We start from the raw sequence: 57119 nt of genomic DNA, 5'->3' as shown, positions 1-57119 counted from the left end.
GGCCACCGCCAGCGGCACCACGCCCGCCATAAAGGCCAGTGAGGTCATCATAATCGGGCGCAGGCGTGACCGCGCGGCCTGCAGCGCAGCAGCGCTGAGGGATCGTCCCTGCCTGACCGCTTCTTCGGCAAATTCGATAATCAGAATAGCGTTTTTCGAGGTCAGCCCGACGGTGGTCAGCAGGGCGACCTGGAAGTAAATATCGTTATTCAGCCCCCGCAGCGAGACGGCCAGTACGGTGCCGAGCACGCCCAGCGGAACTGTCAGCAGGACGGAGAACGGTACCGCCCAGCTTTCGTACAGGGCGGCCAGGCATAGGAAAACAATCAGAATCGAAATCGCATACAGGGCAGTGGACTGCCCTCCGGCCTGTTTTTCCTGCAGGGAAAGTCCGCTCCATGCGCCTGTCGTGCCAGGCGGTAGCTGTTCCTGCAGCGCCTCCAGCGCAGCCATCGCCTCGCCTGAGCTGTACCCCTCTGCGTTCTGTCCCTGGATCTCGAAGGCGGCAGAGCCGTTGTAGCGGTTTAGGCTTTCCGGTCCGACCGTCCAGCGGGTGGTGGCAAACGCGGAAAACGGCGTCATGCCGCTGTCGGCATTGCGGATAAACCATTTATCCAGGTCGCCCGGCGCGGAGCGATACGGTGCGTCGCCCTGCATATAGACGCGCTTCACGCGATCGCGATCGATAAAGTCATTGATGTAGGCCCCACCCCAGGCCCCGGTCAGCGTGTCGGTAATGTCGGCGGGTGCCAGGCCCAGCACCACGGCCTTATTGATATCTATATCCACCTGCAGCTGAGGCATCTGTGGCAGAACGTTACTGCGCACCGCCGCCATCTCCGGGCGGTGGCTGGCTTTTTCCAGCAGCGTATCACGCAGGGTTTCCAGCTGGCTGCGCGGCGTTCCCCCGCTGGCCAGCAGCTCATAGGTGAAGCCGCTGTTTTGCCCGAGGCCCGGCACCGAGGGGGGGGTGAGGGCGAAGATCTGGGCATCACGGATGCCTGACAGTGCGGCCGTCGCGCGGGCGGCAATAGCTTCAGCGGAGTTCTCCGCCCCCGGACGCTGATCCCAGTTTTTTAGCTTGATAAAGGCCATACCCGCGTTCTGTGCAGCCCCGCTGAAGTTAAAGCCATTGATGGTAAAGACCACCTCAACATTGTCTTTCTCCTCCGTCAGGAACCAGTCGACAATTTGCTGGTTAACCGCCTCCGTGCGGCTGCTGGTGGCTCCGGCTGGCAGCGTTGCCTGCAGCATGACGCTCCCCTGATCCTCATTAGGCAGGAAACTGCCCGGCAGACGGGTGAACACCACAAAGAGGATCAGCCCCATGGCACCGTACAGCACCACCATCATCACCGGGCGACGCAGCGTGCCCAGCACCTTGTGGCGGTATTTTCGTTCGGTCGCGGCATACAGCCGGTTAAAGCCCCCGAAGAAGCCACGGCGATGAGGTGTGACGGGCCGCAGCAGCATGCCGCACAGGGCTGGCGTCAGGGTCAGGGCCACCACCACGGAAAAGGTCATGGCGGCAATAATGGTGACGGAAAACTGACGGTAAATGACGCCGGTTGAGCCGGCGAAAAAGGCCATCGGCAGGAATACCGCTGACAGCACGAGGGCAATGGCCACGAGGGCACCTGAAATTTCCTTCATCGATTTTTCAGTGGCTTCCCGGGCAGGGAGTCCCTCGTCGTGCATGATGCGCTCGACGTTTTCCACCACCACTATCGCATCATCCACCAGCAGACCGATGGCCAGCACCATGGCAAACAGCGTCAGCGTATTGATGGTGTAGCCCATAACGGCCAGTACGCCGAAGGTGCCCAGCAGCACGACGGGGACCGCCAGTGCGGGGATCAGCGTGGCGCGGATATTCTGTAAAAAGAGGTACATCACCACCACGACCAGCGCTATTGCTTCAATCAGGGTGATCACCACGTCCTCAATGGAGATTTTGATAAAGTCGGTGCTGTCCAGGGCATACGAGACTTCATACCCGTCCGGCATGGAGTGACGATACTCTGCGATGGTGGCCTTTACCCGCTTCGCCGTGTCCAGCGCGTTTGCGCCCGGTGCCAGCATCACCCCCACCCCGGCCGCAGGATGACCGTTCAGGCGGGTGCTCATATCATAAGATTCGCTGCCGAGTTCGACCCGGGCAACGTCGCCGACGCGCACGATGGCCCCGCTACGGTCGCTTTTAACGATGATATTGCGAAACTGCTCCGGGGTCTGCAGGCGCGACTGCGCGCGCACGGTGGCCGTCAGTTGCTGATTGTCAGGTGACGGCAGTCCGCCGATCTTGCCGGCGGAAATCTGGACGTTCTGCGCCCGGATAGCGGCGGCTACATCCGAAGGCTGTAAGGCATAAGAGTAAAGTTTTGCCGGGTCCAGCCAGATGCGCATTGCATACTGACCGCCAAAGACCTGAATATCGCCGACGCCCTCTGCGCGCGCCAGAGGTTCCTGCATATTGCTGACCAGCCAGTCGCCGATATCTGAACTGCTGCTTTTATCGGTTGTATCATACAGGCCCATCACCAGCAGGAAGTTTGACTGGGACTTGGTGACGGTGACGCCCAGCTGCTGAACCTCTGTTGGCAGCCGCGACAGCGCCTGCTGCACCTTATTCTGCACCTGTACCTGCGCCGTGTCCGGGTCGGTGCCCTGGCTGAAGGTGACATCAACGCTGACGTTGCCCTGTGAGCTGCTGCTGGAGGTGAAGTAAAGCAGATTATCCAGCCCGGTCAGCTGTTGTTCAAGGATCTGGGTAACGCTGTTTTCCAGTGTTTCGGCAGAGGCACCGGTGTAGGTGGCGCTGATGCTGACCGACGGCGGAGCAACATCGGGATACTGCTCCACGGGGAGCTGCGAGATGGCCAGCGCACCGAGCAGCATGATAAGAATGGAAATGACCCACGCAAAAACCGGGCGATAGATAAAAAAGCGAGAAAACATCAGCGTATGCCTCGTTGTTTTCCAGCCTGATATGTCGCCGTTACCGTCGGGCGGCATGTTCAGATGAAAAACGAATGTTCTGACCAGAGTAAAACTGTCAGGGGGTGAAGTCTGACAGAAAATAAAGGCGAAAAAGTAAGGCGATATAGTAAGTTAAATTAACGGTTTTGGGTAATAACATCACCGATGTTTTCCAGAAAATCCCCAACGGCGTATTCGACTTTGAGCAACGATCCTGACCAGGGCGCGAGAGCCAGCTGACGGGCAGACAGGCCCAGCCGGGCTGAGGTAATGTATAAGGTTGTTCCGCTGCCATCAAAGGTGCAGCTGGTCGGGCGCGGCACAGGAAGGGGTAGCCAGCGAACGGTTTCACCATCGGGCGAGATACGGGCAACAGCCGCACCGTCAAAAAGCACGCTAATCAGATAACCCTCGCGATCGACCACCAACCCGTCCGGTTTGCCGTACTGACGCGCGAGGGTAACCAGCGGCTTGCAGATCCCCATCCGCCCGGTCAGGGGATCGCGGGGACAGGCATAAATCATGCCGGCGAGGGAGTCCGTGATATACAACATCCGCTGGTCATCACGCCAGGTGAGGCCGTTGATCAGGGTAAAACCATCGTCGATCGTTTGCCAGCGCCCGTCCGGTGACAGGCAATACAGATAGCCTGAACCCGCTGTCAGCGCTTCATTGATCAGACCGACCCAGAGACGGCCGCAGGCATCAAAACAGGCATCGTTGAAGCGGTAACCTGGCTGCGCGTGGGGGGCGGTGGCGATACGCTGTCTGCGGCCTGCGCGGTCAATCCGCTCAATGTGGCAGCCTGTGCCGATGACCAGCCCGCCGTCCGGCGCTTCTCTGACAAACGCCAGCGGAGCGGGCAGGGTCAGCGTCCGGTGGTGACCGGTCAGCGGATCAAAGCGATGGAGAACGCCGCCCGGGGTATCGACCCAGATGACCTGCCGATCGGCACGGTGCCAGATCGGGGATTCCCCGAGAAGCGACTCGCCTGCCACGGCGACAGATACCGCATTCATCCGCGCGGCTCAGGATGATGTACGGCAATCTGCGCCCAGTTTGCGGCAACATCGTCTGGCGTGGCTGCATGCACTGCGCGCAGATCGTAAGGATAATGCACACCACTGGCTTCTGCTGCGCGTGTGGCATGGAACTGGCCGTTAGCCGCCCGCAGTATCCAGCCACCTTCGCGACAGGCCGGGGAAGCCAGAAAAGCTACGCCGGGCGCGACGTCTGCGGGCCGCAGATCACCCGGTTCGCCGTCCACTCCCCACATCCGCGTTTTCGCCACGGGAGACACGGCATTCACCACGATCCCCGATTCTGCGCCCTCGGCGGCCAGCACGTGCATAATACCAACGACCGCCATGCGTGACGCTGCGTAAGCGGTCAGTCCGTGCTGCACATACTGCGGATAAAGCGCCCGGCAGGAAGTGGTCACGACGATCCGCCCATAGCCTGCGGCTTTCATCCCGGGCCAGGCAGCCTGTGCCAGCCAGAGCGGTGCCTTTGCGGCAATGGTCATCATCCTGTCGAAGGCCGCATCCCCGATGGCTTCCACCGGCTGATACGCCACCCAGCCCGCACTGTGAATCAGCGTGTTAACCTGTCCCGTCAGGGCTTCCGCGCGGTTGAAGAGAGCATAACAGCCCTCCCGGGTGCTGATATCGCCCGCTATCGCCCGCACCGTTAACCCTTCCGATCGGAGCGTGGCGGCAGCGTCTTCCGCAACCTGCGGATCGACGCTCTCCCCATCGCTGGCGGCACCGTTATCCTGAATCAGTACCGTTGCCCCCAGTTTGCCCAGGAGGCGGGCATAGGCCAGGCCCAGTCCTCGCCCTGCTCCGGTGATCAGCACCGTACTGTTGTTAAAATTCATGCTCTCTCCTCAACGTTAAACCTATGAGGGGGAAGTATGGGAGGGCTGCTACGATATTAAAAATACTCTTTACCGGCATTCATGATAGATTTTTTATATCGTATTGACGTGAGGGGGGGGGGATGAGATGGGGACGGGTAATACCTCAGCGATCACGCTACGTGCGATGGAGCAGTTTGTCGCGGTGGCGGAAGAATTGCATTTTCACCGGGCGGCAAAGCGGCTGAATATGTCACAGCCTCCGCTGACCAGTGCCATACAGAAACTGGAGCACGATCTTGATGTCATCCTTATTGAACGTGGTAACCGCGTGCTGGGCTTAACGCCCGCCGGGAAAACCTTTCTGGCTCAGGCTTATCTTCAGTTGCAGCAAAGAGAGCAGGCCGTCATTCTGACCCGTGATGTTGCTGCCGGGCGAACCGGCATTGTGCGACTGGGCTATGTGGGCAGTGCGCTTTACGGTTGTTTACCGGATGTGATACGCCAGTTCCGCCTGACACACCCGCAGGTGCGTCTCGAGCTGCGCGAAGCTACAACGGCGGCACAAATTATCGCTTTGCGTGAAGAGGATCTGGATGTGGGGGTAGTGATCCCCCCGGTGGCGAGCGCTGATGACATCAGCCTGACGCCCTTCGACAGCGATGCCCTGTGCATCGCCGTACCACAGGATCACCCTCTCGGCAGGCGGTCAGAACTGACGCTTGCCGCGCTGGCCGACGAGCCTTTTATTTTATGGCCGCGCCTGGAGGGCCGGGGGTTTCATCTGCAGGTGATCCGCCTGTGCGCGAAGGCGGGATTTGTCCCTGACGTGGCGCAGGAGGCCTTCGGCATGCACGCCGTGCTTTCCCTGGTGGCGGTTGGTGCGGGTGTGACCCTTGCTCCACAGAGCATGAGCCATTTTCTGGCAGACAGGATCCGTTACTACCCTCTCCCGGACGCGGATGCCCGCTTTGATCTGGTGCTGGCGCATCGCCAGCTTTCACCCGCAGCCGCGGCGTTTATGGGGAGGGAGGATGATTTTCCTGCCCACCGCCAGGGGAGGATAGAACAGTCCTGAAAAAGCGGAGTGCCCTGCGCTGGCCAGCCGCCAGGCAAGACTGCAGAGGAAGCGTTACTTTTTCCCCTGCCAGCTGGCCCAGGGGTCATCGGCCGGCGGCGCTGCCTGCTCCCGAGCGTCTTCCTCCAGCGAGGCGATATAGAGATCTTCGACCTCTTTTCGTGCCCATGGGGTGCGGCGCAGAAATTTCAGGCTCGATTTAATACTGGGGTCGCTCTTGAAACAGTTAATATTGACGCGTTTCGCCAGCTCTGCCCAGCCGTAACGCGCCTCCAGTTTGATTAACAGGGCTTCGAGGGTCAGGCCATGCAAAGGATCTTTCGCAGCGTGAGAGGTCATGGTTAAGTCCGGCGAGTCTGGGGAAATTGCGCACACGATACTGAGCAGGAGGAGCAGATGCAAATAAACCCTGCGCAATATCAGCCCTGCCGCGCTATAAAAATCAGGCTGTGTTTACTCGCCTCCAGCATGATGTCACGGCTGGCGAGCAGATTTTCACCCAGCATTGGATCTCCTGCGGTCACCAGCGATAGAAAAAGGGCGTTTATCGGCTCATTTCAGACATCCCTTCTCTCATTTTATTAACGGTTTGCCGCGAGGATCGCCAGGTGCGTGAAGCCACGCTGTTCCAGGCGCGCGGCGGCGCTGGCTGCACGGAGCCCGCTGGCGCAGACCAGCACAATCCGGCGGCCAGCTGGCGGTTGCCAGTGGTCGATCTGCTCTGGCAGAACGCGGACAGCGCGATCGCTGATACTGCGAGGGGCTTCCTCTTCGCTGCGCAGTTCAACAATACAATCGCTGCTGGTCAGCAACGGCCTGTCAATAAAGGGGACGCCGGGTCTGTCCGGCTCATCTGCGCCGTCAAAGCGAAACTGCCGGAAATGCCACGTACTGAAATCACAGTTAATCAGGCAGCCAAGCGGTGAGGGTGAAAATCCGAGCAGAATACTGAGTGCCATCTGAGCCTGAAGTGCGCCCAGCGTCGCCACTGCCGGCCCCATCACCCCGGCGGTATTGCAGTTCGCTGCGCTGCCTGGCAACTGCGGGAAAAGTGCACGGTAGCCGGGTGCTCCGCCGCAGAAGCCCCCTACATAGCCCTGCCGCCCCAGCACAGATGCGCTGACCAGCGGAATGCGACGCGGCAGGCAGGCGTCGGAGAGCAGATAAGTGACGGCGAAATTATCGGCGGCATCAATAGCCAGATCGATGCCTTCCAGCGCCTCGGCGACCCGGCTTGCACTCAGAGCCAGTGGCCGTACATCCACGACACACTCGGGGTTATGCCTGTATAGGGCCTGCTGTGCGCACGCTGTTTTCAGATTGCCAATATCCCCCATCCCGAAGAGCGTCTGGCGGTGAAGGTTGTGTTCCTCCACCCGATCGCTATCATAAATCCGCAGGTAACCGACACCGGCCCCGGCCAGCAGCGGAAGCAGCGTGGCACTCAGTCCGCCCGCGCCCACCACCAGCACCCGCGCATGGTGCAGGGCCTGCTGCCCTTCGTCGCCAATTTCCGGCAACATTGACTGTCGTTGATAGCGGCTCATCGGCTACAGCTCCCGTGAGTGAAACTGCGCCATACCAAAAATCGGCGTCGAGGCGCTGGCCATATCGCGACGTTCGACCAGACCGGCCTGCCGGGCATCCCATCCGGCCTGTATGGCAGCAGCAAAGGCCCCTGCCATCCGAACCGGATCCTGCGCTTTGGCAACGGCGGTATTCAGCAAAATACCGTCGAACCCCATCTCCATAGCTTCAGCTGCCTGGCTGGGTGCACCAATCCCGGCGTCGATAATCAACGGAATATCGTTAAACCAGGCGCGCATTGAGCGCAGCCCTTCTCTGTTACGCAGCCCCTGCCCCGACCCGATTGGCGCGCCCCACGGCATCAGCAGTTCACAGCCTGCTTCGATCAGTTTTTCACCCAGAATCAGGTCTTCTGTGGTGTAGGGAAACACCTGAAATCCGTCGGCGCAGAGGATACGCGCTGCCTCCACCAGGGCGAACGGGTCGGGTTGCAGCGTATCGGCATGACCGATCACCTCCAGCTTGATCCACCGCGTATCAAACAGCTCACGCGCCATATGGGCAGTGGTGACGGCCTCCTTCACGCTGTGACAGCCCGCCGTGTTCGGCAGAACCCGCTTATTCAGCCCGGTCAGCAGCTCGCGAAAGGCTGTACCGTGGCTGCCTTCACGGCGCAGACTGACGGTGATAATTTCACTGCCGGAGGCCGCAAGCGCCTGCTGCAGGATCGCCGGAGAGGGGTACCCGGCGGTACCGAGCAGAAAACGTGACTGGGGTACAAAATCATAAAACATCGTTTATCCCCCCTGCATGGGTGACAGGACTTCGAGTTCACAGCCTGGTGTGATCGGCTGCGTTTCATAGCGGGCGCGGGGCACGAACTGTCCATTTAACGCGCTGGCGACACAGCCTGCGTCAATCTGCTGTTCGCGCAGCAATTCCGCCAGGGTGCGGGCGGCAGTATCGACCGGCTGGCCGTTAAGCTGAATTTTCATATCAGGTTTTCCTGTATCAGTTGCTGCATCAGGTTTTCCGCCATCACTGGCGCGAGAAGAAAGCCGTGCCGGTACATGCCGTTAACGGACCAGACGCCGTTATGGCGATGAATGGCAGGGACATTATCAGCGTAGGCCGGACGCAGCCCGGTGCCGCTTTCCAGCACTCTGGCTTCGGCCAGTGCCGGGTGGATGGCGTAAGCGGCACTTAGCAGCTCCATCATGGCGCGGGCGCTGATCGGGCTGTCATCGTGGCTTTCCACCATGGTCGCCCCCAGCATAAAGCGCCCCCCCGTGCGCGGTACGAGGTAACAGGGAAAGCGGGGATGGAGTAAGCGGACGGGCCGGGAGAATTGCACCTCATCGCTGTGCAGGATCAGCATTTCGCCGCGAACGGCGCGCAGTCCCGGCTGTTCGTGGGCAGCGTGGATCCCCCGGCAGTCAATAACCGTGCCGCCGGGCTTGTCCTGATGGAAGTCAACGCCGTGTTGAAGCAGGCTGGCCCGCAGCTGCTGCAGCGCGCTGCGCGGGTCGAGATGGGCCTCGCCGGCAAAGAACAGCCCGCGGGCAAAGCGCCCTTCCAGGGCGGGTTCCAGCGTGACCGGTTCCACCCACTGATGGGCGTGCGTCATGCGCGAAAAACGGGTGAGTTCAGGCGCGTCGCGCGGGGGGGCGACTACCAGGGTGCCCTGATGCTCCACGCCTTTGACACGTGCAGACCACCACGGGGCAGACCGCTGGCCCAGCTCAACAACCTCCGCCGGGGCGCTTTCGCCTTCGCACCAGGGGGCCAGCATTCCGCCTGCCCAGTGGGATGCCGCATCATGCCGCGGTGAAGTGATCACCTCCACGGCCTGGCCGTGCTCTGCCAGCATCGTGGCGATGCACAGCCCGGCAACGCCGTCACCGATCACAGACCAGCGGCTCATGAGGTAAGGATCCTGACAGGGAGAAGGGGGGTTACCAATAGCGTCACGTTAGCCTCTCAAAACTAGATGAGACCCGTGATAAGGATAAGGAAAAAGGCTGAGGCGGAATAAACACAGGCCTTCGCGCGGGTACGCTGGGTGGCCGGCTGGCCCGTCATCAGGGTACGCGTCTTCCTACGCCAGTATCAACTGGGTCAGGTTCTAAGGGTCGCTACGCCGCGATAAATCGCTCATTAGCCTCTCAGTCTCTCTGGCGAGACTCCCCTGACAGGAAATAGTTTTATTTTACCGGGTGGGAATCGTCAAGCGATATGCGGTTTTAATGGGGAAAAAGACGGCAATTTGAGACGCTGAAATTTTTTTTAATTGAATGCTCAATCAATAAAAACTATCATTCGTGCTTCTGTTTACACAAAATTTACTTTCCGGAGGCGATTTGAGTCAAGAGTTATAACGATTAATCAATAAATTACACTAATATTCATCCTGATGGTTCTCCCAGTGTAATTAGCGGATATACGGCGGATTTTACCCAGTATGCGCTAATGCGCGCTTCGCAGAGCGGACTTCAGGTTCTTTCCCTGATCATTTTTTGCGGAGACATTATGCCGACGACTGAAATACCAGGAAAGCCTCAAAAAGATCGTATCAACCCCGTGGTTTTCTACACCTCAGCAGTATTGATCCTGCTGTTCTCCATGACGACTATTCTGTTCACTGATTTTTCCGATCGCTGGATTAATCGTACCCTCGACTGGGTATCCAACACCTTCGGCTGGTATTACCTGCTGGCCGCCACGCTGTACATCGTGTTCGTTATCTTTATGGCCTGTTCCCGCTTTGGTTCCATTAAGCTCGGTCCTGAGCAGTCCAAGCCCGAGTTCAGCCTGATGAGCTGGGCAGCCATGCTGTTTGCCGCCGGTATCGGTATCGATCTGATGTTCTTCTCCGTCGCCGAGCCGGTCACGCAGTATATGATGCCGCCAGAGGGCCAGGGACAGACGATGGAAGCCGCGCGTCAGGCGATGGTCTGGACGCTGTTCCACTACGGTCTGACCGGCTGGTCCATGTATGCCCTGATGGGCATCGCCCTGGGTTACTTCAGCTATCGCTACGGCCTGCCTCTGACCATTCGTTCGGCCCTGTACCCTATTTTCGGTAAACGTATTAACGGGCCAATCGGTCATACCGTGGACATCGCCGCCGTGCTCGGGACGATTTTTGGTATTGCCACCACATTGGGCATCGGCGTTGTGCAGCTGAACTATGGCCTGAAGGTGCTGTTTGATGTGCCGGAAGGACTGACGGCGCAGGCCGGGCTAATCGTGCTGTCGGTCATCATGGCCACTATCTCGGTCACCTCTGGCGTGAATAAGGGCATTCGCTTCCTGTCAGAGCTCAACGTGCTGCTCGCCTTTGGTCTGATCCTGTTTGTGCTGTTCGTCGGTGATACCAGCTTCCTGCTGAATGCGCTGGTGCTCAACGTCGGGGATTACATCAACCGCTTTATGGGCATGACGCTGAACAGTTTCGCCTTCGATCGTCCAACGGAATGGATGAACAACTGGACGCTGTTCTTCTGGGCCTGGTGGGTCGCCTGGTCACCGTTTGTTGGCCTGTTCCTGGCGCGTATTTCCCGCGGCCGTACTATCCGCCAGTTTGTGGTAGGGACGCTGACCATTCCATTTATCTTTACCCTGCTGTGGCTGTCGATCTTTGGTAACAGCGCCCTATACGAGATTATTCACGGCAATATGGCCTTCGCTGAAGAGACCATGGCGCACCCGGAGCGCGGCTTCTACAGTCTGCTGGCGCAGTATCCTGGCTTTACTTTCAGCGCCTCGGTGGCCACCATCACCGGCCTGCTGTTCTATGTTACCTCCGCGGACTCCGGTTCACTGGTGCTGGGCAACTTTACCTCGCGTCTGGCGGACATCAACAATGATGCGCCAAACTGGCTGCGTATCTTCTGGTCGGTCACCATTGGCGTCCTAACGCTGGGAATGCTGATGGTTAACGGCGTGACGGCGCTGCAGAAGACCACGGTGATCATGGGGCTGCCGTTCAGCTTTGTGATTTTCTTTGTGATGGCCGGTCTGTATAAATCACTGCGGGTTGAAGATCACCGTCGGGCCAGTGCCACGGTGAACACGCCACCGGTAGCGGTATCGCGTGACGATCGCCTGAACTGGAAACAGCGCATTTCACGCGTGATGAACTATCCGGGAACGACCCACACCCGCAAAATGCTGGATAACGTCTGTCGTCCGGCAATGGAAGAAGTCGGGCGTGAGCTGGAACGTCGTGGTGCCAAAGTGCAGGTGAATGAGCTGCCTGCGGTGGAGGATGAGCGTCTGAACCATCTGGAACTGCTGGTTGATATGGCGGATGAGCAGAGCTTCCTCTATCAGATCTGGCCGCAGCGTTACTCGGTACCCGCCTTTACCTACCGGGCGCGCAGCGGCAAATCGGATTACTTCCGTCTGGAAACCTTCCTGCTGGAGGGTACGCAGGGGAACGATTTGATGGACTACACCAAAGAGCAGATCATCAATGACATTCTCGACCAGTATGAGCGTCACCTGACCTTCCTGCATATTCACCGGGAAGCACCGGGTAATTCGATGCCCTTCCCTGAAGCATAAACCCTTAAAAAACCAGACTCCGGTCTGGTTTTTTTTGCTCAGAAAACCACGTCGTTCTCCTTATTATTGTGGAATGGCGCTCAGGCGAAATGCTTCGCGCCGGCAACACAGAGAATAATCGCCGCCGCACTGACCACCATACTCAGGGCAACCGGCTCGTGGAGGAACAGCGCGCAGAGCAACAGACCAAAAAACGGTTGTAGCAGCTGGAGCTGTCCGACCCCGGCGATGCCGCCCAGCGACAGCCCGCGATACCAGAAAATAAAACCAATCAGCATACTGAACAGTGAGACATAGCCAAGGCTGAACCAGGCGGGCGCACCGATCCCCTGCCAGCTGTGCGGCAGAGTCATCAGGCCCGTCACCACCATTACCGGTAGCGACAGCAGCAGCGACCAGCTGATCACCTGCCAGCCGCCCAGCCGGCGCGACAGTTCTGCCCCTTCCGCATAGCCCAGTCCGCACAGCAGAATGGCCGCCACCATCATCAGGTTTCCGGTCAGCGATCCCCCTCCGCCTGCTGAGAGAGCAAAACCTGTCACGATCCCGGCACCCAGCAGGGAGAACAGCCAGAAGGCCCGCGCTGGCCGTTCTCCCCCGCGCAGCACCGCGAAAATAGCGGTGGAAAGCGGCAGCAGGCCGATAAAAACCAGAGAACAGGCGGCGGTCATCTCGCGCAGGGCCAGGGCTGTCAGTAAGGGAAAGCCGACGACGACTCCCGCAGCCACCATCAGTAGCGATACCCTGTCGCTGCGCCCGGGGCGTCGCTGCCTCAGCGCCAGCAGCAGTCCCCCGGCGACCAGTGCGGCAATCACCGCGCGGGCAGAGGTCAGAAACAGCGGTGAAAATCCGCCAATGGCCACCCGTGTAGCCGGCAGGGAGCCGCTAAAAATCATCACGCCAAAAAGTCCACTCCACCACCCTGATGTTGTTCGCTGCATAAGTCCTCTGCGTAAGTATAAAAACAGGCATATCCCACGGATAGTAGAGGTCAGAACGGCGGATTCGAAGATACACTACCCCTACAATTAAGTTGTTCTGTATGGGGAGTCTTTCCCATACAGTTGATCACTGACAGGCTGGGATACCGATGACGCTTACCGAAACACTGATTGACGAAATCCGCCGCAGTATTCTGACCGGTACGCTGGCAGCCGGTGACCGGCTGATGTCGGTGCGCCGCTTCGCTGCCGCCAGGAGCGTGTCACCTTCTACGGTCGTCGAAGCCTATGAGAGGCTGGCAGCAGAAGGGGTGATCCGGGCACGGCGCGGTTCCGGTTTTTACGTGTCTGGCACTCCGCTTGTTGGGCGCAGTCTGATTGATACGCGCATCGGGCAGCCACGGGATGTCGATCCTTTCTGGGTCTCCCGCCAGTCGCTGGATGCAGCAGTGGGTGAACTGACGCCGGGCTGCGGCTGGCTGCCCGACGACTGGATGCCTCATGAGGCACTGCGTAAAGGGCTGCGGCAGCTTTCCCGGCTCGACAGCCCCCTGCTGACCGACTACGGCAGTTCCCACGGGTCGCCCAAACTGCGGCGTCTTTTGCTGGCGCGTTTTGCCCGGGAAGGGCTGTCTGCTTCGATGGACCAGCTGATGCTGACCGGGTCGGGGAGCCAGGCTCTGGATTTACTCTGTCGTTATCTGCTGCGCCCGGGCGACAGCGTGGTGGTGGATGACCCCTGCTACTTCAACTTTAAGGCGCTGCTGCGTGCCCACCAGGTGAAGATCACTGGCGTACCCTATACGCCAACTGGCCCCGATATCGCGGTTTTTGAACAGGTTCTTGCTGCGGAGCGCCCGCGTCTTTATATCACTAACTCCGCTCTGCATAATCCGACGGGTGCCTGCCTCTCTGCGCAGACTGCCTATCGCGTGTTAAGTGCCGCCGCGCTGCACGATACGCTGATCATTGAAGACGATATCTTTGCCGACTTCGAACCGGACCCTTCGCCGCGCCTGGCGATCCCCGACGGGCTTGATCGCGTTATCCGCACCGGGAGTTTTTCGAAAACCCTCTCCGCCTCGGTGCGCTGTGGTTATATTGCCTGCCGGGCCGGGTGGATCGATGAACTGGTTAACCTGCAGATCGCCACCAACTTTGGCGGACCAGGCCCGCTTGCCAGCGAACTGATTGCCGGTGTGCTGTCGGGGGGAAGCTATCGTAAGCATTTGCAGGAGGTGACAACGCGGCTGGATCGCGCCAGAAAAGAGGCGGTGGAACGCCTGGCAACGCTGGGTATCGTGCCGTGGCAGGTACCGCGCGGTGGGTTTTATCTCTGGTGCCGCCTGCCGGACGGGGTGGATTCCACGCTACTGACCCGACGCTGCCGCGAAGAGGGGGTCATTCTGGCACCGGGGAATGTCTTCAGCGTCTCGCAGACCGCCGGTGCATTTGTACGTTTTAACGTGGCGCATCTCAGTGATGCACGGATTTACGGCGTGCTGAAGCGTGCGATAGCGGAGCAGCACCGGTAACGGGTATGACGGCCGCTCGCGTTCAGACTTACCGTCTTGCTGTCAGGCACGAGTCAATCAGCCAGTGCGCATTTTTTCCCGCAGTTTTTCCAGCAGCCATAGCAGGGCCGGGTCGTGGCTGCGGCGCTTATTCCACAGCAGGGAGAGGGTAAAGGGCGGCACGCTGACCGGAACGGCGCTGCTCTGCAAGCCGAAGTGTTCCATCCAGCCCGCTGCCAGGCCCTGCGGGACGGTGGTCAGGGCCGGGATCTGCTTCAACATCAGCGGCAGTGAGGAAAAATGGGGGGTCACATAGCGCACCCGGCGGGACAGATTCTGCCGCGCCAGTTGCTCGTCTATCTGGCTCTGACTGGCACCGCGATAAGAAACCAGCAGATGATTATGGGATATATAGTCATCAAGGCTCAGGGGCGAAGTGAGTGCTAACTGGAGCGGGTGCCACAGCGTGCAGAATTCCATACGGGTAACCGGCTCACGCACCGTCCCGGCAGGAATGCCCTGCCCGACCGAAATCGCTACGTCAACGCGATCCTGTTGTACCATTTCCTCATCGTGGAAGGGATCGCTGGCCGTGATATGCAGGGTCACTCCCGGTGCCTGGCGGTTCAGCGTCGACAGCAGGTCGGGCATCAGCCAGCCTTCCACCCAGTCGCTCATCCCCAGACGGAACCGGTGCGTATCGGTTTCAGGTGAAAAGGATGGCGGCTGAAACAGTACCTGCTGCATCTCTTCCATCACCGGAAATAACGAGGCTACCAGTGTCTCGGCGCGCGGCGTCGGCGACATCCCTTTTGCCGTGCGGACAAACAGCGGGTCGTTAAACATCGTACGCAGGCGCGCCAGCGCCCCGCTGACGGCTGGCTGACCGAGGTGAAGGCGTTCAGCGGCGCGTGAAACGCTGCCCTCGCGATGCAAAACCAGCAGCACCGTCAGCAGATTCAGGTCGATACGGCTAAAATCATTTTCTCTGATAGTGTGCATTATTTTAATCGATTTGAATGATGTCGTTGAGGTCAGGATACTGGCACTCACGCAAAAACGACATGAATTAACGAGGTTAAAATGAAAACGATGGTAATGATGGCCGGTATTGCTTTCTCTGCTTCGGCGCTGGCCGCACCCGAATCTGTTCCGCCGGAGACCCAGGCGCCTGGATTTTACCGCATGACGCTGGGCAAGTTGCGTATCACCGCTGTTTCTGATGGCACGGTCACCATCCCGCTGGATAAGTTACTGACTCATATCAGCCCGCAAAAGCTGCGCGACCGTATGGCCAGTGATGCCATGACGCCGCAGGCAGAGACCTCAATTAACGCATACGTGATTGATAACGGCCAGCAGCGGGTGCTGGTGGATGCCGGGGCGGGCGACCTGTTTGGCCACAACGGCGGTCATCTGCTGGAGAATCTGGCGGCGGCAGGCTATCCGGCAGAAAGCCTCAATGCGGTGCTGCTGACACATATTCATGCCGACCACTCCGGCGGTGTCTCGCGCAGCGGCAAACTGGCCTTCCCCAATGCCCGGGTTTACGTTGAGAAGAAAGACGCAGACTTCTGGCTGACGCCCGGCAACGTTAAGAAGGTGGCAGCCAGCCAGGCCCACACCTTTGCCGAGTCTGAACGTACGTTGCGCCCGGTCATTGATGCCGGACGTCTGAGCACGTTCAGTGCCCCCGCGACGGTATTTGCCGGTATACGGGCCATCCCGGCACCCGGCCATACGCCGGGTAGCGTGCTGTACCGCGTGGAGAGTGAAGGACAGACGCTGGTGCTGTGGGGCGACATTATTCATGCAAAATCGGTTCAGATGCCCGATCCGCATGTGGCAATCCACTTCGATGTTGACCAGAAAAAAGCCGTACAAACGCGTGAGGCGGTACTGGCGCAGATGGCGCAGGAGGGGAACTGGGTAGCTGCTGCACACATTGCCTTTCCGGGGCTGGGACACGTTAAACGCGACGGTAGCGGCTATCGCTGGGTGGCAGCGAATTATACAACGCAGCTCAGCCATTAATCCCCGGTCAGGGGCACGTCTGTGCCCCTGACCGGATGCCGACATTACCCACACCCTGCTCTCTTCTGTCAACCGCTGCATTAGCGCCTGCGCGTTCAGTGTTGATGCGTTGAATTCGCCTGAAATCACGTTATCATCCTTATCGTATCCTCGTGCAGACTGGCTGACGCAGGGTTTATCGGACCATTTCCGGGGAAAATCGATGATATTAAGACCCATGCAGGCGGACGAGTTTCCGGCTTACCGTCAGATCGTGATTGCAGAGTATGGCAGAGACCTCGCAGAGTCGCGGCGTTGCTCCCTGGAAGATGCCCTTAGCCGCGCAACAACCCTGATTGACCAGGCCCTGACCCAGGGCGTTAACAGCCCTCCCCAGCGTTTGTTGTGTATCACGGCAACGGAGGGCGCCGAGCCGCCGGTGGGTTACCTTTGGATCAGCGTCAGCGAAAATATCGCCTGGATTTATGATATCTATCTGCTTCCCGAATGGCGCGGGAAAGGGTATGGAAAACAGGCGCTGGACGTGATTAACCAGCAGCTGGCCCTGGAAGGCATCACGGAAACCGGTCTGCGTGTAGCAGCCAACAACAGCCGTGCGAAAAAGCTGTATGAAAGCCTTGGGTTTGTGTTAACGGGTTACAATATGTCTAAACGGTTATGATCGTTTCCGCCTGCCCGGGACACAGGCAGGCGGAGGATTACTGTTTTTCGCCCAGGGGTAAGATGGGGCGGCCAAACTGTTCGTTAAGCACTTCGGCCATCGCCAGGTAAATCGCGCTGGCACCACAGACCAGTCCTGTCCCGCCTGCAAACCGGATGATTGCAGCGTTATCCATCAGATGGCCAATGGCCAGCAGCGCAAACAGCACCGTCAGGCTGAGAAATACGAATTGCAGCACGCGGTTGCCGTTCAGGGTGGCGAAAAACATAAACAGAGTGAAAATGCCCCACAGGCCGAGAAACGCCCCGAGGAAGTGCGCGTTGGCGGGCTCTGACAGGCCCAGTTCAGGCATCAGAATAATGGCGACCAGTGTCAGCCAGAAGCAGCCGTAAGAGGTAAAGGCAGTCATACCGAAGGTATTGCCTTTTTTATATTCCAGCAGGCCTGCAAAGACTTGTGCGATCCCGCCGTAAAACATGCCAGTGGCGAGGATAATACCGTCCATCGGGAAAAAGCCTATATTGTGCAGGTTCAGCAGGACCGTTGTCATACCAAAACCCATCAGTCCCAATGGTGCCGGATTCGCTAATGTCGTGTTACTCATAAGTCCTCAGAAAATGATGATGCGCAGAAAATGTGGATGCCGCACTCAGGGCGGGGCGCGGGATCATAATCAGTGTGGCCGTTATGCTCTTTGATCTCAGCAGGGAGAAAATGAATATTTTGCGCGATGTCGGTATCGTGAAAGCAAATAGTCCGAGTTATAGTTACAACATACAGGTAGTTACTATTAAAATCGACCTCTGTAAGATCGGTATTCAATTCAAATTCGCGGAATCTGTAAGTATATAGCTAAGGCAGGAAAAATCTCTGTGTTCACCAGGCATCCCTGCCCGCTCATGCGCCAGAAATAAAAGTCGCTCTCGGAGCGGGTTCTCGTATCCTGGCTAGCAATGCTGAGTCCACCTCTCAAACGATCTTAAGAAGACCCTTCTGAATCTTTGATCTTAATAGTATATGTTTTATCAAATTCCCCACCTGTCGCTACATTAGTGCCAAACAATCCGCCTGATACTCGTACGGTGACGATCCCCGGCTTTACTGGTACTCCCTGAATCCTGACGCAATTGTGAGCTGGAGAATCATTACAATACCTTAAAGTTAATCCTGTATCGGATGGAGTTATTGCACCTACAAATCTTTTTTTTCCACTAGAATCTAAAGATGATACAGCGCCACCACTTATATTTATTTCACTAGTATACGGCGTTCCTACTATAGCATCGTTAAGTGAATTACCATCAGGAGTAACATCAGCATGTAAAGTACATGCTGATACTGCAAATGAAATAAAAATAACAGAAAACATCCTCATGGCTATTTTAATGGTTTGAAAACCACCCCCCCGAAAAATCTATTGATAAAAAATTTCAAATCTTTTTTATGTTTAATCCAGTTGGCTGATTGCCCCCAGGAAAATAATTTTAAATTAACATACCCATTATTATCCTGTGTTACAGAACCATCCCATACAATCCAGTGCGTAGGTAATGTTGTGTTGTTTGTACTACCTTCAAGCAGTCCATCATTTATTAATGTCACAACTTTATAACCTTGCTCTACATACTTATTTAAATCTCTGATCCCCTGGACGCCTGCCTGAGTGATCCCTACATTACTATAGACCTTTTCATAACCGGCCTTTTCAAACCATTCAGTCAGTGTTTGCCACATTGTGATGCCTGCAACTGGCGAATCAAGAGCATCAAAGCTCAGCATGGTATTCTCTGAGTCCCTCAGCCCAGCCAGTGTCATCCAATCAAGCCCTAAGATCCTTGGCTGACCTCCACTTGTATAAAACATACCTGAAGGGTGTTTACACCCTTCGCCAGGGGAGATGGTCAATGCACCTATTTTAGTATTTCCATACCGCCATAGTTCCCTGGCAGCTTGTGCATATACATCAGGACGATCCATTTGAACACAGTAAAAAAATGCAGCAGGTCCACATACACTTGCCCTATCCTGATAAGGGTAAGAATAATGATAAAATCTGTCGTTTATCTCAGACTCAATTTTGTTTTTTTCAAACGGATCCTGCGGTGTTCCGATAGGATATTCTTTCGCTATAAATGGACGTTCCGGGATGGTGATTTTAATCTGCTTTGTTTCGCCCCCCTGACTCTCAGGTTTCATTGTCCCTTTTGACTCAAAATAACAGGGGTTTTCCCGCTTCACCGGAGACCAGGCTTTGCCTGACGAAAATTCTTCCAGCGTGTACATCTTAGTGAACGGAACAGGCGTTACACAGTGCGTATGCAACATGGTTTTTCGATAAAGCTTCATTTCCATAATATAAATGGTCGAGAGTGACTCATTTATATTTCCGGTCATGTGACTCTGTGTTTCATAATTGCCCAGAAACGGCTGTTGCTTCACATCCACCAGGGGGGATTTATTCCTGCCGGAGTCCATGCGATAAATGCACAGGTCATACAGCAAAGAATCAGCCGGGACATTAGAGTTAATACGGGTACTGAGATGGTAAACAGCCATAATTAATCCATTAATATATGCAGGTTAATATTTCAGCGGATTCAGCATAATGCCATCCGGTAACCCCGTGTTCATCGGTCACACCAGCTTCAGAACGTCCGTCCGGGAACATCAGAGTGTAGCGGCAACCAGCCATTAGCTGGCCATCGTCACCGGCGCACTGAAAGCGAATACAGTTCCGGGCGCCGGAATCCTGTGCCTGCTGCGCCGGGACAGGCGACTGACGGGTATTGCGGGAGGTCAGAGAGCCAGTGCCTGTGCTGGCAGACTGCGTGGCTGAACCGTAAACATAGTGATCGGGGCAACGGCACAGCACTCTGTCACCTGTGGCCGCATACGCTTTGCCTTCTTCTGCCCAGTCCTGTGCGGAGGCAAGCATTTCAAAATACCCGTTGCATTTGCTGCATGATGCCTTGTCGCCGGTCCGGGCTATTGCTTTACGTCCTTCATACCAGGACGCAGTCGCTGAAATGATTTCTCCGTAACTCGTTTTATCACCCAAACTGGCCAGTGCTCTTGCCATCATTAATCCCTCAATATATAAGCGGTTATCCTCACCGGCATCATACAACAATCACAACTTAACCCAAATCACCCGTTTGTGATTGCCGTTACAGTACCTGAATGCGGCATATCTGGGAGGGGCTGTACCCTGTGGCGTCTGCCGTTTCACGGATGCTCAGTTTCTTGACCTAGCGGTAGTACAGGACTTTCTCATGTCGCTCCTGATCGGCCTGTTTTCCCCGGTATTTACCCAGTGTATGCGCCCGTTCAATTCCCTGCTTTTGGCGCTGGCGGCGGCTCAGCCAGTCCTTATGCGACATCGCGGCCATCAGGTCGATAAGCATGTTATTGATGGCGGTTATCACGGCGCGGGTGATTGGGTCAGCCTGCGAGGGGTCTTTATCTGCCAGCGCCTGCCATGAGGTGGGCACATCCAGGCTGACAATCCGCAAGTCGTATTGCTCGATCTGCTTTTTCAGCGTTATCCAGTCGCTGTTGCTCAGACGGGTCAAGCGGTCTCTCTCTTCGACCAGTAAAATATCATTGCGGTGACTGTACCATCAGTAAGCGCCACAGTTCCGGGCGGTCAAGTTTTGTACCGATGATGTTCTCCCGGTAGTAGCTGGCGATTTTATGCCCCCGCTCCTGAACGATCTGCTCCAGCATCTCTTTTGCCCGATCGGCGAACTGATCTTCCGTCGATGCCCTGAAGCGTAAAGGGGTGAAGATCAACGAGCAACTGCTGTCGCATTTGTCCCCGCCAGGCCGGGAACACATCAATCTGACAGGCAATTATATCTGGAAAAGCAACCGGATATCGGCTTTCGGTAAGTTTCGTCGGCTGAGGCCAGCTAAAGTAGGAAGGTCAAAAAACAACCTTAACGTACAATAATTTTCGATATCCAAACTGACCCCATGTGCAAGGCAAGAGAATCGCTTAGTATTTCAGTTTAAAAGCACCCAGCACGATCACCATAAACGCGACGGCGACCAGGGCAAAAGCGACATAAAGATTGGTCAGATGCGCCACCCAGCCAATCAGTGCCGGTCCACCCAGTATGCCGAGATAGCCGAGCGTGGCCACCAGAGCCACTGCGCGGTGAACCGGCATTACTTTCTCCTGACCCGCCAGGGTGATCAGCACCGGGGCAATATTGGCCGCACCAATGCCCACCAGAACAAAACCGCACAGCGCCATGATCCAGCCCGGTACCAGCACCACTATCAGATACCCTGCAATGCCCAGCATGCCGCCGGCGACCAGCACCCGCTGTCGACCCAGCCTATTCACGACCGCATCCCCCGTTGCGCGCATCAGGGACATCGCGACCGCAAAGGCCGCGAAGCCCCAGCCGGCATGTTCCACCGCCATACCGCGATCCTGAATCATGAAAATACCGCTCCAGTCCAGAATGGACCCTTCAGCCATAAAGCAAATCATCGCCATGATCGCCATCAGGACCAGACGGAAGTTAGGCCGGCTGGCAGTATCAACTGGCTGATGTGGATCGTCCCCGCCAGCAGTCAGCAAGGCAGGAAAAGAACAGGCCGTGACCAGTACAATCAATGCCACCGCCCAGAAAGTTGCCGCCAGGGGAGTGACCCCTGCCCCAAGCAGCAGCGCACCGCCACCGGCACCGGCGATGCCGCCCACGCTCCACAGGCAGTGGAATCCGGACATTAAGGGCTTGTCCGCGGCCTGCTCAACCAGCGTCCCCTGGACGTTTATGGCCACATCGGCCAGCCCGATCCCCATGCCAAACACAAACAGGCTGGCGGCCAGTAAACGGATATCATCCAGCGTGGCCAGCAGTGGCAGCATCAGACAGTAAAGCACCACAGAGGCAACAATCACCCGCCGGCAGCCCGCTATGCCGATGATGCGACCCGATCCCAGCATGGCGATCAGCGAGCCGGCCCCCAGGCAAAGGAGTAGCAGTCCGAGATGACCGGCTTCCGCATGGGTGCGCATTTGCGCATAGGGTACCAACGCCGCCCACAGGCCCATGGCCATGCCGGTGACAAAAAAGATTGCCCGGGTAGCGCTGCGTCGGGCCTGACTTCCTACCTGCTGAGAGAGAACATTCACCGACATCGCGCACCTTTTTAAAAAAGACTTATTAAAAGACAATTAGTAAGTAAAAAGTATAGGTACGGTTTGAAAGAGATGTCAATGAGCGCGAGAGGAGACGGCCGGCAACCGGATGGATTACCGTTCGTCATTATTCGCCAAATAAACGGTGATGGTTGTAGTTTTCAAGCGTCAGCTCAGCGATGCCCTGCAGGTAATCCTGACGAATTGAGGGGCGGTAAATCAGGGCAGGAAGGTGCTTTTCCGGAATATGCTTTTGACAGATCTGCACTATCTCGGGGAGCTGAGACTGGTTGAGACGCGTTCCGGACAGGGCCACCATCACCGGGTTAATCAGTGCGGCCAGGGAGACCACAATGTGTGCCAGTTCCTCTGTCAGCGATAGCGTGATACCCGGGGTAAACGGCAGATGGGAGACCTCGCCGGCGAAGTTATTCGCCCCGGTCAGCACCTGACCGTTGATCACCATGCCACACCCGGTACAGGGAACATCAGGTTTGAAAATATAGGCAACCGGTGCTTTCACGCCGGGACAGTTACTGCGGTAAAAGCCCCATGCCGTAAAGTTGATATCGTTGCCCATTTCAGTAAATCGCCCTGAGCGCGAGGCGATCTCTGCGGTAACCGCCATGCCGGTAAACAACGAGATATCGCAGGAGGTGACGACCCCGTCAACAATCACGCCGGGCAGGCCGATGCCTATCGCCTGTACGACAGGAAATACCGCCAGCAGCGAGGCAATCTGCTGATAAAATCGTTCCGCCGTCAGGGGGATAAAGGGCATATCTCCGCTGTCCAGTGGCTCTCCGGTCGCAGAGGTCACTGACCAGACCAGCTCGGCGGCCTCATCGCTGCCAGCGGCATAGAGGCTGAGTACAGAGAAAAAATCGGGATTACAGGCGTATCGCTGCGCGGGCCTGCCGCCGCGGGAGGCTTCCCGCTCCAGTGTCAGCACTTCACCACTGGTAGCGAGTTCATTCAGCACGGCTCCGCAAGTGGCTGCACTCAGCCCGGTGTTTGCGGCCACCTCCCCCTTCGTCGCCGCCCCCAGCGCTTTTAGCGTGCGGATGACCAACGCAATATTATTTTTGCGCATTTCACGGGTGGTACTGTTTGCCGGAGTGTTCATTTCGCCTCAATCTGCTGCAGAAAACCGGCCTAACTTAGCACAAAAGTAGTTACTGACGCCCAAAAACCGCATGAGTTCACTCGCTTGTGCAATGCAGAACTCATCCTTCACTTTCCCCGGCGGTTAGAAGTCGTAATTCAGCTAAAGTAAGTTGAAAATATAATTTCACATTGTTTCATTTTGTTTTTTTTCTTATTATCTCGGCTCGTAATTCATGACAGTATAAACAAAGGATGTTAAATGAATCGTGTTGTAAAATTACTGATCGTTGGCGCTTGCCTTTCTTTTCTGACCGCCTGTACCGGCCACGTCGAAAATAAACAAAAAAACTGTACTTATGACTACCTGCTTCATCCTGCAGTATCTATTTCAAAATGGATCGGCGGCTGCGGCCCGACTGAAAAGTAGTTACCACAAGGCCGGGGGAAAAACCCCGGCCTAAAAACGATTATTTATCAACGAAGTAAAAAAACCGGCAAAACATAACCCTTTAAAATAAAATCTATCACAGGAAAATGCTGGCAACGCTACCGGCTCTTCATGACCCCGGCCTGATAAAAAACATCACAGTTAAATAAAGAGTACTACCAGTGTAATTCATGGCAGGTCTGTCTTGCATTCTCACCCCATCTTTCGTTGACGATTACCGACACTTTATTAATTAAACCGATAATAAATAATTCCACTGATGTTATTTTATCTCTTATCGCTTTTTTAACGGATGGGTGAATGAAAGACATTGTCAGCAAGAAAATCAACGAGTGCACGGATCTTGGGTGAGGGATGCCGGCTGGCAGGCCACAGAATATGGAAAGTCCCCCGCCACTCAATATACTCACCGAGTATCGGCACCAGGTTACCGTCTGCCACCTGCTGGCGAACAGAAAAATCGGGCAGGCAGGCGATGCCCAGACCACGCTGGGCAAAACAGACGCGGGTTTCGATATTATTGCATACCATGGACGCGGGGATCGCCAGATCGCCTGCGCCGCGCAACGGCCATTTCTCCAGTTTTCCGCTGTGGGGGAAACGATAGTGCAGGCAGCGGTGCATCAGCAGATCGGCAGGCTCCCGTGGTGTTCCTCTCTCCGCAAGATAGGCCGGGGAGGCAACCAGCATCGCGCCAAAGTAGCCCAGCCGCCTTGCAGACAGGCGTGAATCAGCGGGCTCCCCGGTTCTGATCACCGCGTCAAATCCCTCTTCAATCACCTCAACCATCTGGTCGGTAAAGTCCAGATCCAGTTCGATATCAGGATACTGGCGCATAAAATCACCCAGCACTGGCAGCATCAACGTACTGACCAGCGGCAGGCTGATGCGCAGACGTCCGGCAGGCTTACCGCTCACCTGCGACAGCTCCAGCTGCGCGGCCTCTACCTCGGCCAGAATACGCCGGCAGCGAGCCAGAAAAAGCGCACCTTCCGCGGTAAGGGTGATGCTACGAGTGCTGCGGTGAAACAAACGTACACCGAGCTTCTCCTCCAGTCGCGCCACGTTTTTACCCACCGCGGAGGGCGAAAGCCCCAGCTGCCGTCCGGCGCTGACAAAACTGCGTGTCTCGGCCACCTGGACGAAAACATTAAAACCACTCAGGCTGTCCATTACGCCCTCATTAGAGAAAATTATTCCGGAGTAACCCGCACTATACCCCAGTTTTTCTTTAATACGGCATTGATTAAGGTGAGCGGGCGATTCACGCCTCACTCACGGAAAATACTCATGACGCTTATAACGACTACTCAGGGCAACGTTGCTGACAAACTCCCTGTTTCTGCCCTGCTCGCGCTGGCGGTAGCAGGCTTCATTACCATCCTTACCGAAGCACTTCCCGCAGGCATGCTGGCGGCAATTGCAGACGGCCTCCGCGTGACGCCAGCTCTGGCTGGGCAACTGGTCACTGTGTATGCCGTCGGATCGCTGCTGGCAGCTATTCCACTCACCCTGGCGACACAGACTCTGCGGCGACGCCCGCTGCTGTTAAGCGCTATTGCGGGTTTTGCCGTCGCAAATACCCTGACGGCGGTATCTGAGCATTATCTGCTGACGCTGGCAGCACGTTTTGTCGCTGGGGTATCGGCAGGGCTACTGTGGGCCCTGCTGGCAGGGTATGCAGCCAGAATGGTCAAGGACGCCATGAAGGGTCGGGCGATTGCCCTGGCAATGGTGGGCACGCCGCTCGCGCTGGCGGTCGGCATTCCACTGGGCACCTGGTTGGGGCAGATAATAGGCTGGCGCAGCTGTTTCCTGTCGATTAGCGCACTGACGCTGGTGCTGATGGGCTGGATCCTGTTCAGCGTACCCGACTTCTCCGGTCAGCCTGCACAGCGTCGCCAGCGTTTAATACCGGTTCTGAAGCTTCCCGGTGTTCGTCCTATTCTGCTGGTCACGCTGATTTTTGTACTGGCGCACAACATTCTGTACACCTATATTTTTCCCTTCCTTGAGCGGGCAAATATGGCTGGCAGTATCAGCGGGATCCTGCTGACCTTTGGTCTGACATCGTTACTGGGGATCGGTATCGTGGGTGCCAGAGTGGATCGCTGGCTGCGGGGGCTGTCACTGCTGGCAACCGCGCTGTTTGCCCTGTCTGCCGTGTTAATGACTTCAGCTCTTCCCTCTGCCATTTATACAGCCACCGGCCTGTGGGGGCTCGCCTTTGGCGGGGCCGCCACTCTGTTTCAGACGGCACTGGCAAAAAGTGCCGGGGATGCGGCAGATATCGCTCAGTCAATGCTGGTAACGGCATGGAATCTGGCCATCGCCGGCGGGGGGCTGGCAGGTGCAGCCATTCTGCACAGCCTCGGGGCCGGCTACTTTCCCCCGATCGTGCTGTCGCTGCTGTTGCTGACTGCGTTGATCGTCATGCTGGCGAAGCAGCACGGTTTTCCGCCGGCAGACAGTGATTAATCAACCACCTGAATGCCCAGCCGCTCTACCAGGAAACACACCTGTGCGCTATCGAGTTTGACGCCTTCGAGGTCGGTGGTGCGCAGGTCGAGTTCACTCGTCACCGAACGTGTCAGATCGCAGTGGGTAAAATCCGCCGAGCGCCAGTCAAACGAATTAAATTCACCGCCTGACAGATCGGAACCGCTGAAAGAGGCCCCGAGTACATGGGTTCCTACCCAGCGGTTCTCCCACAACTCACATTTTTCCAGCACAACTTTGGAAAAGTTGGCGTAACTGAGATTTGTTTTGGTGATGAAGGCGCTGCAAAACCAGCTCTTTGTGGTGATCATATTCATAAAGCTGGCCCCGCGAAAATCGACGCCCTGCGCCCGGCACTCACTGATCTCAATGCCCAGCGCATCGACCGAACGAAAGTTATTCATGGTCAAATCGCAGTGTCTGAAGCTGGCCTCCCTGAGAACCGCCCCGCTGAAGTTGCAGCCCTGCTCAGTTTCGCGGTCATAGAACTGGCAGTGAACAAATCGTGAGTCGGTGAGGTCGCAACCGGAGAAATCACAATTGATAAAGCGGGTTTTTTCAACGGTGCGACCGGTAAAATGTTGGGTGGTGAATTTTTCATTACGGTAAACCGGTGACACTGTCATTTCAGGGCTCCATATAAAGTAACGCGCGCTCATCGAGCTGCAGTTTTTCGCCGGGATAACGATGTTCCAGGGCATGGTAGGATTCCGCAGCGATAATCCGTTCAATACTGTCGGACAGCGCATTCAGTGCCTGCTGCATTTGCGGCAGATAGTTGTGCGTGTCATACACCCGGTCAATGCCTTCCAGGGCATGATTCATGATCTTACGGGCGACATCATTAGGGGTATTAAGAGCAGCCAGCCGTGAACGTGCGCTGCGTCGCAGATCGCGCGTGGTAAATGCCTCAAGTCCCAGCCCGCGTTCCGCGCGAAGCATCCGTCGTAATGCCTGAGTCACCGCCCCGCGCGACAAAGGTTGTGACACCGTCACGGGTGACGGCACCAGCCAGGGTGAATCCGGCGGGCTGGCGTGTAACAGGGCCTCAATGCAGGTGCGCATCAGCGGCGTCAGCGGCAGAATATGTTCGCGCTGCGACTTGTTACGGGTACCCTGCCGCCAGATGCCGGACGTGAGGTTAAATTCCTCTTTTCGCGCCTGAACAACCTCATCAGGCCGACGAGCCGTCAGCAGGCAAAGGCGCAGCGCCCAGCGGCACTGCTCAGAGAGATCCCAGGCATCCAACCCGTGCCAGAACACCCAGACTTCAGCGTCGCTCAAGGTTCGGTTGCCCGGCGGTGAACTTCTGCCTGCGACATCGCGTTTTTTCATCGCACTGAGAGGGGAATGCTCAATGTAGCCCTGCATTTCGGCCCAGGCAAAAAATTGCTTACACAGGGCAAAAACGCGGCGGGCCTCCTCTTTTTTACCCTCAGCAATCAGAATATTAAACAGGCGGTTAAGCTGCAGGCGGGTGATCCCGGCCAGCGGCCGCTCTCCGATCGCCGGCAATACGTGCTTCAGCAGTGACGAGATGGCAATTTCCGGACGCCGACGCGTTTGTAACAATGACAGTCTGACCCACAGCTTCATCACCTGCAGCACCGAGCCCTCACTACCGCTGGCTTCCAGCTCAATCAGCGACGATCCTCGCACTTCGTGCAGCCAGAGAACAACATGGCGACCGACCAGCGGGGATGTGATAATCCCAGGATTACAGGATTCAGACATCCCGTAATCCTGGGATTATATGATTCTTTGTTGCTCTCACGCTGTCCTCCAGGGTTCGCTCCGCCAGCTTTTGCGGCACAGTGACAGTGATTTTATCGCGTCCGGCATTATGACTCCAGACTTAATAGGTCTGGAGTCATAATGGTTGCACAGCGACCATTATGAGACGTTCAACCTCACTGACGGGCACACCCTCAGTTTTGCCCAAAAAGGCCGTGGCCAGGATGATGGCAATGATTTTAAAGCAGCGTCGGTGACATGATGCGGACACCCGGCAACAAACCCTCTTTTCCGTGGCGAGGGAAAAGCAGCATAAATATCCGGCATGACGCCCGGAAGAAACAGAAAACGGCAGTCATGAGAGAAAAACACGTTCAGGTACCGGGCATAGCGGGAAAAAACCGCACGCTCGCATTAATCATGACGTTTCCTGCTCTGTCACGTTTATCTTCGTATAATTACGATTATCTCGCCTGCCGTTAAATAAATAATTAAAAAAAGTCAGGCGTACTAACAGGCCCCCTGACAGGTCAGCACTCTTCTGTCCCGGTAAAAAATCTGAAAGTGCATATAATAAACCGGCGAGAGACTCAGAAGGAATAAACAGACCGGTTTGAAGCCATTTTCCGGTAGCATCGCCAACCGAAAAATAACAACATCGGGGACATTTTATGACAGCAAACACGGAGACAGGACCGGGCTTAAAATGACGCTTTTCCTGCTAAAACCAGCCTCTGTGACGCTATTGTCGACAAATGATCGATAGCAGTGATCATTTGTCGCATGTTGTAACTAAAAACAAAAGAAATGTGCAGAGGGATGAAGAAAGTCTGTGTGCCTCCTTTTATCTGACAGTTATCTGTTTTTTACGCGCTGGCTATTATCGCCAGACAACGAGGCCAGCTTCACCAGCCCCCCTGAGAACAATAAGGGATAGCATTTCTGCAGGAGATTAGAATCAAACTATTCACGATACATAACATTCAGTGACAGGCCCCGTTGCATTATCTTTTTTAAGCAACGCCGTTACCTGTATAATCCTGACAGCCACTGTGCCAGCTCACACGGCCTGACGAAAAAATGGGCAGAAAAACGAGGGCATCAGTCTTCAGACGGAAAACGGCGGGTATACAATACGTTATGAATGGGGAGTTTTTCAGCGGTATTTCATGATATATACTGTCAAAAATCATGGATAAAGTTTCAGCTATCAACTTTTGATTTCAACAGATTCGTTAAGATTTATCCCATAAGTTGTAAATATAACGATATGCCACCCTGTTCTGCAGAGGACGAAAGTGATATCCGTGTAACATTTAAACCAATATTTTTCTACTTTAGTGTTTTTTCACTCTTCATTTGTCTGTACACTGAGTCTCGTTATGTAGTATCTAATTTAAACCAACCCACAGGTTATGGATTCCGTTATGAGCGAAACACTGAAAGTATTAAATAATATTCGCACCCTTCGTGCCCAGTCTCGTGAAGTGTCTTTAGCTGAACTGGAAGAGATGCTGGAGAAACTTGAAGCGGTTGTGAACGAACGTCGTGAATCAGAAGCCGCTATCGCATCTGAGATTAAAGAAAAAGAAGAGAAACTGGCTAAATATCGCCAGATGCTGCTGGAAGACGGTATCGATTTAAGCGAACTGACCGCAGCAGATAATACCGCCAGCAAAACACGTGCCAAACGCGCACCACGTCCGGCCAAATATCAATATACTGATGAAAACGGCGAGCAAAAATCATGGACCGGCCAGGGCCGTACCCCGGCAGTAATTAAACAGGCACTGGATGCCGGCAAGAAGCTTGAAGATTTCCTGATCAAGTAAATGCCAACCGGCCGCCAGACGGGCGGCCGGACGATTTATTTCGCTTCAGACAGCGTTTGCTGATAGATCCTGCTCAATAATACCTTCAGTTTTTCCGTGTGGATATTCTCCGTGCGCCATGAACAAATACTGATACGCAGCGCCGCTTTTCCCTGCCACACCGTTCCAGAAAACCAGGCTTCTCCTGACGCCTGCAATACCTCACGCACTCGCGCCGTCTGTGCATCGTCCTGTGCCCGAAACAGGATTTGATTGATCACAACTCTGTTCAGAATCTCGTATCCAGCAGTTTGCAGTCCGGTACTGAGCTCCCGCGCCAGTTCACAGTGTCGTTCGACCATCGCTGCGACACCTTCACGCCCCAGCGTACGGAGCGCCGCCCAGACAGGTATCCCCCGGGGACGACGGGAAAACTCCAGCGTCAGGTTTTTCTGCGCATCCTGCGCAGCAGCGGAATAGACAGCATCCGCGTTCATCGCTTCAGACAGCGCCTCCGGATGGCGGCAGATGGCCATGGCACAGTCATAGGGTGTATTCAGCCACTTATGCCCGTCCGTCGTCCAGCTGTCAGCCTGTCCGACCCCCACGGTCAGTCCTTTCAGGGCCGAAGCGCGAGCCCACAGGCCAAACGCGCCGTCGACGTGTACCCAGGCCCCGGCGGCATGAGCCACCGGGATCAGCGTGGCAAAATCATCAAACTCCCCGGTGTTCACCTCTCCGGCCTGTAAACAGAGCACAGTAGCGTTGTCCAGCGGGGGCAGGCGTGCCGCATCAATTTGCCCTCGTTCATTGACCGGAGCGACCTGAAGATTTCTCAGCCCAAAACCCAGCACCCGCAGCGCTTTTTTCACGGTGATGTGGGTCAACGCAGAGATCACCACCTTGATCTGCGGCGCACCGGCCAGCCCATCCTGGTCAACGTCCCATCCCTGCCGCAGCAGTAGCTCACGGCGCGCGGCCACCAGGCAGCTCAGCGTACAGGCTGTGGCACTGGTGCCAAACCCGACGGCACTGTCGCGGGGCAGATCGAGGATCTCCAGCAGCCAGCGGCCGGCCAGGCGTTCCAGCGTGGCGGAGACCGGCGAATTATCCCATCCGGATGCGCACTGATCCCAGGCGATCATCAGCCGCTCGGCGGCTGTCGCCACGGGAAGTGAGGCTCCAATGACAAAACCAAAATAATCCGGACCGTTGGAGGCCACGGTGCCCGGTGACCCCGCATCATCCAGCAGCGCCAGCGTCTGCTCTGCGGGCAGGCCTTTTAACGGCAATGCTTCGTCAAAGCGTGCCAGCCCGGCCAGCGCTTCGGCATCGGGGAAAACGCGTCGTGTCGGCAGCGAGGCGCTGTAGCGGCCCGCACGGATATCCGCTGCAGTTATCAGGTCAGCTTCATTCATTATTATCCCCTTTTTAGTGAGTTCATTTTCCAGACAATCAGAGCCAGCAGACTGACCGCCGATCCCGACAGGCACACGGCTCCCCACCCTCCCCAGGCAAAGGCACGGGTGGAAATCAGCGCTCCCGCACCGCTACCGACAGAGTAAAACAGCATATAACCGGCAATAAGCCGCCCTCCCGCCTCTTTTTCGCTGGCAAAAATCAGGCTCTGGCTGGTAACGTGCAGCGCCTGGCCTGCAGCATCCAGCAGCAAGATCCCGGCAATCAGGAATACCAGTGATCCGGCCCCCAGCCACAGCGGCAGCCAGCTTAGCAGCAGCAGGATCAGCGAAACGGCACTGGTGCGCTCTGCCAGTCCACGGTCAGCCCAGCGACCTGCGCGACTGGCAATCAGCGCACTCATAGCCCCCACCAGACCCAGCGCGCCTATCTGCCCGTGGGTCAGCTGCCATGGCGGCGCACGAAGCAAGAGGACCAGTGCGCTCCAGAAAATATTAAAACTGGCAAACATCAGCAGCGCCAGCACTCCGCGGACCTGCAAAACCCGGTTGCTGCACAGCAGTCGCCACAGAGTTCCCGGCCCCTGCACCCAGCGGGCGGGGGCCGCAGGCGGTAAATCAGGCAGCCTGCGCCACAGGATCGCTGCCAGCACCGTCATTACCAGCGCCGAAAGCAGGTACACCCCACGCCAGCCGGTGATATCCGACACCATCCCGGCCACCGCCCGCGCCAGCAGCAGACCGATCACCACGCCCCCGGACACTGTCCCGACCACCTGACCGCGCGCTTCCTCGCTGGCGGCGGTGGCGGCATAGGCGATCATCCCCTGAGTCATTGCGGTCCCGAACACACCGATCAACAGCATCGCCACCAGCAGCATATGCGAACTGTCCACCGTGCAGACCAGCAGTAAAGCCGCTATCAGTCCCCCCAGCTGACAGCGCATCAGCGTCCGTCGGTTGATGACATCGCCTAACGGCACCAGCAGTAATAACGCCAGTGCGCAGCCCACCTGAGTGGCAAAAATCACACCACCTACCGCCGCAGGGCTGATAGAAAAGTCGATCGCCAGCGCATCCAGCAGCGGCTGCGCGTAATAGACGTTGGCCACGCTCAGTCCGCAGCTGCAGGCAAACAGGCCGGTCTGCCAGGAGGTTAATCCGCGACGGGATGTACTTTTTTCTGTCAGGGTAGTCATCCTGCCTCCAATTGGTTTCAAAACAAAACCATTTGCAGACTGCCGTATGTAGTTTTAAAATGCAACCAAATTCATTCCGGAGAATATCACCATGGCGGAACATCCTTCTCTGAGTCAGTCTCCCTGCCCGGTAGCCCGCAGCATTGATCTGATCGGGGACCGCTGGTTGCTGATGATCCTGCGCGATGCGTTCGACGGTATCCGGCGCTACAGCGAGTTTCAGCGCAGCCTTGGAGTAGCGCGCAATATCCTCGCCGACAGGTTAAAAAAACTGGTCGGGGCCGGGTTATTGAAGGTGCAGCCCGCATCCGATGGTTCTGCCTGGCAGGAATATGTGCTGACCGAACGCGCCAGCGATCTGTTTCCCCTGATCGTTTCCCTGCAGCAGTTTGGTGAGCAATACCTGTTTTCCGCCGGGGAAACCCACTCTGGTCTACTGGAGATTGCCAGCGGAGAACCGCTGGCCCCGCTGCGCGTGCGCAATCAGCAGGGAGACGTGGTCACGCCGGACAAGACTCGTGTGCAAAAAGCCCCTTAACCGTTATGCCTAAAACGCAAATAGCCAGACGAATTTCTTGCTTTTCCTGACCCCGTGTCAGGCATGATATTGATGGTCAGCCACTTAGCACACTGACCATCAAGGAATATATCATGCGCGTTTCTCTTCGCCTGACGGCGCTGGCCGCGGCCATGACCGCACTGGCCGCAGGGGCGGCAGACAAACCGGTACAGGGCGGCATCCTGGTTTACCTGGAGCAGCAGGCTCACACCAACCTCTATCCCCCGGCCGGCGGCTTCTATCCGAACGGCGGCATACTGAATCAGATCACCGATAAACTGACCTGGCAGAATCCGGAAACGCTGCAGGTCGAACCGTGGATCGCAGAAAGCTGGACGCGCAACGCCGATAATACCGAATACACCTTTAAAATCCGTCCTGGCGTGACATTCTCTGACGGAACGCCGCTGGATGCCCGGGCAGTGGCTAAGAATTTTGATACCTATGGGCTGGGCAATAAAGCACAGCGTCTGCCGGCGTCAGAAGTGATCAATAACTACGCGCGCAGCGAGGTCATCGATCCGCTGACGGTGAAGTTTTTCTTCAAAAAACCTTCGCCTGGCTTCCTGCAGGGTACCGCGACCATCGGCTCCGGTCTGGTATCACTCAGCACGCTGGCGCGAAATTTCGATGAACTGGGAGACGCCCGCCATATTATTGGCTCAGGCCCCTTTGTCATCAGCGGAGAAAAGCTGGGGCGTGAGGTGGATCTGAGAGTACGCAAGGACTATCGCTGGGGGCCGAAAAACCTCGCACATCAGGGCCGGGCAAATCTCGACGGCATAAAGATCATTGTCACGCCGGAAGACAGCGTGCGCATTGGCGCACTGCTGGCCGGACAGGCTGATGTCATTCGCCAGGTGCAGGCTTATGATGAAAAACAGGCCCGGCAGCAGGGCTTCCCCCTCTATGCCGCCCCCACGCGCGGGGTCAATGACAGCCTGAGCTTCCGTCCGGACAATCCGTTAGTGGCCGATATCAACGTGCGTAAAGCCCTGCTGCACGCCACCAACAGTAAGCAGATTGTCGACACGCTGTTTTCACCAAACTATCCGCAGGCCAAATCCGTCCTGGCCAGCTCAGCCGCCGGTTTTGTCGACCTCAGCGATCGGCTGACCTTCGACCCGGTTCTGGCGAAGACGCTGCTGGATCAGGCCGGATGGCTGCCTGGCAGCGACGGCATCCGTCAGAAGGACGGTAAAAAACTGGCGCTGACGGTATATGAGTCCCTGCCGCAGCCGCAGAATAAAGAGGTTCTGCAGCTGGTGGCCCAGCAGTGGAAACAGGTCGGCGTCTCCCTGTCCGTTCGCGCGGGCGACGCCGGTAGCCGGACCGTTGACAATCTGGATCCGCTGAAAACCCCGCTCACTGTGTCTGAAGTGGGCCGCGCCGACCCGGACGTGGTGAAAAGCATGTTCTACCCGACCAACCGCGACACGTTGTTACAGAAGGGCGGATCCAGCAGCCAGGTGGTGGCCTTCCGTGATGACAAACTCAATGACTTACTGGAAGGCATTGCCAGCGAAACGGATGCCCGCAAACGTCTGGCCATCACGGCGGATGCCCAACGCTACCTGATCGACAATGCCTATAACATCCCTATTTTCGAAGAGCCTCAGGTATTTGCCGGGGCCCCGTGGCTGAAAGGACTGACGTTTGAAGCCGTCGGGCGTCCGGGATTTTATGCCGCCTGGCTGGATAAGCGGGGGTAACGGAGCATGATGAGTTATCTGGCCCGGCGACTGGGGCAGGCGCTGCTGGTGTTGTGGGCGGCGTTTACCGTTGCCTTTATTCTGCTTCAGGTGCTGCCCGGCGATGCAATCCTGATTAAGTTTCAAAATCCGGATCTGGGCCTGAGCCCGGCGCAGATTGAAGAGATGCGTCAGGCTTACGGTGCCGCCACGCCGCTGTGGCAGCAGTACCTGCACACTCTTGGCAGCCTGTTGCACGGTGACGCCGGCTTCTCCGTGCAGGCGGGGGTGCCGGTCAGTGAGTTACTGGCGGAAAACTTCCCCGCCACGCTGCGGCTGGCCATTTCCGGATTTCTGCTGGCCACCCTCCTCGCCGTACTGATCGCATTCGCTTCCAGCCTGACGGGCCTGCGCTGGCTGCGTAATACGCTGCACGCCCTGCCGTCGCTGTTTATCTCCCTGCCAACCTTCTGGCTTGGCATCGCGCTGATTCAGGTCTTCTCTTTTCAGCTGCGCTGGATACCGATTATCAACCCCGGCGAGTGGGTGGGGCTGATCCTCCCCGTGATCACCCTCGCCGTACCGATTTCCGCCCCGCTGGCACAAATTCTCATTCGCAGTATTGACCAGGTGCAGCTTCAGCCGTTTGTGTCGGTTGCACGTGCCAAAGGGGCCAGCCAGCGGCGCGTGCTGTGGCATCACATAGCAAAAAATGCCCTGCTGCCCGTGTTAACTATTGCCGGGCTCCTGCTGGGGGAGCTGATTGCCGGAGCGCTGATCACCGAAACGGTGTTCGGTCTCAACGGACTGGGCCAGCTGACCCAACAGGCAGTAAACAATCAGGACGTGGCCGTACTCCTGGCTATCGTCATGATTTCAGCCACGGGGTTTGTGCTGATCAATTTGCTGGTCGACCTGCTTTCTCCGCTGCTCGACCCGCGTCTGAAACCGTTCACGAGGGCAACACGATGAGTCTGCTCGATGTTTTCCGTGTTCCTGCGGCTGTGCCGCGGCGTGCGGACTTTCGCTTTTTCCCCCGCCTGAAACCCGGCCTGGTGCTGGCATGGACCGTCATGGTGCTGGTGATCCTCTGGGCGCTGGTACCAAGCTGGTTTACCTCCTGGAGCAGTACGGAAGGTGTCGCCGGGGCACAGCGTCTGGCACCGCAGGCTGGCCACTGGCTGGGAACCGATCAGCTGGGCCGTGACCTGTACACCCGCATTGTCTGGGGAGCGTCCCACTCCCTGAGCGGCGCACTGGTCGCGGTGGTGCTCGGCCTGACTGCCGGCACTCTGCTGGGGGTCACCGCAGGTGCACTGGGCGGGCGCAGTGAGAACCTCATTATGCGACTGGTGGATGTGCTGCTGGCTATTCCCGGCCTGCTGCTGTCACTCAGCATCATCATTTTACTCGGCTTTGGCACGGTGAATGCGGCCATTGCCGTCGGTATCACTTCCGTGGCGAACTTCGCCCGTCTCGCCCGTTCAGAGGTCGTTCGCGTGCGCCACACTGACTATGTTGAGGCCGCGCGCGGCAGCGGCGGTACCTTTATGTCAGTACTGTGGCGGCATATCCTGCCGAACTCTCTGACCCCGGTGCTGGCCTTCTCCGCACTGCAGTTTGGCAGTGCGATCCTGGCGATATCGACCCTGAGCTTCCTCGGCTATGGCACCCCACCGCCCACCCCCGAATGGGGGCTGCTGATCGCCGAAGGGCGAAACTATATTTCCACCGCCTGGTGGCTGACCACGTTCCCGGGACTTATCGTTGTCGCGGTGGTACTGGCTGCTAACCGTATCAGTCACCATTATTCAGGAGGTCGCCGGTGAGTGAATCCCCTGTTCCGGTCCTGCAAATCGACAGGCTCAGCATGGCTTACCATACCGGCCGGCAGCGTAAACGGGTGGTACATGACGTCTCTTTCCACGTTAATCGCGGCGAGGTGGTGGCCCTGGTCGGTGAGTCAGGATCCGGCAAGACCACCACCGCCCAGGCAATTATTGGCCTGCTTGCGCAGAACGGCGAACGCGAAAGCGGCAAAATCTGGTTGAACGGCACCGAGATCTCCCAGTGGTCGCAAAAGCGGCTGAATGCGCTGCGCGGGGCCTGCATCAGCCTGATCCCGCAGGACCCAGGCAGCTCGCTGAACCCGGTGAAAACGATTGGCGATCAGGTGGGCGAGATCCTGCTGCTGCATGAGCGACTGTCGCGCAGCGATCGGGAAGCGAGGGTGATTGCCCTGCTGACCCGCGTGGGCCTCTCATACCCGGCACAGCGGACCCGGCAGTATCCGCATCAGCTGTCCGGTGGCATGAAACAGCGGGTGCTGATCGCTATTGCCATCGCGCTGAAACCGGCGCTGATTATTGCCGATGAGCCGACCAGTGCGCTGGACGTTACGGTGCAAAAACGCATTCTGGATCTGATTGATGACCTCCGGCACGAATCCGGCACCGCCGTGCTGTTAGTCACGCATGATCTGGCTGTGGCTGCGGCACGCGCCGATCGTATTGTGGTATTTCGCCAGGGAGAGGTTCAGGAGCAGGGGCCCGCCCGGCAGATTATTCATCATCCACAGCATCCGTACACCCGCCAGCTGTTTGCCGATGCGCCGGCGCTCTCCGGCACACCGCCAATCCCGCCAGCGCCAGGTTTTTCGCAGCCAGCCATCGAGATCGCGGGTCTGAGCCACTGCTTTCCACTCGGCAAAGAGGAAGGCTTCCAGGCGCTGAATAATGTGTCGTTCAGCGTGCCGCGGGGCACCACGCATGCGCTGGTGGGCGAGTCCGGATCGGGAAAAACTACCCTGGCCCGTATCCTGCTCGGTTTTCAGCAGGCGGACAGCGGGCGCGTGCTGCTGGACGGCATCGATATCGGCTCGCTGCGTGGGGAAGCCCTGCGCCAGATTCGGCAGAAGATCCAGCTGGTCTGGCAGAATCCGTTTGCCTCGCTGGATCCGTCTCAGACCCTGTTCCGGGTCATAGAAGAGCCGTTGCTGAACTTTGCTCCGCTCAGTCGCGAGGTCAGGCGGCAGCGTGTGGAAGAGGTGGCAAGCCGCGTGGCACTGCCGCTGGCACTGCTGGACCGCAAACCTCATGAGCTGTCCGGGGGACAGCGGCAGCGCGTGGCTATAGCCCGCGCGCTGGTACTGCGGCCTGAGATCCTGGTGCTGGATGAAGCCACCTCAGCGCTGGATGTCACCATTCAGGCGCAGATCCTGACGCTGCTGCAGGCGCTGCAGCAGGCGCTGGGGCTGACCTACCTGTTTATTTCTCACGACCTTGCCACGGTCCGCCAGCTGGCGCACAGCGTCTCCGTCCTGCGCGCCGGACAACAGGTTGACTGCGGCGAGACCCACCGCATTTTCACGCATCCGGCCAGCGAGTATACCCGTGAGCTGATCGCCGCCATTCCTGCGCTGACCGGCGCTAAGGATCCTGTATGACCCACAAACGCCTTGGTTTTTTCACCCGCCTGCTGGACAAAGCCAGCGCCGGAGAGCGTTACCGACTCGCCACCTTGCAAATCCAGCATGCGGAACGCTGGGGTTTCGACACCGCCTGGGTGGCCCAGCACCACTTTCACGAGCATGAAGGCGGCCTGCCTTCTCCGCTGCTGTTTCTGGCCAGCGTCGCAGCGCAGACTTCACGTATTCGCCTGGGTACGGCGATTATTACGCTGCCCATGGAGAATGCGCTGCGCGTAGCGGAAGACGCCGCCGTGCTCGACTTACTGAGCCAGCAGCGCCTGGAGCTGGGTCTCGGCTCCGGCGGTACGCCCACGTCCTTTTTACCGTTCGGACTGACCTTTGATGAGCGCGCCGCAGCGTTCGAAGCAAATCTGGCTACGCTGCTTCAGGCCTGGGCCGGTGGAGCACTGGGTGATGAGGACAACCGGCTGTATCCGGCAGCACAGCTGCTGGGAGAGCGGCTCTGGCAGGCAACCTTTTCCGTGGCGGGTGCCGCACGTGCCGGTGCGGCGGGTCACGGACTGATGCTGTCACGGACCCAGCCACGCCCCGCAGCGTCGCCCCACCTGACGCTGGATGAGATCCAGAATCCGCTGATCGATGCCTACCTGAACGCGCTGCCACCGGGGATAACCCCGCGTATCCTGGCCTCGCGCACGGCGTTTGTCAGCCGTGACGGAGCAGAAGCCCGCCGCCTGGCGCTGCCGGGACTGACCGCCCAGGCCGCCCAGCACCGCGCAGCAGGGCATCTGGTATCGGGGACGACGCTGGATGATTATATTGCCTCCTTCGACGTGCATACCGGCACGCCACAGCAGGTCGTGGCCTCACTGCAGCGGGATAGTGCCCTGAATCGCGTCACTGACGTCTCGTTCCAGGTGCATTCGATCGACCCACCGCATGATCAGATCCTGACGTCCATTGAACTGCTGGCGACCGAAGTCGCCCCGGCTCTGGGCTGGCGCCCCCCCGTGACCGCTCATTCTCATAAGGAAACCGTATGATCCCGTCCGATGATTTACTGCAGGAGCTCGCCGGTATTACCCCCGACAGCCCACTGGCTGCCGCACGCCTGACGCGTGACGCCGCCACCGAACATGCCCAGGGCAGCTATGATGTGCTGTTCTCCACGCACGGGAACGGTGATTTCCCGCTGACCGCCCGACTGGCTGTGGCGCAACAGGTGGCACACTGGCACAGCGAGCCACGTCTGGCTGCACACTATGCTGCACGGCAGGCGGACGCACGCCCCGGGACGAAGTGGCAGAGTGCGCTGGCGCACGCGGAACGGCTGACGTTTCAACCTGCCGCTGCCGGGCCCGCACACCTGCGAGAGCTGGAAGAGGCGGGCTGGTCTGCAGACGATATCGTGACACTGTCACAGTTAGTGGCGTTTGTCAGCTTTCAGAGTCGCCTCCTGCGCGGTTTACGACTGCTCGCCGGCGAAGACCTCGCGGCAGAACGCCCTGAACCGGCCGTGGCCGCGGCCTGGCGTACCGACCCGATGACAGCCAGTGGCCAGTCTGCGCCTCCGGCATTTACACGTGCGGAACTGGGCTGGGAGCCCTGGCTGGCAGCCAAACAGCTGGAGGAATTTTCCGCCGCTGAAAAAGCGACGCTGGCAAAATTTGGCCACAGTGACTCTGACTATTTCCGTCTGCTGGGACGCAACCTGCCGCTGCTGGAACAGCGCACGCTGACAGACAAAGGGATTTTTTATACGGCCGGCGGCCTGCCGCGTAAAGAGCGAGAACTGGCGGCCACGGTGGCCAGCAAGGTCAACGGCTGTATCTACTGCGCTTCCGTCCACGCCCGTAAAGCGGCGCAGCTGTCAAAACAGCCTGAGGATGTGCAGCGGCTGATTGATACTGCACCGGGTCAACCGCTGGCAGCCGGTCAGGCGGCACGCTGGCTGGCCATCATCGATTTCGCAGCGTCCCTGTCCACGACGCCGCCCGCAACTCGTCAGGCACAGCTGGTTCAGCTTCGGGCGCAGGGTCTGAGCGAGCTGGAGCTGCTCGATCTGATACAGTCCACCGCCTTCTTCGCCTGGGCAAACCGCCTGATGCTGACGCTGGGCGAACCCTTCACGCCGGCCCCGTAAACCGCCACCCCGGGTAAACATTCACCCGGGTGTTCAGATAGCCTGACAGGGGCCGGTGTCGTCAGGCCAGGGTGTCAGCAGGTCAAACCCGTTTTCCGTTACCGCGATGGTATGTTCCCACTGCGCCGAGAGAGAACCGTCCAGCGTCACCACCGTCCAGTCGTCCGGCAGCACGTCAGTCTCGTCCTTTCCGGCATTGATCATCGGCTCAATGGTAAAAATCATCCCCGGCTTCAGCCGCATCCCGGTACCCGCTTTACCGTAGTGCAGCACATCGGGCGTGTCGTGATAGACCTGCCCGATGCCGTGCCCGCAGTAATCTTTCACCACCGAAAACCCGGCCCTTTCTGCCACCTGCTGAATGGCCGCGCCCACATCACCCAGGCGGGCACCCGGACGCACTGCACGGATCCCCGCCACCAGCGACTGCCAGGTGACGTCCACCAGCCGGCGGGCCTGTGCCGAAGGCTCACCGACAAAGTACATACGGCTGGTATCGCCGAACCAGCCCTCTTTGATCACCGCCACATCTATATTGACGATGTCGCCGTCCTGCAACGTCGTACTGTCCGGGATACCGTGACAGACCACGTGATTGATCGAAGTACAGAGCGTACGGGTGTAGCCGTGGTAGCCGATATTCGCCGGGATAACGCCCAGCTTCTTTACGATAAAATCATGGCAGCGCCGGTCTAACTCATCGGTGGTCACGCCAGGGCGAACGAAGGGGGCGATCATCGCCAGGACCTGTGCAGCGGCATGGCCCGCTGCGCGCGCATATTCGATTTCTTCCGCTGTGTGGAGGGTAACCATATTTTCAGACCGCCTTTTCATTCATCACATCGCCGTTCAGTAGGCGTATAAGATCCATTCCCCCTTCAAGCTCCGTCTTCACCAGCGCTTTTGCCAGCTGATGGTGAGTCAGGTTGGGATAGAGTTCGGCCAGCATGCCGATTTTCAGCCAGTGCTCAGCCTGGGCGTTTATCGAGCGGCTCATGGCCTGACTGGTGATGCGCAGATTCTCATGCATCAGATCCGAAATTTTTACGATCCCCATACCACACCTATACGAAACATATATATAACGTATACTGTCAGAGTTTTTGGCAGATGGCTACAGAAAAGGGATGGAATGAGATAGCAGAGACCTGTTAGCCTGGTACCCGCTTTACCGGGTTTACGCTATTCTGCTACAAAGTTATTATGGCGAGGCACTCAGGCAGATGATGATGACGCTCTGCCACAGCAAAACCAGAGTCATAAGCACTACTGTTTAAGGAAGTTAATGAATATTACAAAAAAGTTTAATGCCGTATGCATTGAAGGCATCGATGAAGATGATGTACTCACGCTGGCGGTGGGTGACGATAAGCACAACCCTAAAAATTTCGTCATCATCAGTAAATTTGAGGAGGAGGATCTGTCAGCTGATGAGTGCATTGGTTTTCAGAGTGAGTCTACTCCCTATGAGATCCCGTCCGCTATTGAAAATATTGAATGCAGCAGCAGTGAACTGGTCATTGCACTCACTGACGAGGCAGAAAAAATAGCCGGTTTTAAAAAAATTCAGGCACTGTTAAATAGCTCAACAGACCTCAATATACTTAAAAAATATTTACATGCTATTTTTGATGACAGCCGTATTCCACTTATTTTCAGATAGATAAGTTCAGGAAAATATGAAAATCTGTGCTCGAACAGGCCTGAACCTGACTCATAAGGCTACCTGGAGTATATGCTGCGCTGGTCAGAATCTGCCACTGGGTAAAGTCGATTCTGTGGCAGAAAGGCTGGTAACTTTTAATTGAAGGTCTCTTAAAAAGAGATAATCACCCATCGCATTTAGAGTAGGGAGAATTAATATTCATCACTCCCAGGAAAGATAATATACGGCCGCTTCTTTCAAGATTTTACCCGGGCAGGTGAAAATACCCTGCTGACAGAAGGTGAAATACCCCCTAAATACCTGATGTATTTGCAAGAAAGGAATGACAAACCCTGTTTATAGCATATGCGCCATGCCTCGGTTTTGAGCCGGACATCTTCCCGCGATATTAACCCGCTCTCGTTCAGACATCCCTGCCGCAGCCTGCCGTTGATGGGCACCATCGTCGTTTACATATAAGTCCTGGGGCGGGCAGATTTAGTTGGGCCTGCCATCACCACCCCCTTTTGCCGGCACGACATGCAGCATCGCCCTGGCGTGGATCAGGTTGGCCTCCCATTTTCAGCTGCAGATCTGCCTCTCCCCGCTGCCGCATTTGTTTAGGCTCTGAAGGATCATTCCCGCCGTATTTTGCCACCACGTACAGAATGTGGCATCGGATATACCCAGCTTGCTGCAGATGTCCGGCACCGACATAACCCGGTCAGTCTGCTTCAGGGCAAGGACAATCTGCTCTTTGGCGGAGGGAGACTTTTTCATCGGCACCACCTCCATTTATGAGAGAAATGCTCATTCAGCAACACTGTTTCTGAGTGAAGCAGGTACCCGGGCCCTGGTAAGCCCAGGAAAGTTGCTAGAAAAATTCAAGATACCCAGGATTTTAGTGAAAAAACCCAGCTAACCATTAAAAATCAGAATAAGCATTTCCATTTATTATTTTAATATCTCATCGCGTAATAACATTATCTATGAAAAATCTTAAAACACCTCACTCCCATTGTTTTTTATTTTTCTCAAAATTGACAGCCATTACGATATGCGTATAAATTTAAAAAACCAAAGCACTCGTTATTTACTGGACCCTGCCCTCCCCATGGAAATACTAATCACTTTGGAGTAAGTGATGATTAAAAATAAACAGAAAAGCATTTAAATGCCTTTCCTGGATTCATCGTGATAAATGTTTCTTCATGTCAGCAGAAAACATAATACTCACACAGATAAAAATGGAATTGTGAATGAATAATATATTTAAGACAGTGTGGTGTGACGCAAAAGGAATGTATGTTGTTTCTTCTGAATTTGGAAAGGGATGTTTCAAATCAAAGAGTTCTTCAGGGTTAATGAAAAAAAATCCCATTTCATTAGCACTGAAAAGCGTAACTGCCTTTTTAATTATAGCAATCCCAGCATTTAATACTTCAGCTGCTAATGTGCAACCTACGTCGAATAATATTGATGCTACTCACTCAGCGCTAAATGGAGAACTTTCCATTGCCGGAGGCTCCGTCAATTCTTCCTGGGCCACTGACAATCAAAATATGCAAAATGCCGGTTCTGGTCGTGATTATGGTATAGCTCTCGGAGCTTTATCAAAAGGTTTTTGGGCGAGCGTTGCAGTTGGGGACTCTGCTGAGGGCCGATCTTTATATGGCACAGCATTAGGCCCTCACGCTAAAATAGATGACAGCTCCGACTACGCTGTTACCATTGGGCAGAATTCAAACATCAATAAAAGTAATAATGGTATTGCTCTGGGATCTAAGGCTCTGTTAAGTAATGCTGAAAATTCGGTGGTAATAGGTGCCAATGCCTCTGTTAATGGTGCTAAAGGTGCTGTTGCAATAGGTTCTGATTCTATTGCCGAAAATGATAATACTGTATCTTTCGGATCCTCATCCCTGAAGAGAAAACTTATTAATTTAGATACAGGAACGTTATCAAACAATTCATCAGATGCCGTCAACGGCTCACAGCTGTATGCCACCAACGAGGCAGTGGCGAAAAACAGCACTGACATTGCCAGCAATACCAGCAGCATTACCAGCCTGAGCAATGATATTTCCTCCGGCAAGTCGGGGTTGCTGCAACTCAGCGAGGATGGCAAATCACTGGTGTTTAACGATGCAGCAAAAGATGCTCTCACGTTTAACGCCGGCAACCGTGTCATGACCGGGGTAAAAGCCGGCAGACTGGCGGCAGGCTCCACTGACGCGGTCAACGGCTCACAGCTGAACGCGACTAACCAGGACATTGTGCAGAACACGACGGATATTGCCAATAATACGACCGATATTCAGACCAGCAGGGAAGATATTGCAGCAAACCGAAACAATATTGCCACCAGTAAGACTGACATACAGGATCTGGTGTCCGGCAGAACCGGCGTGATACAGATGAGCCAGGATGGCAAGTCACTGGTGTTCGGTGACGTGGTTAAAGATACGTTAACCTTCAACATCGGTGATCGTGTGATGAACGGTGTGAATGCCGGGAAGCTGTCTGCGGACTCTGATGAGGCGGTGAACGGCTCACAGCTTTTCACCACCAACGAGGCTGTGACGCAAAACAGCACTGACATTGCCAGCAATACCAGCAGCATTACCAGCCTGAGTAACAATATAGCCTCCGGGAAGTCGGGCCTTATCCAGCTGAGTGACGATGGCCAGTCGCTGGTGTTCGCTGACATAGCAAGCAGTGCAACGCGATTTAACGCGGGTAACCGCGTTATCAGTGGTGTGAATGCCGGGAAGCTGTCTGCAGATTCTGATGAGGCGGTGAACGGCTCACAGCTGTACGCCACCAACGAGGCAGTGGCGCAAAACAGCACTGACATTGCCAGCAATACCAGCAGCATTACCAGCCTGAGTAACAATATAGCCTCCGGGAAGTCGGGCCTTATCCAGCTGAGTGACGATGGCCAGTCGCTGGTGTTCGCTGATATAGCAAGCAGTGCAACGCGATTTAACGCGGGTAACCGCGTTATCAGTGGGGTGAATGCCGGGAAGCTGTCTGCAGATTCTGATGAGGCAGTGAACGGCTCACAGCTGTATGCTACCAATACAAAAGTAGATAAAAACACTAGCGACATCAGCAGCATGTCAGATGCCATTTCAAAGGGTAAAACGGGAATTGTGCAGTTGAGCGATGATGGTACAAGCATGGTCATCAGTGATGCTGCACAAGGCGCCGATACATTAAATCTTGGCGATCGAACTATTTCCGGTGTTAAAGCGGGTGAGCTAAGTGAAACCTCGACTGAGGCCGTCAATGGGTCACAACTCCATGCTACTAATCAACAGGTTTCACAAAATACCAATTCGATCAAACAATTAACGAATGATGTTAAAAGTGGTAAAACCGGTGTAGCACAGGTTAATGGCAACAAAATCGTTTTCGACGACAAAGGTCAAGGCACAACCACTATTGATGCGGGTAATCGTGATATTACCAACATCAAAAAGGGAGAGGTATCAAAAACATCCTCGTCTGCTGTCAATGGTTCTCAGTTATATGACACCAACATGAAGGTTGAAAATAATACTGCGGAAATTGCAGTCAATAAAAATGATATCAAGACAAATAAATCGGATATTGCGGTTCATAGTCATCAAATTGCCAATCTGGAAAGTTCATTTTCAGAAATGAATGGAGCATTTAAAAATCTGACAAAGGAAGTTGATAAGAATAAGAAAAGGGCTGATGCAGGTATTGCTGGAGCTATGGCGATGTCAGCTATCCCCTACGTTAGTTCACAGGATGTTTCTTTCGGCATGGCCGTTTCTGGATATCAGCAGCAGGGAGCATTAGCTGCAGGTATGACGTTCAGAACAAGTGATAACTCAGCGATAAGATTAAATACTTCCTGGGACTCCCAGCATGGCAGCGGTGTGGCAGCAGGATTTGCCGTTGGCTGGTAGGCCGGATAATGAGTGAATCAGGCCCGAAAAGAACCTAATGTCGCTCATTTAAGGAGCCGTTGAATATTCCAGTAGTTGTGTTAAAAACCGTAATCTTCGATGAGATTACGGTTTTTTTACAGGCATTTTCATAATGTCAGTATCCCGCCTAAGCACACCATTCACCTGAGAGACCTTGCGGCGTAGACAATCTGCCAACGAAGGTGGGTGCTCCACGACACGAAGCATGCCATAACGCTGTTTTACTTTTTTGCGAACAGCTGCATCACAGATAAGCCTGAACTGCGTGACACAAACATGGCTGATAACTATGTAGATGCCAGACAGACCAGCCGCAACAAGTTTTTCCGCCCCCACTGAGTATTACAAGTTTCAATAAGAAAGGTAAAAAGATCGTTCCGGCCCTAAAGACGGCATAATACTGATATGGCAGTATAAAGCTGATGTACCACACAGGAGAAGTTCTCAGTGATTGATGATTCCGCACGACGCTGGTTGCTCGCGCTTTCAGCCCCGATGGTGGCGATAAATGCCGGGTCGGGTGCCGCCTGGGACTGCGATCAGTTTTATCCTTTTGATACCCGCGTTGACCTGAAGGGTAGCTGGGGCATTGATTCACGCGAACAGTTGTTTGAGATGATTCTGAGAATGATCGACAACGGCCATGCAGAGGATCTGGCTCATTATTTCAGACTGTGGCACCGGCTAAGCCTGACAGAGTGGCAGGATTATGTCGCGCATCAGACGCCGGATGTACAGGCTAAACTGGCTCTGGTGGCGGACAGCGCCGTGTTGTGCGGTGACGGCGGGATCCGTGCCTGGGATTTGGCCAGGATGGGCTTTCTTTGCCGCATCGGGCTGCTTAACGGCTGGATAACGCCGCCGGAAAACCTGTGGTTTCACACCCGCCTTGGCGTGCGGGCGCGCTACTATTACTCCAGTTGGCAGAACTACAATGCCGGTTTCATCACCGGCAGACTCTACTGGCAGTCACTCAACGCCTCTGACGCCGATGCCCGACGTTATGCCTTTAGCGCAGACGCCGGTAGCACCACTAACATTGAATTAATGCGCCAGCTTTACACGCATCCGGAGAGCCCGATATCCCAGCTTCCCTGGCATATCGACGTGCCTGAAATGGATAAACCCGCATCATTGCCGGAGATGGACCTATGAGTAATCAGCCATGTTGGGCAATCCTGGGCATTGAACCGACAGAAGATCAGCAGGTCATTCGCCAGGCCTATCGCGAACTGCTGCCCACGTTTCATCCGGAAAGCGATCCGGCAGGTTTTAAGCGTTTGCGTGAGGCCTATGAACAGGCGCGAAAAGGCATGGAAGCAGCACCCGCCACCCTGTTGCCTGTTGAACCGCCGGTTACAGCAGCAGATACCGACCCCACAGGTCTGCTTGATGCTTTCAGCAGGCTACTCGCCTCTCCGGCTGAGCGTTATCTGCCTCTGAGCTGGCAGCGGTTTATCAGCCGGTTGGACGATCACCCCGTCGCCACTGTCGATCAGCTTCGCTGGCCGTTGCTGGAGACCGCTTTGCTGGTGCACCCTGTTTCTGCTGACTGCCTTTTACTGCTGGCTAACCGCCTGCAGTGGCGGATGCGTCTGCCGGAGCTTGATCAGGACACGGCGCGGCGGGCAGACGAGCTGCTGGACTTTGCCGACAGTGGCGACATGTTCGATCTTGCCACGCTGGCCCCTCTCAGCCTGGCAGCACAAGACGAAACGCGGAGTTATTTCCATCAGGTCCGGCATTTTTACTGGGAACAACCGACGGGCTGGTTGCGCTATCTGCTGGAAGAACCGCGTGTCATTTTCTGGCCATCCTGTCCGCGTCTGATGAATCAGGTCGTACGCTGGTTTAATGTCGCGGCGACATCGAACGCGATAATGCGTGACTACTGTCTCGGGCAGCTTGAACGCCATCCGAATGATCCGGAGTGGCTCTATCTGAGCGCCAGCCACTGCGGCATGATGGGGGATAATGAAACCGCTTTCCCACTGTGGCTGACCCTGCATGAGCAGTACCAACATGCTGAAGCTGAGCAGTGGTTGCTGGCCTGGTGTGCCCGCCATTTTACGGATTATCTTCCCCTGCTGATTCAGGCCTTTGACCGCCCGGAATTTGCGCCTGTCGACTCCGCCACCGGCGATAATGAAAGCGCATACCGACCACAGGCACAGTCCCCGCAAACGCTGGTGCGCTGGGCCGAAGCAACGCAGGTCGATGTTTCGCCCCTGGCCGCTGACTTCATCAGCTGGAAATCGGGCCGCTATCGCCCACAGGTCATGTTCGTGCATCTTTTGCAGGAAGATGGCACAGATGAACTGCGGCATCTCTACTGGCAGGCCAGCATGTTAACCCTGGGCAATGAAGCGTTGCTACAGGCGATCGTCGACCAGCCGGTTTCCGGCACGCCGCTGCAAATGCTTATCTTACGCGGTCTGCAGCGCCAGGCCCTGCAGCGTCTGGCGTGGCTTCAGGGCTCACCGGTGGTGGCAGAGTTCAGCGCGTGGTTATCCGCGCCTGAAGAGACGCCGTTACCTGAAAGATTTGCCGACAGTGAGGGGGCGGCCTGGAAGCAGAGCATCGCCTGGTTATGGCACTGGCGGCCGCTTCCCCGGCACAGCCTGACCCGGCTGGCGCAACATGCGGCCTATGGCGAAAGTGTCTTGCCGGCGCATACCAGCTGGCTGTGCTATCTCATCGAAAATGCCGCGATTACGCTACCGGACGACAGCCAGACGCCACCACGTGATGCGCTGCGTCAGGTGATGTTGCTGGTGGCGATGCTCGACCTTGAGGTTGATAACATCGCCCTGCTCAGCCAGCTGAAAGATTTTCCGCTGGATGAATCGCACCCCTTCTGGCCGATGTATCAGGTATTTACCCAAATTGACCTGGCCCGGGGCGATGAAGTCAGCCAGCTGAAAAGCCACCTTGAGCTGAACAACTCACTGCATTTCAACTGCTGGACCCGGCTGCCCGTCAGTATCGAAGAATGCATTGCCCGGCGTGATGAGACCTCGTCCAATGCCACCCACTATTTCTATCGTTATCAGCCAGCGTGGCAGGAGCGCCTGGGTCAGTCGCCCTTCCCTTATCAGGCCCTGTTCCATGCGATTTTTCTGTCGCATGAGAATGCGAGTTATGCCCAGCATCATCTGGAAGCCCTGGAAGCGCTCACCGCTCACTCGCCGGAAGACGTCGCCTTTAAACAGCAATTACTGTTGCGCCAGCGGCCGGTGTTGCCCCCTGATGAAATGCTGCCCAACGGAGCCCTTCACGCGCCGGCGGTTGCCCGGGGGATCCACCAGCTTGGCAGCAGTCCGGAATATGTACTGGACGCAAAGCTGCGTGACGCTGCTGAAGGCTGTGCTGACGATCCCGATGCAGACATCACGTTGCGATTAGCGGCAGCGACAATGCTACAGATCAATACCAGCCGTCAGAATACGTTTGCGGAATACCCGCAGCGCCGCAGTTATTTCTGGCAATTCTGGCGAGTCAATTCACGCCTGGGGCGGGTGGGGCTGGTATTGCAGATTGCGCTGGGAAGCAAGCTCGCTGTCCTGTTTGTGAACATGATTTTGGTTGAGGGGCAGCTGGCAAATACCGCCCTGTCGGCACTGCTGATCGTAATGAATCTTTACAGCGCTGTCGTCCGACGTGGGCGGGATTTAGGTCTGGCCTCTGCGGATAAGCTGAAAGAAATTAAAATACCGGTACTCAGGCTGCTGGGGATGTATCTGTTCAAACGCGGCATGCCTGAGCCAAACCGCTTTGGGCCTCCGCCGGGATGGTGGCGTAAAAAAAGCAAAAAATAAGTATATGCCGCCCGTTTGACGGGCGGCCGTTCTTTACCGGTTACGGGGTCATGTCCTGCAGCAGCGCCTCCAGACGCTGACGCAGCGGGGTGATATGGCTTTCCTGTTGGCTGGCTAACGCTGTTTCAAATTCTTCTAACCACAGACCAATCTGTCCCCGGGTGTCCCCGAGCGACTGCGCCCAGGATTTCTCTAAACGCGCCAGCAAGTTGCGGTTCACCAGCGTGTCACGGGGATGAATTTTCACCGACGCTAAACGTTCACGACTGCGCTGTTGCTGTTCAGGACTGAGACCAATCGGGCTGTGATCGATCACTTTACTGAATGACTCACCGCTGTCAGGCAGGTTGACGTCCACTTCCAGCAACCCGTTGATGTCATAGCTGAAACGCACGTCGATATTCTGCAACGCGCCGTTGGGTTTCACCGGCACCTGTAATTCATCAATAAAGATATTGTTGGCGACCAGGGGGTTTTCGCCCTGATAGATAGCAATGCGTATCATCGTCTGTTCGGCATGGCGGGTGGTGAAGGTCTCCACCCGTGAAGCCGGTACGACGGTATTACGCTCCAGGATCGGTGAAAACAACCCACTCCTGTGGTCGCTGGCAGTAGCAATGCCCAGCGTATATGGGCAGACATCGGTGAGGATCACCTCTTCAATATCTTCATTACGCAAGCGACAGGCCGCCTGGGCGGCGGCACCCAGCGCCACAATGGTGGCAGGATCCAGATGTTGATGCGGTAATTTACCAAACAGCTTCACCACCAGTTTCTGAATCACCGGCATCCGCGATGCCCCGCCCACCAGCACCAGATGATCAAGCTGTTCCGGACGCAGTCGGGCGTCGTGCAGCGCCTGTTCGATGGGGGCACGCAGCCGGGTCATCAGCGGTAACCAGATCTGTTCCAGTTTCTCCTCATCAAATGAGAGCGTCCAGGTCTGCTCCTGCCACTGCCAGCGCAGCTGCTGCACAGCGTTATGCTGACCGAGCTGGCATTTGAGCTGTTCAGCACAGTCGTACAGGTGCGCCAGTTCCGTGGCGGGGAGCATCTCCGCAGTGAGTTTCCATTCACTGAAACAGGCCTGAATAATCGCCTGGGTAAAATCTTCGCCACCAAGATAGTTGTCGCCGGCAGAGCCATGCACTTCAATCAGTGGCAGATCATACTCCAGCACCGTCACGTCAAAGGTGCCACCACCAAGATCAAATACCAGCGTCCGGCCGGTGTTCTGGGTATGTAAGCCGTAGGCCATAGAAGCGGCGGTAGGTTCGTTAATCAGCCTGACCGCGTTGAGTCCGGCCAGTTCTGCGGCAAAGCGGGTCTGTTTACGTTGTTCATCGCTGAAATAGGCAGGGACGGAGATCACCACATCGGTGATCTCCTGACCGAGGTAGGTCTGGGCATCCGCTTTGAGGGATTTAAGCACCAGCGCCGACAGCTCAGGCGCATCGAAGGTTTCTTTTCCAAGCCGGAACTGTTTCTTACTGCCCATAAAACGCTTAAAGAGTGCCGCCGTTTGCTGCGGATGGGTTGTCAGACGCGACAGTGCCGGGCGACCAATCAGCATACGGCCATCATTATCCAGACTGACCACCGATGGCGTGAGGTATTCATTTAATGCATTGGGGATCAGCCGGGCCTGCCCCTCCTGCCAGACACTGATCAAACTGTTGGTGGTGCCTAAATCAATGCCGATCGCCGGGACAGCCATCTTCAGTTCCGTCATGATTCTTTCTCATCAATGATGTGTTAAATGGATTTTATTCAATCGCATTGAATTATAGAAGCATTTGTCATGCCCCTGCGTCACAACCCCTTCTCAGGGGAACATGACGCAGGCAAACCCTGTTATGGTCTCCCGCTCAGCTTTTCAGCCTGCCGACCCTCTGCGGCCAGGGATCGTTAAACGCCCCCCCGCCCTGCCACCAGGCGATTTCCTGCTCAGTCAGAAAACAGCGGTGCAGCGCGAGGCAAAAATCATCCAGCTGATTTCGCTGTCCGATCACCGTCAGTCGGCAGCGCCGGTCGCCAAAACGCCCCGGCTGCGCATCCAGCTGCTGTTGCAGTATACGACGTTCTTCAGCCCCAAGATGGTTGTCTTTGTGGGCGAGTATCCCGGCTTTCCAGTAGCTGATAAATTCCAGGCCAATACTGCCTGATGCCTGATTCCATAACAGCGCCAGATCGTCCCGGCCAGGCAGCCAGAAAAAACCTTTACTGCGGTGGATCCCCTCCCCCAGCTGCTGCTGACAGGTGTCCCACAGCCGCCGCGGATGAAAAGGACGATCGTCCTCGATCACCCGCGATTCAATCTCATAGGGCTGGCCGTTGCCGGACGGCTGTTCAACGACCTCCTCCAGCTCATCAACCAGCTTCGCCACACGGTGGAAATCATACTCCGGTATCGCCAGCACCTCCTTCAGGGGCAGGTTGCCCCAGGGGAGCGCTGTCACCCCCACGCCGGGATTAATCTGATGGAGCGCGCGGGCAATCGTCATCACCGCACCGGCGGGCAGGCGGTCGGTTTTAGTCAGCATCAGATGACTGCAAAACAGAAGCTGCTCCGCCAGCAGATCCTCGATCCCGCGCCGGCGCTGGCGAACATTATCCTGCCAGCGCGGAAGCAGTGTGCTGGATCCGGCATAGTCGTTTTGCAGCATCACCGCATCCATCAGTGACAGCAGACCCTGCAGTCTGACGCGGGGGTGGTCGCGCAACAGCTTGATCAGCGGAAGCGGATGGCTGCTGCCGGAGGTTTCAAGGAAAATATGGTCCGGCCGCCGCCCTGCCATCAGCGTATCCAGCGCGGCAGCAAGTCTGACAATGCCGCGGCTGCTGCTGATGCTGTCGGCAGAAATGGTAATGAAATTATGCTGTTCACGTCCGATGATTTCCGTGTTGGCAATCAGCACGCCGTCGATATCCAGCTCACTCATATCATTAACAATCGCGCTGACGGACAGATGCTGGCGATGCGCCTGCATCAGCAGGCTTTTTAACAGCGTGGTTTTGCCTGCACCAAGAAAACCATTGAGGACAGTAAGGGGTATGCGCTGCATCGGGTGTCGTGATCCTGAAGGTAAAAGGTCTTTTATTGATACGTTATATTATAACAACAAAATACCCGTTTGCGGCGGTTGCTCAGCGTCAGGACATATTAAGCCAGGATTTCCGTGATGTGATCGATGCGATCATTGCCGGTGATGGGAGGGTTGGCGGGCTGGGTAAGCGCTATACGCGTATCGCCGCCTATCAGCAACCACTCTGGCGGCGTTAGGGTGGACTGACCAATCCGAGCGATATTGAGCAGGTGATCGCCCATACGCTGCGTGCGGCAGAGAGCCTGCGTACTGCATTAATAACTTAGTAGCATTAGGCCTGCGAGGTCAGTGAAGATGCAGTGACATGATGCTTATTGAAAAATAAGCGTTTCTTTCATTAGCCATCTGAGGCAGACCGAAAAGAGATAGTTAATGTGGATAAATTTCCTGTTCATGACATCCCTGGGTCAGCCCACACATGATCAGGAAATTTATCCACAGAAACGGGGGATAATCCGGTGCGTAACTTGCTTTAAACGGGGAAAAACCTTCTGGAAGCTGTTATCAACCATTTGATTTAAAGACTATTTTTTTGCACGTTCGGCAACTTCTGCCATCACACGTTTGTGGCTGATTTTATCGCCGATTGTTTTGTACCAACCGGCCAGCTTTCTGACATCCGTAAGGGGGACTTTCTCTGCGCGATCGTACGCCGTCAGACGGGTCCGGTACTGCTCCATAATGGTTATACAGCGACGAGCCCAGTCCCCTTCCAACTCGGATCCCGCCACCGCCCGCGGCCGGCGCGGGAATTTTGGCCTGAGGGGCTTGCTGGCTTCCGGGGTCGATTCATCCACGTAGGAAAACTTGATTGACACGACGGTGCGGCCTTTTTTGACTGGCTCCCAGATCACCGAAATGTCGGTATTTGCGTTAATACGTGCCAGCGTTGGCTCCAGCAACTTCTGACGAAAGTCGCGATAGTCCTCGTACTTGCCCTGAAGACCTGCCTTTTCGCGCATCCAGTCGAGCGCCAGGGTTACTTCAATAGCCTTACTGGATTTACGGCCATACAGGTTTTTCGCCTTGATCAGCCAGCCGTACAGCCGTACGGAAAAAGAGGTATCAAGCTTGGCAATATTGGCAAAATTGAGCTTGGTGAACGACTCTTTCAGCTCGTAGAGATAGGGGGCCACATCCTGTCCAAAGCGCAGTACGACGGCACTTTGCTCGTCACTGCTGACATATTCAAGGCGGGAAAACCACGACAGTTGTACGGTTCGCATCTTGCCGGTCTTACGATCGGGAAGATAGATGGTCACGGGTTTTTTCATCAGACTTTCTGCGGCTTCCCGCAGCTGACGGTGGCTGCTGGTGGGGTTAAGGCCGTAAATACGCTGATAATCATGGGGAAAAAGACGGTAGAGCGCATCGGGCTGAGGTTTCCTGCTGTCAATCTGGGCGAGCGCAAGGTTCAGCAAACGCATTTCGTCCAGGGTGACGCTGTACGCGCCCTCCAGGAGGTCATTACCTTGCACGACCGTCAGTTTGTTAAGCTCCATTCTTGCAGGATCCCTTTGTGGAATGTTCAGCAAAGTATTCCACACAAAAAATATTGAGGTAAAGTGAAATATTTTCGTTATTTTATATTTAAAGTCAATGCCTTACAAAGAACCCAAGCGCATGGGAACATAAAATCTTTCCACATTGGCCTGTATCAGGATCGTCTTTCACGCTGTAACGATCCTTTTTAGCCCCCCTGCCTGACATAAAATTTCTCCACGTAGCACCCATGCCAGTAACAGAAAATCCCTCCACCTTTAGCAGCCCTCCTACAGGAAATTATTCCACATCAGCGCGACAGCCAGTACAGGACAATGAAACGGCAATACGGGTTATAATGATTGACTCACTTATTCAACAGGTTAAGCCCCATGCTTTGCAGGAAATCTTTCCACATTACCGCCTTTAACTTACCCTGCTGGCGTACGTTCTGGCGATCAGCTGATCGTTCAGCAGGAAAAGTCTCCACCTTTCACAGAAAATTTATCCACGTATCCCCGTGCTACGGCACTCAGCATAAAATGATTCCACATATCAAACAAAGGTGACATTGTCACATCATCCGGTACTGACAGAAAATTTCTCCACATTAGCTCAGTGCGGCGTCCTTTCCGCCAACAGGAAATCATTCCACGTAAAAATGTGCAGGCAGATTTCTTACCGAAAATGTCTCCACGTATAAATTATATGTTCTGGTAACTTATTGGTATAACTCGTTAAAATATGCCCATCGCAAGTGCCCCCTGAGACGTTACAGGTTATATTACAGTGACGATGTCATTTTAATGTGACCGGCAACAGGAGTGACACACCACATTCAGGCGGAAAGCGACGAGAGGAAGACGGCATCAGAAAGGATCGTGAAGACAGTTATCCACAGAAAATGTCTCCACATAATAATATTTCGATAAATCATAAAGTTATCAACAGAAAAAAACTCTACATTTAACAGGAAATCATTCCACATCAGACAGAAAATCACTCCACCTGACGCAGGAAATCACTCCACATATTACTCTGTAAGGCGCTGATCCTTAAAAGAAAAAACAGCCCTTAAAGTTAAAGATCTAAACAAATAAAAAGAAAAACAAAGACGATGAGATCTCTTTTTTAAAAGGATCCTCCCCGGGATCGCGTTTCAGAACGGTGCCGGACTGCTCAGGAAGGATCCGAGGTTGACCAGGCCGCAGGCTATCGGGCTTCATTCTCGGGCAGCCAGCCTTCAATGAGCTCTGTCAGAACGTCTTTCATTTCGCGACCCTGCATAAAACAGGCTGTTTTGAAGCGACGGTGAAGTTCTTCGTCAATATTCGTTTGCAGTTTTTTTACTGCGCCAGTGACAGGCTTACTGACCGCATCCAGTGCGGGTGCCAGCTGACGATGTTGTCCCAGTTTCATTTTCATGCCAGTAACTCCAGGATCTCGTTAGTCATCACTTCAATCTCCCCTTTCGCATTCCCGTCGGTTGTATCGAATACCGTTCCGCCATCGAGCATCGTGCGGATATACACCTGACGCTGCGTTGTTGCTGTTTTGAGCGCAGGTACACCCGTATCCTGGATAGAGTCTTTCAGGACTTCGAGCATACGCGTTGACGCCACTTTTTTAGTGATCAGGAAGCGGGCGATCACCGGCTGCAAATTTTCTCGTGCTTCGACAACGGCAAGAATGGCACCACAGGCGGCGAAATCAAGCGGCGAAGGTGTGACCGGGATAAGAACCAGGTCGCTGACCATCACTGCAGCAGATGAAATGGCAGTAATCGCTGCAGCACCGTCAATCACCACATAGTCATATTCTTTTAACTGCTTACGTACGGTATAAACCTCTTTTTCAGAAGCCGCCTCAGCAAGGTCAAATTTGCACTTTGCTTCATCGTACCAGTTACTGATACTGCCCTGAGGATCGGTATCAACCATCACCACCTTATGCCCCTTTCGGGCAAGGCAGGTGGCAATGTTGATGGAGGTAGTGGTCTTCCCTACCCCACCCTTTCCGTTCAGGAAAGAGATGATTTTTGTCGCCATGACGCACTCCTGCAGGATTCCGGCTGGTATCCCGGGATGACAGAATCCCGGGATTATAGGATTTTTACATCACAGGATTCTGTCATCCTGTGATACAAAGATACCGTAATCAGCGATTGCAAACAATATCCCGGGATTTTATAATCATGTAATCATGTAATCATGTAATCATGTAATCATGTAATCATGTAATCATGCAATCTCAGGATTGTAGAATCCTTCTCTTATCCCCTTTTTCTTTGCACACCGCTATGCCTATTTATCTGCATGACGTAATGTGAAAAGGGTGATTCCATAATCATTGAATCATTGAATCATTGAATCATTGAATCATTGAATCATTGAATCATTGAATCCTGAGATTCCCACCATTACTGTTTGTTGTCGTTTAGATGGATGATAAAATTATCCTGAAATCCTGAAATCCTGAAATCCTGAAATCCTGAAATCCTGAAATCCTGAAATCCTGAAATCCTGAAATCTTCTTATTGACACTCTCCTCCTGTATCCTTTGCAGTATGCTGAGATGCTGAGATGCTGAGATGCCTGCTATTGATTACCCCTGTCAGCAGTAAATAATACCTGGCTGAATCCCTGAATCCCTGAATCCCTGAATCCCTGAATCCCTGAATCCCTGAATCCCTGAATCCCTGAATCCCTGAATCCCTGAATCTCTGAATCTCTGAATCCCTGAATCCCAGG

49 protein-coding genes, 2 pseudogenes and 1 riboswitch (1 of these 52 running past the window's edge) are annotated in these 57119 nt (G+C 55.5%); of the genes and pseudogenes, 21 read left to right on the top strand and 30 right to left on the bottom strand.

Going from position 1 to position 57119, the window contains the following annotated elements:
- From IFU29_RS20165 to IFU29_RS20155, 3 genes are all read right to left on the bottom strand, one after another.
- On the bottom strand, positions 1–2958 hold the 5' portion of the coding sequence (locus tag IFU29_RS20165) for an efflux RND transporter permease subunit (RefSeq protein ID WP_191935482.1). It extends 147 nt beyond the left edge of the window; 2958 of the gene's 3105 nt are visible here — the first part of the coding sequence; the start codon lies at positions 2956–2958; its stop codon lies beyond the left edge, outside the window.
- 158 nt (positions 2959–3116) lie between these two features.
- Positions 3117–3998, bottom strand: a complete 882-nt coding sequence (locus IFU29_RS20160; protein ID WP_191935481.1) for an SMP-30/gluconolactonase/LRE family protein — start codon at positions 3996–3998, stop codon at positions 3117–3119.
- The gene (locus IFU29_RS20155) at positions 3995–4858 is read right to left on the bottom strand and encodes an SDR family NAD(P)-dependent oxidoreductase (RefSeq protein WP_191935480.1); all 864 of its coding nucleotides are present in this window, start codon (positions 4856–4858) and stop codon (positions 3995–3997) included. Before IFU29_RS20155 ends, IFU29_RS20160 begins: the two co-directional genes overlap by 4 nt.
- A 127-nt stretch (positions 4859–4985) precedes the next feature.
- Between IFU29_RS20155 and IFU29_RS20150 the strand changes: the two genes are divergently transcribed.
- Positions 4986–5915, top strand: a complete 930-nt coding sequence (locus IFU29_RS20150) for a LysR family transcriptional regulator (RefSeq protein ID WP_191935479.1) — start codon at positions 4986–4988, stop codon at positions 5913–5915.
- A gap of 54 nt (positions 5916–5969) precedes the next feature.
- On the opposite strand, the gene IFU29_RS20145 is transcribed toward IFU29_RS20150, so the two are convergent.
- The 5 genes from IFU29_RS20145 to IFU29_RS20125 form a co-directional block, all read right to left on the bottom strand.
- Positions 5970–6254 carry a VF530 family DNA-binding protein gene (locus IFU29_RS20145; protein ID WP_191935478.1) on the bottom strand — a complete coding sequence of 95 codons (285 nt, stop codon included), beginning with the start codon at positions 6252–6254 and terminating at the stop codon, positions 5970–5972.
- 242 nt (positions 6255–6496) lie between these two features.
- A complete protein-coding gene (locus tag IFU29_RS20140; RefSeq protein WP_191935477.1) occupies positions 6497–7462 on the bottom strand; it encodes a HesA/MoeB/ThiF family protein in 966 nt (321 codons plus the stop codon).
- A gap of 3 nt (positions 7463–7465) precedes the next feature.
- A complete protein-coding gene (locus tag IFU29_RS20135; RefSeq protein ID WP_191935476.1) occupies positions 7466–8236 on the bottom strand; it encodes a thiazole synthase in 771 nt (256 codons plus the stop codon).
- Positions 8237–8239: 3 nt separating this feature from the next.
- The gene (gene thiS / locus IFU29_RS20130) at positions 8240–8437 is read right to left on the bottom strand and encodes a sulfur carrier protein ThiS (protein WP_062748700.1); all 198 of its coding nucleotides are present in this window, start codon (positions 8435–8437) and stop codon (positions 8240–8242) included.
- Entirely contained in the window at positions 8434–9366 is a 933-nt protein-coding gene (locus IFU29_RS20125) for an FAD-dependent oxidoreductase (protein ID WP_191935475.1), read from the bottom strand. The genes thiS and IFU29_RS20125 overlap by 4 nt, the downstream gene beginning before the upstream one ends.
- Positions 9367–9520: 154 nt before the next feature.
- A riboswitch (TPP riboswitch) is annotated at positions 9521–9642 on the bottom strand.
- A 329-nt stretch (positions 9643–9971) separates the two neighbouring features.
- Between IFU29_RS20125 and IFU29_RS20120 the strand changes: the two genes are divergently transcribed.
- Positions 9972–12011 carry a choline transporter gene (locus tag IFU29_RS20120; RefSeq protein WP_191935474.1) on the top strand — a complete coding sequence of 680 codons (2040 nt, stop codon included), beginning with the start codon at positions 9972–9974 and terminating at the stop codon, positions 12009–12011.
- Between the two features lie 80 nt (positions 12012–12091).
- Here the strand turns inward: IFU29_RS20120 and IFU29_RS20115 are convergent, their stop codons facing one another.
- Positions 12092–12952, bottom strand: coding sequence for a DMT family transporter (locus IFU29_RS20115; protein WP_191935473.1), 861 nt, complete (start codon positions 12950–12952; stop codon positions 12092–12094).
- A 149-nt stretch (positions 12953–13101) separates the two neighbouring features.
- Between IFU29_RS20115 and IFU29_RS20110 the strand changes: the two genes are divergently transcribed.
- The gene (locus IFU29_RS20110; protein ID WP_191935472.1) at positions 13102–14487 is read left to right on the top strand and encodes an aminotransferase-like domain-containing protein; all 1386 of its coding nucleotides are present in this window, start codon (positions 13102–13104) and stop codon (positions 14485–14487) included.
- A gap of 57 nt (positions 14488–14544) precedes the next feature.
- On the opposite strand, the gene IFU29_RS20105 is transcribed toward IFU29_RS20110, so the two are convergent.
- The gene (locus IFU29_RS20105; protein ID WP_191935471.1) at positions 14545–15468 is read right to left on the bottom strand and encodes a LysR family transcriptional regulator; all 924 of its coding nucleotides are present in this window, start codon (positions 15466–15468) and stop codon (positions 14545–14547) included.
- 99 nt (positions 15469–15567) lie between these two features.
- Here IFU29_RS20105 and IFU29_RS20100 point away from each other — a divergent pair, with 99 nt between their 5' ends.
- The gene (locus IFU29_RS20100; protein ID WP_423244851.1) at positions 15568–16500 is read left to right on the top strand and encodes an MBL fold metallo-hydrolase; all 933 of its coding nucleotides are present in this window, start codon (positions 15568–15570) and stop codon (positions 16498–16500) included.
- A gap of 202 nt (positions 16501–16702) precedes the next feature.
- On the top strand, positions 16703–17161 hold the full coding sequence (locus IFU29_RS20095; protein WP_062748687.1) for a GNAT family N-acetyltransferase: 459 nt from the start codon (positions 16703–16705) through the stop codon (positions 17159–17161).
- Between the two features lie 37 nt (positions 17162–17198).
- On the opposite strand, the gene satP is transcribed toward IFU29_RS20095, so the two are convergent.
- The 5 genes and pseudogenes from satP to IFU29_RS20070 all read right to left on the bottom strand — a co-directional run bounded on the left by satP (position 17199) and on the right by IFU29_RS20070 (position 20950).
- Positions 17199–17765 (bottom strand): acetate uptake transporter, encoded by a 567-nt coding sequence (satP, locus tag IFU29_RS20090; protein WP_191935469.1) that lies wholly within the window; start codon positions 17763–17765, stop codon positions 17199–17201.
- A 375-nt stretch (positions 17766–18140) separates the two neighbouring features.
- A complete protein-coding gene (locus IFU29_RS20085) occupies positions 18141–18536 on the bottom strand; it encodes a hypothetical protein (RefSeq protein ID WP_191935468.1) in 396 nt (131 codons plus the stop codon).
- Positions 18537–18538: 2 nt separating this feature from the next.
- Positions 18539–19717 (bottom strand): hypothetical protein, encoded by a 1179-nt coding sequence (locus IFU29_RS20080; RefSeq protein ID WP_191935467.1) that lies wholly within the window; start codon positions 19715–19717, stop codon positions 18539–18541.
- Between the two features lie 10 nt (positions 19718–19727).
- A complete protein-coding gene (locus tag IFU29_RS20075; protein ID WP_244633757.1) occupies positions 19728–20243 on the bottom strand; it encodes a PAAR domain-containing protein in 516 nt (171 codons plus the stop codon).
- A gap of 85 nt (positions 20244–20328) precedes the next feature.
- Positions 20329–20950, bottom strand: a pseudogene (locus tag IFU29_RS20070) (recombinase family protein).
- On the opposite strand from IFU29_RS20070, the pseudogene IFU29_RS20065 reads away from it, so the two are divergent.
- Positions 20916–21103, top strand: a pseudogene (locus IFU29_RS20065) (hypothetical protein); the annotation flags it as partial. The pseudogenes IFU29_RS20070 and IFU29_RS20065 sit on opposite strands and share 35 nt — an antisense overlap.
- A 55-nt stretch (positions 21104–21158) precedes the next feature.
- On the opposite strand, the gene IFU29_RS20060 reads toward IFU29_RS20065, so the two are convergent.
- Positions 21159–22316, bottom strand: coding sequence for an MFS transporter (locus IFU29_RS20060; protein WP_191935466.1), 1158 nt, complete (start codon positions 22314–22316; stop codon positions 21159–21161).
- Between the two features lie 127 nt (positions 22317–22443).
- On the bottom strand, positions 22444–23442 hold the full coding sequence (locus IFU29_RS20055; RefSeq protein WP_191935465.1) for an ROK family transcriptional regulator: 999 nt from the start codon (positions 23440–23442) through the stop codon (positions 22444–22446).
- Between the two features lie 240 nt (positions 23443–23682).
- On the opposite strand from IFU29_RS20055, the gene IFU29_RS20050 reads away from it, so the two are divergent.
- Positions 23683–23850, top strand: a complete 168-nt coding sequence (locus tag IFU29_RS20050) for a YhfL family protein (RefSeq protein WP_191935464.1) — start codon at positions 23683–23685, stop codon at positions 23848–23850.
- 306 nt (positions 23851–24156) lie between these two features.
- Here the strand turns inward: IFU29_RS20050 and IFU29_RS20045 are convergent, their stop codons facing one another.
- On the bottom strand, positions 24157–25044 hold the full coding sequence (locus IFU29_RS20045; protein ID WP_191935463.1) for a LysR family transcriptional regulator: 888 nt from the start codon (positions 25042–25044) through the stop codon (positions 24157–24159).
- Between the two features lie 117 nt (positions 25045–25161).
- On the opposite strand from IFU29_RS20045, the gene IFU29_RS20040 reads away from it, so the two are divergent.
- Positions 25162–26349, top strand: coding sequence for an MFS transporter (locus IFU29_RS20040; protein WP_191935462.1), 1188 nt, complete (start codon positions 25162–25164; stop codon positions 26347–26349).
- Here IFU29_RS20040 and IFU29_RS20035 read toward each other — a convergent pair.
- Both IFU29_RS20035 and IFU29_RS20030 read right to left on the bottom strand, forming a co-directional pair.
- Positions 26346–26996 (bottom strand): Qnr family pentapeptide repeat protein, encoded by a 651-nt coding sequence (locus IFU29_RS20035; protein WP_191935461.1) that lies wholly within the window; start codon positions 26994–26996, stop codon positions 26346–26348. The two genes, IFU29_RS20040 and IFU29_RS20035, sit on opposite strands and share 4 nt — an antisense overlap.
- 1 nt (position 26997) lies before the next feature.
- Positions 26998–28104: a tyrosine-type recombinase/integrase gene (locus IFU29_RS20030; RefSeq protein WP_191935460.1), complete on the bottom strand. Its 1107-nt coding sequence runs from the start codon at positions 28102–28104 to the stop codon at positions 26998–27000.
- Positions 28105–29531: 1427 nt separating this feature from the next.
- Here IFU29_RS20030 and IFU29_RS20025 point away from each other — a divergent pair.
- The gene (locus IFU29_RS20025) at positions 29532–29936 is read left to right on the top strand and encodes an H-NS family histone-like protein (RefSeq protein ID WP_191935459.1); all 405 of its coding nucleotides are present in this window, start codon (positions 29532–29534) and stop codon (positions 29934–29936) included.
- Positions 29937–29971: 35 nt separating this feature from the next.
- Here the strand turns inward: IFU29_RS20025 and IFU29_RS20020 are convergent, their stop codons facing one another.
- Positions 29972–31333: a pyridoxal phosphate-dependent decarboxylase family protein gene (locus tag IFU29_RS20020; RefSeq protein WP_191935458.1), complete on the bottom strand. Its 1362-nt coding sequence runs from the start codon at positions 31331–31333 to the stop codon at positions 29972–29974.
- 2 nt (positions 31334–31335) lie between these two features.
- A complete protein-coding gene (locus IFU29_RS20015; protein WP_191935457.1) occupies positions 31336–32532 on the bottom strand; it encodes an MFS transporter in 1197 nt (398 codons plus the stop codon).
- A gap of 91 nt (positions 32533–32623) precedes the next feature.
- On the opposite strand from IFU29_RS20015, the gene IFU29_RS20010 reads away from it, so the two are divergent.
- The 7 genes from IFU29_RS20010 to IFU29_RS19980 all read left to right on the top strand — a co-directional run bounded on the left by IFU29_RS20010 (position 32624) and on the right by IFU29_RS19980 (position 40355).
- Positions 32624–33070 carry a winged helix-turn-helix transcriptional regulator gene (locus tag IFU29_RS20010; protein WP_191935456.1) on the top strand — a complete coding sequence of 149 codons (447 nt, stop codon included), beginning with the start codon at positions 32624–32626 and terminating at the stop codon, positions 33068–33070.
- Positions 33071–33183: 113 nt separating this feature from the next.
- Positions 33184–34803: a TIGR04028 family ABC transporter substrate-binding protein gene (locus tag IFU29_RS20005; protein WP_191935455.1), complete on the top strand. Its 1620-nt coding sequence runs from the start codon at positions 33184–33186 to the stop codon at positions 34801–34803.
- Positions 34804–34809: 6 nt separating this feature from the next.
- Positions 34810–35754 (top strand): ABC transporter permease, encoded by a 945-nt coding sequence (locus IFU29_RS20000; RefSeq protein WP_191935454.1) that lies wholly within the window; start codon positions 34810–34812, stop codon positions 35752–35754.
- Complete coding sequence (locus IFU29_RS19995) at positions 35751–36611, top strand: ABC transporter permease (RefSeq protein WP_191935453.1); 861 nt, start codon at positions 35751–35753, stop codon at positions 36609–36611. Before IFU29_RS20000 ends, IFU29_RS19995 begins: the two co-directional genes overlap by 4 nt.
- Before the next feature lie 41 nt (positions 36612–36652).
- On the top strand, positions 36653–38227 hold the full coding sequence (locus tag IFU29_RS19990) for a dipeptide ABC transporter ATP-binding protein (RefSeq protein WP_191935505.1): 1575 nt from the start codon (positions 36653–36655) through the stop codon (positions 38225–38227).
- The gene (locus IFU29_RS19985) at positions 38224–39255 is read left to right on the top strand and encodes a putative FMN-dependent luciferase-like monooxygenase (RefSeq protein WP_191935452.1); all 1032 of its coding nucleotides are present in this window, start codon (positions 38224–38226) and stop codon (positions 39253–39255) included. The genes IFU29_RS19990 and IFU29_RS19985 overlap by 4 nt, the downstream gene beginning before the upstream one ends.
- Positions 39252–40355: an alkylhydroperoxidase domain protein gene (locus IFU29_RS19980; RefSeq protein ID WP_191935451.1), complete on the top strand. Its 1104-nt coding sequence runs from the start codon at positions 39252–39254 to the stop codon at positions 40353–40355. Before IFU29_RS19985 ends, IFU29_RS19980 begins: the two co-directional genes overlap by 4 nt.
- Positions 40356–40388: 33 nt before the next feature.
- Here the strand turns inward: IFU29_RS19980 and map are convergent, their stop codons facing one another.
- Together map and IFU29_RS19970 are read right to left on the bottom strand one after the other, a co-directional pair.
- On the bottom strand, positions 40389–41168 hold the full coding sequence (gene map / locus IFU29_RS19975; protein WP_191935450.1) for a type I methionyl aminopeptidase: 780 nt from the start codon (positions 41166–41168) through the stop codon (positions 40389–40391).
- A gap of 4 nt (positions 41169–41172) precedes the next feature.
- On the bottom strand, positions 41173–41412 hold the full coding sequence (locus tag IFU29_RS19970; protein ID WP_191935449.1) for a ParD-like family protein: 240 nt from the start codon (positions 41410–41412) through the stop codon (positions 41173–41175).
- Positions 41413–41640: 228 nt separating this feature from the next.
- On the opposite strand from IFU29_RS19970, the gene IFU29_RS19965 reads away from it, so the two are divergent.
- Positions 41641–42018: a hypothetical protein gene (locus IFU29_RS19965; RefSeq protein WP_191935448.1), complete on the top strand. Its 378-nt coding sequence runs from the start codon at positions 41641–41643 to the stop codon at positions 42016–42018.
- A gap of 564 nt (positions 42019–42582) precedes the next feature.
- On the opposite strand, the gene IFU29_RS19960 is transcribed toward IFU29_RS19965, so the two are convergent.
- Positions 42583–42780 (bottom strand): helix-turn-helix domain-containing protein, encoded by a 198-nt coding sequence (locus tag IFU29_RS19960; protein ID WP_191935447.1) that lies wholly within the window; start codon positions 42778–42780, stop codon positions 42583–42585.
- Positions 42781–43259: 479 nt separating this feature from the next.
- Here IFU29_RS19960 and IFU29_RS19955 point away from each other — a divergent pair, with 479 nt between their 5' ends.
- The 3 genes from IFU29_RS19955 (at position 43260) to IFU29_RS19945 (ending at position 49780) form a co-directional block, all read left to right on the top strand.
- Positions 43260–45941, top strand: a complete 2682-nt coding sequence (locus IFU29_RS19955; RefSeq protein WP_191935446.1) for an ESPR-type extended signal peptide-containing protein — start codon at positions 43260–43262, stop codon at positions 45939–45941.
- A 468-nt stretch (positions 45942–46409) separates the two neighbouring features.
- Positions 46410–47117 (top strand): DUF1266 domain-containing protein, encoded by a 708-nt coding sequence (locus IFU29_RS19950; RefSeq protein WP_342214493.1) that lies wholly within the window; start codon positions 46410–46412, stop codon positions 47115–47117.
- A complete protein-coding gene (locus IFU29_RS19945; protein ID WP_191935445.1) occupies positions 47114–49780 on the top strand; it encodes a hypothetical protein in 2667 nt (888 codons plus the stop codon). Before IFU29_RS19950 ends, IFU29_RS19945 begins: the two co-directional genes overlap by 4 nt.
- A gap of 40 nt (positions 49781–49820) precedes the next feature.
- Here the strand turns inward: IFU29_RS19945 and IFU29_RS19940 are convergent, their stop codons facing one another.
- Together IFU29_RS19940 and IFU29_RS19935 are read right to left on the bottom strand one after the other, a co-directional pair.
- Positions 49821–51503: an Hsp70 family protein gene (locus IFU29_RS19940; protein ID WP_423244850.1), complete on the bottom strand. Its 1683-nt coding sequence runs from the start codon at positions 51501–51503 to the stop codon at positions 49821–49823.
- Positions 51504–51648: 145 nt separating this feature from the next.
- Positions 51649–52845 (bottom strand): CobW family GTP-binding protein, encoded by a 1197-nt coding sequence (locus tag IFU29_RS19935; RefSeq protein ID WP_191935443.1) that lies wholly within the window; start codon positions 52843–52845, stop codon positions 51649–51651.
- 35 nt (positions 52846–52880) lie between these two features.
- On the opposite strand from IFU29_RS19935, the gene IFU29_RS19930 reads away from it, so the two are divergent.
- Positions 52881–53063 (top strand): hypothetical protein, encoded by a 183-nt coding sequence (locus IFU29_RS19930; RefSeq protein WP_191935442.1) that lies wholly within the window; start codon positions 52881–52883, stop codon positions 53061–53063.
- Between the two features lie 348 nt (positions 53064–53411).
- Here the strand turns inward: IFU29_RS19930 and IFU29_RS19925 are convergent, their stop codons facing one another.
- From IFU29_RS19925 to parA, 3 genes are all read right to left on the bottom strand, one after another.
- On the bottom strand, positions 53412–54389 hold the full coding sequence (locus tag IFU29_RS19925; protein ID WP_191935441.1) for a replication initiation protein: 978 nt from the start codon (positions 54387–54389) through the stop codon (positions 53412–53414).
- A gap of 1192 nt (positions 54390–55581) precedes the next feature.
- Positions 55582–55794 carry a plasmid partition protein ParG gene (locus IFU29_RS19920; RefSeq protein ID WP_191935440.1) on the bottom strand — a complete coding sequence of 71 codons (213 nt, stop codon included), beginning with the start codon at positions 55792–55794 and terminating at the stop codon, positions 55582–55584.
- Positions 55791–56417, bottom strand: a complete 627-nt coding sequence (gene parA / locus IFU29_RS19915) for a ParA family partition ATPase (RefSeq protein ID WP_191935439.1) — start codon at positions 56415–56417, stop codon at positions 55791–55793. Before parA ends, IFU29_RS19920 begins: the two co-directional genes overlap by 4 nt.
- Between the last annotated feature and the right edge of the window lie 702 nt (positions 56418–57119).

Source organism: Erwinia persicina (assembly GCF_014838825.1).
GTDB classification, from domain to species: domain Bacteria; phylum Pseudomonadota; class Gammaproteobacteria; order Enterobacterales; family Enterobacteriaceae; genus Erwinia; species Erwinia persicina_A.
The sequence above is the reverse complement of the archived record's forward strand: the minus strand, read 5'-3'. Positions and strand labels throughout refer to the sequence as shown.

What these genes read in the sequence shown, in the direction of transcription:
- IFU29_RS20160 (WP_191935481.1), bottom strand. Translation starts at nt 3,998, where the DNA reads ATGAATGCGGTATCTGTCGCCGTGGCAGGCGAGTCGCTTCTCGGGGAA.
- IFU29_RS20155 (WP_191935480.1), bottom strand. Translation starts at nt 4,858, where the DNA reads ATGAATTTTAACAACAGTACGGTGCTGATCACCGGAGCAGGGCGAGGA.
- IFU29_RS20150 (WP_191935479.1), top strand. Translation starts at nt 4,986, where the DNA reads ATGGGGACGGGTAATACCTCAGCGATCACGCTACGTGCGATGGAGCAG.
- IFU29_RS20145 (WP_191935478.1), bottom strand. Translation starts at nt 6,254, where the DNA reads ATGACCTCTCACGCTGCGAAAGATCCTTTGCATGGCCTGACCCTCGAA.
- IFU29_RS20140 (WP_191935477.1), bottom strand. Translation starts at nt 7,462, where the DNA reads ATGAGCCGCTATCAACGACAGTCAATGTTGCCGGAAATTGGCGACGAA.
- IFU29_RS20135 (WP_191935476.1), bottom strand. Translation starts at nt 8,236, where the DNA reads ATGTTTTATGATTTTGTACCCCAGTCACGTTTTCTGCTCGGTACCGCC.
- thiS (WP_062748700.1), bottom strand. Translation starts at nt 8,437, where the DNA reads ATGAAAATTCAGCTTAACGGCCAGCCGGTCGATACTGCCGCCCGCACC.
- IFU29_RS20125 (WP_191935475.1), bottom strand. Translation starts at nt 9,366, where the DNA reads ATGAGCCGCTGGTCTGTGATCGGTGACGGCGTTGCCGGGCTGTGCATC.
- IFU29_RS20120 (WP_191935474.1), top strand. Translation starts at nt 9,972, where the DNA reads ATGCCGACGACTGAAATACCAGGAAAGCCTCAAAAAGATCGTATCAAC.
- IFU29_RS20115 (WP_191935473.1), bottom strand. Translation starts at nt 12,952, where the DNA reads ATGCAGCGAACAACATCAGGGTGGTGGAGTGGACTTTTTGGCGTGATG.
- IFU29_RS20110 (WP_191935472.1), top strand. Translation starts at nt 13,102, where the DNA reads ATGACGCTTACCGAAACACTGATTGACGAAATCCGCCGCAGTATTCTG.
- IFU29_RS20105 (WP_191935471.1), bottom strand. Translation starts at nt 15,468, where the DNA reads ATGCACACTATCAGAGAAAATGATTTTAGCCGTATCGACCTGAATCTG.
- IFU29_RS20100 (WP_423244851.1), top strand. Translation starts at nt 15,568, where the DNA reads ATGGCCGGTATTGCTTTCTCTGCTTCGGCGCTGGCCGCACCCGAATCT.
- IFU29_RS20095 (WP_062748687.1), top strand. Translation starts at nt 16,703, where the DNA reads ATGATATTAAGACCCATGCAGGCGGACGAGTTTCCGGCTTACCGTCAG.
- satP (WP_191935469.1), bottom strand. Translation starts at nt 17,765, where the DNA reads ATGAGTAACACGACATTAGCGAATCCGGCACCATTGGGACTGATGGGT.
- IFU29_RS20085 (WP_191935468.1), bottom strand. Translation starts at nt 18,536, where the DNA reads ATGAGGATGTTTTCTGTTATTTTTATTTCATTTGCAGTATCAGCATGT.
- IFU29_RS20080 (WP_191935467.1), bottom strand. Translation starts at nt 19,717, where the DNA reads ATGGCTGTTTACCATCTCAGTACCCGTATTAACTCTAATGTCCCGGCT.
- IFU29_RS20075 (WP_244633757.1), bottom strand. Translation starts at nt 20,243, where the DNA reads ATGATGGCAAGAGCACTGGCCAGTTTGGGTGATAAAACGAGTTACGGA.
- IFU29_RS20060 (WP_191935466.1), bottom strand. Translation starts at nt 22,316, where the DNA reads ATGTCGGTGAATGTTCTCTCTCAGCAGGTAGGAAGTCAGGCCCGACGC.
- IFU29_RS20055 (WP_191935465.1), bottom strand. Translation starts at nt 23,442, where the DNA reads ATGAACACTCCGGCAAACAGTACCACCCGTGAAATGCGCAAAAATAAT.
- IFU29_RS20050 (WP_191935464.1), top strand. Translation starts at nt 23,683, where the DNA reads ATGAATCGTGTTGTAAAATTACTGATCGTTGGCGCTTGCCTTTCTTTT.
- IFU29_RS20045 (WP_191935463.1), bottom strand. Translation starts at nt 25,044, where the DNA reads ATGGACAGCCTGAGTGGTTTTAATGTTTTCGTCCAGGTGGCCGAGACA.
- IFU29_RS20040 (WP_191935462.1), top strand. Translation starts at nt 25,162, where the DNA reads ATGACGCTTATAACGACTACTCAGGGCAACGTTGCTGACAAACTCCCT.
- IFU29_RS20035 (WP_191935461.1), bottom strand. Translation starts at nt 26,996, where the DNA reads ATGACAGTGTCACCGGTTTACCGTAATGAAAAATTCACCACCCAACAT.
- IFU29_RS20030 (WP_191935460.1), bottom strand. Translation starts at nt 28,104, where the DNA reads ATGTCTGAATCCTGTAATCCTGGGATTATCACATCCCCGCTGGTCGGT.
- IFU29_RS20025 (WP_191935459.1), top strand. Translation starts at nt 29,532, where the DNA reads ATGAGCGAAACACTGAAAGTATTAAATAATATTCGCACCCTTCGTGCC.
- IFU29_RS20020 (WP_191935458.1), bottom strand. Translation starts at nt 31,333, where the DNA reads ATGAATGAAGCTGACCTGATAACTGCAGCGGATATCCGTGCGGGCCGC.
- IFU29_RS20015 (WP_191935457.1), bottom strand. Translation starts at nt 32,532, where the DNA reads ATGACTACCCTGACAGAAAAAAGTACATCCCGTCGCGGATTAACCTCC.
- IFU29_RS20010 (WP_191935456.1), top strand. Translation starts at nt 32,624, where the DNA reads ATGGCGGAACATCCTTCTCTGAGTCAGTCTCCCTGCCCGGTAGCCCGC.
- IFU29_RS20005 (WP_191935455.1), top strand. Translation starts at nt 33,184, where the DNA reads ATGCGCGTTTCTCTTCGCCTGACGGCGCTGGCCGCGGCCATGACCGCA.
- IFU29_RS20000 (WP_191935454.1), top strand. Translation starts at nt 34,810, where the DNA reads ATGATGAGTTATCTGGCCCGGCGACTGGGGCAGGCGCTGCTGGTGTTG.
- IFU29_RS19995 (WP_191935453.1), top strand. Translation starts at nt 35,751, where the DNA reads ATGAGTCTGCTCGATGTTTTCCGTGTTCCTGCGGCTGTGCCGCGGCGT.
- IFU29_RS19990 (WP_191935505.1), top strand. Translation starts at nt 36,653, where the DNA reads ATGGCTTACCATACCGGCCGGCAGCGTAAACGGGTGGTACATGACGTC.
- IFU29_RS19985 (WP_191935452.1), top strand. Translation starts at nt 38,224, where the DNA reads ATGACCCACAAACGCCTTGGTTTTTTCACCCGCCTGCTGGACAAAGCC.
- IFU29_RS19980 (WP_191935451.1), top strand. Translation starts at nt 39,252, where the DNA reads ATGATCCCGTCCGATGATTTACTGCAGGAGCTCGCCGGTATTACCCCC.
- map (WP_191935450.1), bottom strand. Translation starts at nt 41,168, where the DNA reads ATGGTTACCCTCCACACAGCGGAAGAAATCGAATATGCGCGCGCAGCG.
- IFU29_RS19970 (WP_191935449.1), bottom strand. Translation starts at nt 41,412, where the DNA reads ATGGGGATCGTAAAAATTTCGGATCTGATGCATGAGAATCTGCGCATC.
- IFU29_RS19965 (WP_191935448.1), top strand. Translation starts at nt 41,641, where the DNA reads ATGAATATTACAAAAAAGTTTAATGCCGTATGCATTGAAGGCATCGAT.
- IFU29_RS19960 (WP_191935447.1), bottom strand. Translation starts at nt 42,780, where the DNA reads ATGAAAAAGTCTCCCTCCGCCAAAGAGCAGATTGTCCTTGCCCTGAAG.
- IFU29_RS19955 (WP_191935446.1), top strand. Translation starts at nt 43,260, where the DNA reads ATGAATAATATATTTAAGACAGTGTGGTGTGACGCAAAAGGAATGTAT.
- IFU29_RS19945 (WP_191935445.1), top strand. Translation starts at nt 47,114, where the DNA reads ATGAGTAATCAGCCATGTTGGGCAATCCTGGGCATTGAACCGACAGAA.
- IFU29_RS19935 (WP_191935443.1), bottom strand. Translation starts at nt 52,845, where the DNA reads ATGCAGCGCATACCCCTTACTGTCCTCAATGGTTTTCTTGGTGCAGGC.
- IFU29_RS19925 (WP_191935441.1), bottom strand. Translation starts at nt 54,389, where the DNA reads ATGGAGCTTAACAAACTGACGGTCGTGCAAGGTAATGACCTCCTGGAG.
- IFU29_RS19920 (WP_191935440.1), bottom strand. Translation starts at nt 55,794, where the DNA reads ATGAAAATGAAACTGGGACAACATCGTCAGCTGGCACCCGCACTGGAT.
- parA (WP_191935439.1), bottom strand. Translation starts at nt 56,417, where the DNA reads ATGGCGACAAAAATCATCTCTTTCCTGAACGGAAAGGGTGGGGTAGGG.